Annotated in this window: 54 protein-coding genes, 3 tRNA genes and 1 pseudogene (2 of these 58 only partly in view); 26 read left to right on the forward strand and 32 right to left on the reverse strand. The window is 67.6% G+C overall.

What is annotated here, in order from left to right; genetic code table 11:
- The 8 genes from rng to AC1Q6V_RS04235 form a co-directional block, all read right to left on the reverse strand.
- Positions 1-819 carry the 5' portion of a ribonuclease G gene (gene rng, locus AC1Q6V_RS04200; protein ID WP_010812912.1) on the reverse strand. The gene continues 648 nt to the left of window position 1, outside the view, so only the first 819 of its 1,467 coding nucleotides appear in the window; the start codon lies at positions 817-819; the stop codon falls past the left edge of the window.
- An 86-nt stretch (positions 820-905) separates the two neighbouring features.
- Positions 906-1,520, reverse strand: a complete 615-nt coding sequence (locus AC1Q6V_RS04205) for a Maf family protein (RefSeq protein ID WP_010812911.1) — start codon at positions 1,518-1,520, stop codon at positions 906-908.
- Positions 1,521-1,553: 33 nt separating this feature from the next.
- On the reverse strand, positions 1,554-2,033 hold the full coding sequence (gene rlmH / locus AC1Q6V_RS04210) for a 23S rRNA (pseudouridine(1915)-N(3))-methyltransferase RlmH (RefSeq protein ID WP_011614787.1): 480 nt from the start codon (positions 2,031-2,033) through the stop codon (positions 1,554-1,556).
- Positions 2,034-2,086: 53 nt separating this feature from the next.
- On the reverse strand, positions 2,087-2,824 hold the full coding sequence (gene rsfS, locus AC1Q6V_RS04215; RefSeq protein ID WP_010812909.1) for a ribosome silencing factor: 738 nt from the start codon (positions 2,822-2,824) through the stop codon (positions 2,087-2,089).
- A 61-nt stretch (positions 2,825-2,885) separates the two neighbouring features.
- A complete protein-coding gene (locus AC1Q6V_RS04220; protein WP_010812908.1) occupies positions 2,886-3,620 on the reverse strand; it encodes a nicotinate-nucleotide adenylyltransferase in 735 nt (244 codons plus the stop codon).
- A 10-nt stretch (positions 3,621-3,630) separates the two neighbouring features.
- A complete protein-coding gene (gene hemF, locus AC1Q6V_RS04225; protein ID WP_011614789.1) occupies positions 3,631-4,542 on the reverse strand; it encodes an oxygen-dependent coproporphyrinogen oxidase in 912 nt (303 codons plus the stop codon).
- Positions 4,543-4,721: 179 nt separating this feature from the next.
- On the reverse strand, positions 4,722-5,990 hold the full coding sequence (gene purD / locus AC1Q6V_RS04230) for a phosphoribosylamine--glycine ligase (RefSeq protein ID WP_010812906.1): 1,269 nt from the start codon (positions 5,988-5,990) through the stop codon (positions 4,722-4,724).
- Positions 5,991-6,074: 84 nt separating this feature from the next.
- On the reverse strand, positions 6,075-6,800 hold the full coding sequence (locus AC1Q6V_RS04235; protein ID WP_010812905.1) for a YebC/PmpR family DNA-binding transcriptional regulator: 726 nt from the start codon (positions 6,798-6,800) through the stop codon (positions 6,075-6,077).
- Between the two features lie 219 nt (positions 6,801-7,019).
- Between AC1Q6V_RS04235 and AC1Q6V_RS04240 the strand changes: the two genes are divergently transcribed.
- Positions 7,020-8,546, forward strand: a complete 1,527-nt coding sequence (locus AC1Q6V_RS04240) for a helicase HerA-like C-terminal domain-containing protein (protein WP_010812904.1) — start codon at positions 7,020-7,022, stop codon at positions 8,544-8,546.
- 52 nt (positions 8,547-8,598) lie between these two features.
- On the opposite strand, the gene AC1Q6V_RS04245 is transcribed toward AC1Q6V_RS04240, so the two are convergent.
- From AC1Q6V_RS04245 to AC1Q6V_RS04270, 6 genes are all read right to left on the reverse strand, one after another.
- Positions 8,599-8,763, reverse strand: a complete 165-nt coding sequence (locus tag AC1Q6V_RS04245) for a DUF3149 domain-containing protein (RefSeq protein WP_010812903.1) — start codon at positions 8,761-8,763, stop codon at positions 8,599-8,601.
- 127 nt (positions 8,764-8,890) lie between these two features.
- On the reverse strand, positions 8,891-9,541 hold the full coding sequence (gene upp / locus AC1Q6V_RS04250; protein WP_010812902.1) for a uracil phosphoribosyltransferase: 651 nt from the start codon (positions 9,539-9,541) through the stop codon (positions 8,891-8,893).
- Between the two features lie 202 nt (positions 9,542-9,743).
- The gene (locus AC1Q6V_RS04255; RefSeq protein WP_011614790.1) at positions 9,744-11,144 is read right to left on the reverse strand and encodes an MFS transporter; all 1,401 of its coding nucleotides are present in this window, start codon (positions 11,142-11,144) and stop codon (positions 9,744-9,746) included.
- Positions 11,145-11,767: 623 nt separating this feature from the next.
- Positions 11,768-14,641, reverse strand: a complete 2,874-nt coding sequence (locus AC1Q6V_RS04260; RefSeq protein ID WP_454750233.1) for a c-type cytochrome — start codon at positions 14,639-14,641, stop codon at positions 11,768-11,770.
- Between the two features lie 50 nt (positions 14,642-14,691).
- The gene (locus AC1Q6V_RS04265; RefSeq protein ID WP_010812899.1) at positions 14,692-15,189 is read right to left on the reverse strand and encodes a (2Fe-2S)-binding protein; all 498 of its coding nucleotides are present in this window, start codon (positions 15,187-15,189) and stop codon (positions 14,692-14,694) included.
- Between the two features lie 87 nt (positions 15,190-15,276).
- Positions 15,277-16,437 (reverse strand): FAD-dependent monooxygenase, encoded by a 1,161-nt coding sequence (locus AC1Q6V_RS04270; protein ID WP_010812898.1) that lies wholly within the window; start codon positions 16,435-16,437, stop codon positions 15,277-15,279.
- 349 nt (positions 16,438-16,786) lie between these two features.
- On the opposite strand from AC1Q6V_RS04270, the gene AC1Q6V_RS04275 reads away from it, so the two are divergent.
- From AC1Q6V_RS04275 to AC1Q6V_RS04290, 4 genes are read left to right on the forward strand one after another with little or no spacing between them, the layout of a single operon-like run.
- Positions 16,787-17,539: a maleate cis-trans isomerase family protein gene (locus AC1Q6V_RS04275; protein WP_454750230.1), complete on the forward strand. Its 753-nt coding sequence runs from the start codon at positions 16,787-16,789 to the stop codon at positions 17,537-17,539.
- Between the two features lie 11 nt (positions 17,540-17,550).
- Positions 17,551-18,381 carry an alpha/beta fold hydrolase gene (locus tag AC1Q6V_RS04280; protein ID WP_454750231.1) on the forward strand — a complete coding sequence of 277 codons (831 nt, stop codon included), beginning with the start codon at positions 17,551-17,553 and terminating at the stop codon, positions 18,379-18,381.
- A gap of 13 nt (positions 18,382-18,394) precedes the next feature.
- On the forward strand, positions 18,395-19,474 hold the full coding sequence (locus tag AC1Q6V_RS04285; protein WP_058696964.1) for a 2,5-dihydroxypyridine 5,6-dioxygenase NicX family protein: 1,080 nt from the start codon (positions 18,395-18,397) through the stop codon (positions 19,472-19,474).
- Complete coding sequence (locus AC1Q6V_RS04290; protein ID WP_010812894.1) at positions 19,467-20,102, forward strand: N-carbamoylsarcosine amidohydrolase; 636 nt, start codon at positions 19,467-19,469, stop codon at positions 20,100-20,102. Before AC1Q6V_RS04285 ends, AC1Q6V_RS04290 begins: the two co-directional genes overlap by 8 nt.
- Positions 20,103-20,129: 27 nt before the next feature.
- On the opposite strand, the gene AC1Q6V_RS04295 is transcribed toward AC1Q6V_RS04290, so the two are convergent.
- The gene (locus AC1Q6V_RS04295; RefSeq protein WP_011614796.1) at positions 20,130-20,885 is read right to left on the reverse strand and encodes a TetR/AcrR family transcriptional regulator; all 756 of its coding nucleotides are present in this window, start codon (positions 20,883-20,885) and stop codon (positions 20,130-20,132) included.
- 83 nt (positions 20,886-20,968) lie between these two features.
- Between AC1Q6V_RS04295 and AC1Q6V_RS04300 the strand changes: the two genes are divergently transcribed.
- Positions 20,969-23,248, forward strand: coding sequence for a xanthine dehydrogenase family protein molybdopterin-binding subunit (locus AC1Q6V_RS04300; RefSeq protein ID WP_454750377.1), 2,280 nt, complete (start codon positions 20,969-20,971; stop codon positions 23,246-23,248).
- A gap of 60 nt (positions 23,249-23,308) precedes the next feature.
- On the opposite strand, the gene AC1Q6V_RS04305 is transcribed toward AC1Q6V_RS04300, so the two are convergent.
- Entirely contained in the window at positions 23,309-23,785 is a 477-nt protein-coding gene (locus tag AC1Q6V_RS04305; RefSeq protein ID WP_011614798.1) for a MarR family winged helix-turn-helix transcriptional regulator, read from the reverse strand.
- Between the two features lie 217 nt (positions 23,786-24,002).
- Between AC1Q6V_RS04305 and AC1Q6V_RS04310 the strand changes: the two genes are divergently transcribed.
- Genes AC1Q6V_RS04310 through AC1Q6V_RS04325 form a run of 4 tightly spaced genes read left to right on the forward strand, consistent with a single transcriptional unit; the run spans position 24,003 to position 27,210 of the window.
- A complete protein-coding gene (locus AC1Q6V_RS04310; RefSeq protein ID WP_454750380.1) occupies positions 24,003-24,890 on the forward strand; it encodes a DMT family transporter in 888 nt (295 codons plus the stop codon).
- Between the two features lie 56 nt (positions 24,891-24,946).
- Positions 24,947-25,735, forward strand: coding sequence for an SDR family oxidoreductase (locus tag AC1Q6V_RS04315; protein ID WP_010809246.1), 789 nt, complete (start codon positions 24,947-24,949; stop codon positions 25,733-25,735).
- 54 nt (positions 25,736-25,789) lie between these two features.
- Positions 25,790-26,191 (forward strand): methylglyoxal synthase, encoded by a 402-nt coding sequence (locus AC1Q6V_RS04320; protein WP_174549480.1) that lies wholly within the window; start codon positions 25,790-25,792, stop codon positions 26,189-26,191.
- Between the two features lie 41 nt (positions 26,192-26,232).
- Positions 26,233-27,210: a quinone oxidoreductase family protein gene (locus tag AC1Q6V_RS04325; RefSeq protein ID WP_058696962.1), complete on the forward strand. Its 978-nt coding sequence runs from the start codon at positions 26,233-26,235 to the stop codon at positions 27,208-27,210.
- A 75-nt stretch (positions 27,211-27,285) separates the two neighbouring features.
- On the opposite strand, the gene AC1Q6V_RS04330 is transcribed toward AC1Q6V_RS04325, so the two are convergent.
- The 6 genes from AC1Q6V_RS04330 to AC1Q6V_RS04355 all read right to left on the reverse strand — a co-directional run bounded on the left by AC1Q6V_RS04330 (position 27,286) and on the right by AC1Q6V_RS04355 (position 33,851).
- Positions 27,286-27,579 (reverse strand): YkvA family protein, encoded by a 294-nt coding sequence (locus AC1Q6V_RS04330; RefSeq protein ID WP_011614800.1) that lies wholly within the window; start codon positions 27,577-27,579, stop codon positions 27,286-27,288.
- A 214-nt stretch (positions 27,580-27,793) separates the two neighbouring features.
- Positions 27,794-28,939 carry a BMP family ABC transporter substrate-binding protein gene (locus AC1Q6V_RS04335; RefSeq protein WP_010809242.1) on the reverse strand — a complete coding sequence of 382 codons (1,146 nt, stop codon included), beginning with the start codon at positions 28,937-28,939 and terminating at the stop codon, positions 27,794-27,796.
- 59 nt (positions 28,940-28,998) lie between these two features.
- A complete protein-coding gene (locus tag AC1Q6V_RS04340) occupies positions 28,999-29,919 on the reverse strand; it encodes an ABC transporter permease (RefSeq protein WP_010809241.1) in 921 nt (306 codons plus the stop codon).
- An 18-nt stretch (positions 29,920-29,937) separates the two neighbouring features.
- Positions 29,938-31,047: an ABC transporter permease gene (locus AC1Q6V_RS04345; protein ID WP_010809240.1), complete on the reverse strand. Its 1,110-nt coding sequence runs from the start codon at positions 31,045-31,047 to the stop codon at positions 29,938-29,940.
- Positions 31,040-32,602: an ABC transporter ATP-binding protein gene (locus tag AC1Q6V_RS04350; RefSeq protein WP_010809239.1), complete on the reverse strand. Its 1,563-nt coding sequence runs from the start codon at positions 32,600-32,602 to the stop codon at positions 31,040-31,042. Before AC1Q6V_RS04350 ends, AC1Q6V_RS04345 begins: the two co-directional genes overlap by 8 nt.
- A 316-nt stretch (positions 32,603-32,918) precedes the next feature.
- Positions 32,919-33,851: a pirin family protein gene (locus tag AC1Q6V_RS04355; protein WP_010809238.1), complete on the reverse strand. Its 933-nt coding sequence runs from the start codon at positions 33,849-33,851 to the stop codon at positions 32,919-32,921.
- 689 nt (positions 33,852-34,540) lie between these two features.
- On the opposite strand from AC1Q6V_RS04355, the gene AC1Q6V_RS04360 reads away from it, so the two are divergent.
- The 5 genes from AC1Q6V_RS04360 to AC1Q6V_RS04380 are packed head-to-tail and all read left to right on the forward strand — an operon-like array spanning position 34,541 to position 38,455.
- Entirely contained in the window at positions 34,541-35,257 is a 717-nt protein-coding gene (locus AC1Q6V_RS04360; RefSeq protein ID WP_439671435.1) for an ABC transporter permease, read from the forward strand.
- Between the two features lie 26 nt (positions 35,258-35,283).
- The gene (locus tag AC1Q6V_RS04365) at positions 35,284-36,216 is read left to right on the forward strand and encodes a glycine betaine ABC transporter substrate-binding protein (RefSeq protein ID WP_231881390.1); all 933 of its coding nucleotides are present in this window, start codon (positions 35,284-35,286) and stop codon (positions 36,214-36,216) included.
- Between the two features lie 10 nt (positions 36,217-36,226).
- Positions 36,227-36,877, forward strand: coding sequence for an ABC transporter permease (locus AC1Q6V_RS04370; RefSeq protein ID WP_010809235.1), 651 nt, complete (start codon positions 36,227-36,229; stop codon positions 36,875-36,877).
- Positions 36,874-38,043, forward strand: a complete 1,170-nt coding sequence (locus tag AC1Q6V_RS04375; RefSeq protein ID WP_010809234.1) for an osmoprotectant ABC transporter ATP-binding protein OsmV — start codon at positions 36,874-36,876, stop codon at positions 38,041-38,043. Before AC1Q6V_RS04370 ends, AC1Q6V_RS04375 begins: the two co-directional genes overlap by 4 nt.
- A 40-nt stretch (positions 38,044-38,083) precedes the next feature.
- Complete coding sequence (locus AC1Q6V_RS04380; RefSeq protein WP_010809233.1) at positions 38,084-38,455, forward strand: hypothetical protein; 372 nt, start codon at positions 38,084-38,086, stop codon at positions 38,453-38,455.
- 47 nt (positions 38,456-38,502) lie between these two features.
- Here the strand turns inward: AC1Q6V_RS04380 and AC1Q6V_RS04385 are convergent.
- Positions 38,503-38,592 (reverse strand) — tRNA-Ser (locus AC1Q6V_RS04385).
- 287 nt (positions 38,593-38,879) lie between these two features.
- Here AC1Q6V_RS04385 and AC1Q6V_RS04390 point away from each other — a divergent pair.
- Positions 38,880-39,377: an outer membrane lipoprotein gene (locus tag AC1Q6V_RS04390; RefSeq protein WP_010809232.1), complete on the forward strand. Its 498-nt coding sequence runs from the start codon at positions 38,880-38,882 to the stop codon at positions 39,375-39,377.
- A gap of 79 nt (positions 39,378-39,456) precedes the next feature.
- On the opposite strand, the gene hemW is transcribed toward AC1Q6V_RS04390, so the two are convergent.
- The 5 genes from hemW to AC1Q6V_RS04415 all read right to left on the reverse strand — a co-directional run bounded on the left by hemW (position 39,457) and on the right by AC1Q6V_RS04415 (position 44,138).
- A complete protein-coding gene (gene hemW / locus AC1Q6V_RS04395) occupies positions 39,457-40,689 on the reverse strand; it encodes a radical SAM family heme chaperone HemW (protein ID WP_062804639.1) in 1,233 nt (410 codons plus the stop codon).
- On the reverse strand, positions 40,686-41,303 hold the full coding sequence (rdgB, locus tag AC1Q6V_RS04400) for an RdgB/HAM1 family non-canonical purine NTP pyrophosphatase (protein ID WP_010809230.1): 618 nt from the start codon (positions 41,301-41,303) through the stop codon (positions 40,686-40,688). The genes hemW and rdgB overlap by 4 nt, the downstream gene beginning before the upstream one ends.
- Positions 41,304-41,318: 15 nt before the next feature.
- On the reverse strand, positions 41,319-42,038 hold the full coding sequence (gene rph, locus AC1Q6V_RS04405) for a ribonuclease PH (protein WP_010809229.1): 720 nt from the start codon (positions 42,036-42,038) through the stop codon (positions 41,319-41,321).
- An 82-nt stretch (positions 42,039-42,120) separates the two neighbouring features.
- Positions 42,121-43,035 (reverse strand): PP2C family protein-serine/threonine phosphatase, encoded by a 915-nt coding sequence (locus AC1Q6V_RS04410; RefSeq protein ID WP_010809228.1) that lies wholly within the window; start codon positions 43,033-43,035, stop codon positions 42,121-42,123.
- A 56-nt stretch (positions 43,036-43,091) separates the two neighbouring features.
- Positions 43,092-44,138, reverse strand: coding sequence for a serine/threonine protein kinase (locus AC1Q6V_RS04415; RefSeq protein ID WP_011614808.1), 1,047 nt, complete (start codon positions 44,136-44,138; stop codon positions 43,092-43,094).
- 188 nt (positions 44,139-44,326) lie between these two features.
- Between AC1Q6V_RS04415 and AC1Q6V_RS04420 the strand changes: the two genes are divergently transcribed.
- The 4 genes from AC1Q6V_RS04420 to AC1Q6V_RS04435 all read left to right on the forward strand — a co-directional run bounded on the left by AC1Q6V_RS04420 (position 44,327) and on the right by AC1Q6V_RS04435 (position 48,873).
- Complete coding sequence (locus tag AC1Q6V_RS04420) at positions 44,327-45,262, forward strand: YicC/YloC family endoribonuclease (RefSeq protein WP_010809226.1); 936 nt, start codon at positions 44,327-44,329, stop codon at positions 45,260-45,262.
- A 31-nt stretch (positions 45,263-45,293) separates the two neighbouring features.
- On the forward strand, positions 45,294-45,956 hold the full coding sequence (gene gmk / locus AC1Q6V_RS04425) for a guanylate kinase (RefSeq protein ID WP_010809225.1): 663 nt from the start codon (positions 45,294-45,296) through the stop codon (positions 45,954-45,956).
- Between the two features lie 105 nt (positions 45,957-46,061).
- On the forward strand, positions 46,062-46,265 hold the full coding sequence (gene rpoZ / locus AC1Q6V_RS04430) for a DNA-directed RNA polymerase subunit omega (protein WP_006578656.1): 204 nt from the start codon (positions 46,062-46,064) through the stop codon (positions 46,263-46,265).
- A 196-nt stretch (positions 46,266-46,461) separates the two neighbouring features.
- Positions 46,462-48,873 (forward strand): RelA/SpoT family protein, encoded by a 2,412-nt coding sequence (locus tag AC1Q6V_RS04435; RefSeq protein WP_037024397.1) that lies wholly within the window; start codon positions 46,462-46,464, stop codon positions 48,871-48,873.
- Positions 48,874-48,984: 111 nt separating this feature from the next.
- Here the strand turns inward: AC1Q6V_RS04435 and greB are convergent, their stop codons facing one another.
- The gene (gene greB, locus AC1Q6V_RS04440; protein WP_058696956.1) at positions 48,985-49,548 is read right to left on the reverse strand and encodes a transcription elongation factor GreB; all 564 of its coding nucleotides are present in this window, start codon (positions 49,546-49,548) and stop codon (positions 48,985-48,987) included.
- A 156-nt stretch (positions 49,549-49,704) separates the two neighbouring features.
- Between greB and AC1Q6V_RS04445 the strand changes: the two genes are divergently transcribed.
- The 4 genes from AC1Q6V_RS04445 (at position 49,705) to AC1Q6V_RS04460 (ending at position 50,820) form a co-directional block, all read left to right on the forward strand.
- A tRNA-Arg gene (locus AC1Q6V_RS04445) sits at positions 49,705-49,781 on the forward strand.
- A 213-nt stretch (positions 49,782-49,994) separates the two neighbouring features.
- Positions 49,995-50,255 carry a hypothetical protein gene (locus AC1Q6V_RS04450; protein ID WP_010809222.1) on the forward strand — a complete coding sequence of 87 codons (261 nt, stop codon included), beginning with the start codon at positions 49,995-49,997 and terminating at the stop codon, positions 50,253-50,255.
- Between the two features lie 74 nt (positions 50,256-50,329).
- Positions 50,330-50,653 (forward strand): hypothetical protein, encoded by a 324-nt coding sequence (locus AC1Q6V_RS04455; protein WP_231881391.1) that lies wholly within the window; start codon positions 50,330-50,332, stop codon positions 50,651-50,653.
- A gap of 91 nt (positions 50,654-50,744) precedes the next feature.
- Positions 50,745-50,820 (forward strand) — tRNA-Met (locus AC1Q6V_RS04460).
- A gap of 144 nt (positions 50,821-50,964) precedes the next feature.
- Here AC1Q6V_RS04460 and AC1Q6V_RS04465 read toward each other — a convergent pair.
- Positions 50,965-51,246 carry a hypothetical protein gene (locus AC1Q6V_RS04465; RefSeq protein ID WP_035819589.1) on the reverse strand — a complete coding sequence of 94 codons (282 nt, stop codon included), beginning with the start codon at positions 51,244-51,246 and terminating at the stop codon, positions 50,965-50,967.
- Positions 51,247-51,394: 148 nt separating this feature from the next.
- Between AC1Q6V_RS04465 and AC1Q6V_RS04470 the strand changes: the two are divergent.
- A pseudogene (locus AC1Q6V_RS04470) lies at positions 51,395-52,077 on the forward strand (Fe2+-dependent dioxygenase).
- Between the two features lie 57 nt (positions 52,078-52,134).
- Here AC1Q6V_RS04470 and AC1Q6V_RS04475 read toward each other — a convergent pair.
- Both AC1Q6V_RS04475 and pdxR read right to left on the reverse strand, forming a co-directional pair.
- Complete coding sequence (locus tag AC1Q6V_RS04475) at positions 52,135-52,443, reverse strand: hypothetical protein (protein ID WP_010809219.1); 309 nt, start codon at positions 52,441-52,443, stop codon at positions 52,135-52,137.
- Positions 52,444-52,601: 158 nt separating this feature from the next.
- Complete coding sequence (gene pdxR / locus AC1Q6V_RS04480) at positions 52,602-54,050, reverse strand: MocR-like pyridoxine biosynthesis transcription factor PdxR (RefSeq protein ID WP_058696954.1); 1,449 nt, start codon at positions 54,048-54,050, stop codon at positions 52,602-52,604.
- A 142-nt stretch (positions 54,051-54,192) separates the two neighbouring features.
- Between pdxR and AC1Q6V_RS04485 the strand changes: the two genes are divergently transcribed.
- On the forward strand, positions 54,193-54,361 hold the 5' portion of the coding sequence (locus tag AC1Q6V_RS04485) for a carboxymuconolactone decarboxylase family protein (protein ID WP_010809217.1). The gene runs 275 nt beyond the window's last position; 169 of the gene's 444 nt are visible here — the first part of the coding sequence; its start codon is at positions 54,193-54,195; the stop codon falls past the right edge of the window.

Here is a 54,361-nt window from a genome sequence, read left to right on the forward strand (position 1 = left end):
GGCGTCGATATTGAACAGGTCGAAGATCGGGCGCTCGCCGGTGTAGTGCGACAGCCGCGGCAGCACCGCCGGGGTGTATTCCTTGGCGAACTCCAGCAGCATCTGGTAGTTCTCGCGCGAGTCGATCTGGATCACGCCGGTGGCGTCGTTGATAAAGTCGCGCAGCACGCGCTGGGCCAGGTTCAGGTCCTGGTAAAGCAGGTTGGGTGCGGGCAGGGTAGTGGCGTTCTGGCGGATCGCGCCCCAGATCTTGCGCAGGTAGGCGATATCGTTGCCGAGTTCTTCGTCGGTCGCTTCCTCGGCAATGGTGCGCACGATAAATCCGCCGCGCTCGTCGTCGGGCACCAGGCCCTGCACGCGGCTGCGCAGCGCCTCGCGGTCCACTTCGCCCTCGATGCGCTGCGAGATGCCGATATGCGGGTCCTGCGGCAGGTACACCAGGGTGCGCCCGGCGATGCTCACCTGGGTGGACAGGCGCGCCCCCTTGGTGCCGATCGGGTCCTTGATCACCTGCACCATGAGTGCCTGGCCTTCGAACAGGGTCTTCTCGATGGCCAGCTGCGGGGTGGAATTGTTGCGGTCGGCATCACGCGGATGCCAGATGTCGGCCACGTGCAGGAAGGCGGCGCGCTCCAGGCCGATATCGATAAAGGCCGATTGCATGCCGGGCAGCACGCGCACCACCTTGCCCAGGTAGATATTGCCGACCAGCCCGCGCGTGAGCGTGCGTTCGACATGCAATTCCTGCACCGCGGCCTGCTGCACGATGGCGACGCGGGTCTCTTGGGGCGTGATGTTGACGAGGATGTCTTCAGTCATAGCGGGTGAAACGCGTCGCCGGTGGCCCGGCTGTATAGGGTGGCCCGGCGCTGGGCCGGGTCTTGTCTGGGCACGGAGGGCGCTGCTCAGAACTGCAGGCGGGCCTGGCGAAGTAACGCCGCCGTCTCAAACAAGGGCAAGCCCATGATACCTGAATAGCTGCCACTGATCCGCTCGACGAACTCGGCCGCCCGGCCCTGGATGCCGTAGGCACCGGCCTTGCCGAGCGGCTCGCCGCTGGCGACGTAGCGTTCGATCTCGGCGGGCTGCATCGGGCGGAAGGTGACTTCTGAGATCGACAGCGCATGCCGCATGCCCGTGGTCGACACGATCGTCACAGCGGTCAGGACGCGGTGGGTGCTGCCCGAGAGCGCGCCCAGCATGGCCGCGGCATCGGCGCCGTCGGCGGGTTTGCCCAGGATGCGGCCGCCCAGGCAGACCGTGGTGTCGGAGGTCAGCACCGGCGCATCGGGCAGCGCGCGGCGTTCGCGACGGCGCAGCGCAGCTTCGGCCTTCAGCGCGCAGACGCGCTGGACGTAGTCGTCGGGGGTCTCGCCGGGCTGGACGGCCTCGAGCGCTTCGGCATCCTCGTCGTCATCGGCCAGCAGCAGTTCGTAGCGCACGCCGAGCTGGGTCAGCAGCTCGCGGCGGCGCGGGCTCTGCGAGGCGAGGTAAAGATAGTCGTGCAGGGTGTCGGGCATCGCGGCGGAGGGGCCTTCCGGCGACAGCCGGGATCAGGCCCGATGATAGGGGTGGTTCTGTGTGACGGACCAGGCGCGGTACAGCTGCTCGGCCAGCAGCACGCGCACCATGCCGTGCGGCAGGGTCAGGCTGGACAGCCGGATCAGGGTGCTGGCGCGGGCTTTCAGGGCGGGGTCGAGCCCGTCGGCGCCGCCGATCAGGAAGGCCACGTCGCCGCCCTCGCGCTGCCAGTCGGTCAGCTGCGCGGCCAGTTGCACGGTGGTGAAGTCGCGTCCGCGCTCATCCAGCGCGACGATGCGGCATTGCTTCGACAGCGAGCCCAGCACCGCCTCGATGCGCGCGGCTTCGCGCTGCATCACGGTGGCGGCGTTGTTGCTGGACGAGCGGGTTTCGGGCTTGACCTCGCGCAGTTCGATGCGCAGCTCGGGCGGCATGCGCTTGGCGTACTCGCTGAAGCCGGTTTCGATCCAGCCGGGCATCTTGTGGCCGACGGCCACGATCACCAGTTGCATGGGGCAGGGGATGGGTCATGCTGCGCGGCCACCGGGCGGCCGCGCGCCGGGACTCAGGCCGAGCGGGTGGTGCGCTTGCGCGCGGCCGGCTTGGCTGCTGCGCTCTTGCTGGCAGCGGTCTTGCTCGGGGCCTTCTTGGCCGCGGTCTTGGTTGCAGTCTTGCGCGCGGTGGTGCCGGCAGCGGTCTTGCGCGGCGCCGCGGCGCGGGTGCCGGCGGTCTTGGTCGCTGCTGTCTTGGTGGCGGTCTTGCGGGCCGGCTTGCGGATGGTGGCGATGGCGTCCGCGTCGGTGTCCTCATGGCCCATCGGCGGCGACGGCTCCTTCATGCCTTCGGGCAGGCGGGCCAGCGCGGGGCGCAGGTTGCTGGCGCGGCGCACGGTGCGCACCGGGGCCTCGTCCTCGTCCTCGTCCATCGGCTCGCTGGCCTTGGCCAGGCCGCGGCCGCCGGCGGCCAGCTTCATGCGCACCGGCTTGTCGCCCCAGATCTCTTCCAGGTTGTAGTACAGGCGCAACTGCGGCTGCAGGATGTGGACCACGGCGTCGCCGCAGTCGACCAGCACCCATTCGCCGGTTTCCAGGCCCTCGACCGCCACGATATGGCCGCCGGCTCCCTTCACCGTATCCCGCACCGACGCTGCCAGCGCCTTGGTCTGGCGGTTGGATGTCCCGCTGGCAATCACCACCCGGTCGAACAGTTCAGTCAGGTGGCTGGTGTCGTACACCTTGATGTCCTGCGCTTTGACATCCTCGAGGCCGTCGACGATGGCGCGTTGCAGTTTACGAATATCCATGGTGTCTTCTTGTTCAGCTGAGATCGGTTGGGGGTGGGCGCCGGGACTGGTGCAACCCCGGTCATGCCCTGGCCGGGGCGTCGCGGTACAGCCCGTGGTTGGCAATGTAGTGTGCCACGCCGGGCGGCAGTTGGTCATCTGCCGGCTGGCCGGCTGCCAGCCGCTGGCGCAGGTGGGTGGAAGACAGGTCGACGGCGAGCGTCTGGTCGATCCACATCCGGCCGGAGGGCGTGCATTGTATCAGGTGCGTGTCAGCCTGGCGTTCGGCCAGTGCCGCCAGCACCGGACCCTCCAGTGCCGCCAGCTCAAAGCGCGGCCGCGTGGCGGTGCACAGGTGCACGTGTTCGAACAGTGCCTGCCAGCCGTGCCAGGTGTGCAGGCGCAGCAGCTGGTCGGCGCCCATCAGCCAGCACAGCGAGGCTTCGGGGCCGTATTCGGCGCGCAGCTGGCGTACCGTGTCGATGGTGTAGCTGGGGCCGGCGCGGTCCACTTCCATGCGGCTCACGCGGACTCTGGCGCCGCTGTCGCCAAGCGCCGCGGCGGCCAGTTCGGTCATGGCCAGGCGGTCGGCGGCAGGGGTCACGTCGTCGCCTTTTTGCCACGACTGGCCGGTGGGTATCCACACCAGCTCATCCAGCCCAAGGTGTTCGATGCACAGCCGCGCCAGTGCCAGGTGGCCGACGTGGGGAGGATCAAATGTGCCGCCCAGGATACCCAGGCGATAGGGGCGGGCGGACGGTTGCGGCGGTTCTCCCGCGTCGGCGGCGGGCTTGCGGTGTTGCGCTGGATTGGCCATAGGTCAGGCGTCAGGCCCAGTCGCGCGCTGGCAGGAAATCGGTGTACAGCGCCGCTTCGGGGCTGTCCGGTTCCGGTTGCCAGTCATAGCGCCAGGTCACCAGCGGCGGCATCGACATCAGGATGGATTCGGCGCGTCCGCCCGACTGCAGGCCGAACAGCGTGCCGCGGTCGAACACGAGGTTGAATTCGACGTAGCGCCCGCGCCGGTAGGCCTGGAAGCCGCGCTCGCGCTCGCCGTAGGGCGTGTCCTTGCGCGCCTGCAGGATCGGCAGGTAGGCGTCCAGGAAGGCGTCGCCGACCGACTGCATCATGGCGAAGCTGCGCTCGAAGCCCAGCGCGGAGAAGTCATCGAAGAAGATCCCGCCCACGCCGCGCGCCTCGTTGCGGTGGCGCAGGAAGAAATACTCGTCGCACCACTGCTTGAAGCGCGGGTACAGGTCGTCGCCGTAGGGCGCCAGCGCCTGCTGGCAGGTGCGGTGGAAGTGCGCGCAGTCGCCGGCGTCGCCGTAGTAGGGCGTCAGGTCCATGCCGCCGCCGAACCACCATACCGGCTCGGCCCCCGGCTTGAGCGCCAGGAAGCAGCGCACGTTCATATGGACCGTGGGCACATAGGGATTGCGCGGGTGGAACACCAGCGACACGCCCATGGCCTCGAAGCTGCGCCCGGCCAGCTCCGGCCGGTTGGCGGTGGCCGACGGCGGCAGGGTGTCGCCGCTCACGTGCGAGAAGCCCACGCCGGCGCGCTCCATCACCGCGCCGCCTTCCAGGATGCGGGTGCGGCCGCTGCCGCGCAGGCGTTCGGTGGGCGGTTTCTCCCAGGCGTCGGTCAGGAACGGCTGGCCGTCGATGGCACCGATGGCATCGGTGATGCGGTCTTGCAGACCGAGCAGATAGGCACGGACTGCCTGGGAATCGATCATGGTTGGCGGAAAGCGGATGGACCGGGCTGAGGGCAGCCCGGCAGCCTTGGCGGCTGCCGGGCGCGTCACAGCGTTGTCACGATTGTACCGGCTGAGGCGGCCGGCGGGTCGCGCAGGTCCAAAGCTGGCCGGCAAGGCGGATCAGCCATGCCGGCCGGAACGGCGTTTGCCGGGAAGGATCAGCGCTTGATGGCGCGGTAGCCGATGTCGGTCCGGTACTGCATGCCGTCGAAGCGGATCTGCTCGACCGCGGCATAGGCGGCGCGCTGCGCTGCCTTGACGGTGTCGGCCAGGCCCACCACGCACAGCACGCGCCCGCCCGAGGTCAGCAGGGTGCCGTCCTTGAGGGTGGTGCCGGCGTGGAAGGTCACGCTGTCGTCGGTCTCGGCCGGGATGCCGGTGATGGCATCGCCCTTGCGCGGGCTGTCGGGATAGCCGTAGGCCGCCATCACCACGCCCAGCGCGGTGCGGCGGTCCCAGTCCAGCTCGATGCTGTCGAGCTTGCCGTTGACGGCGTGCTCCATCACATCGACCAGGTCGGTCTTCAGGCGCGCCAGGATCGGCTGGGTTTCGGGGTCGCCCATGCGGCAGTTGAATTCCAGCGTCTTCAGGTTGCCGTCCTTGTCGATCATCAGGCCGGCGTACAGGAAGCCCGTGTACGGGATGCCGTCCTTTTCCATGCCGCGCACGGTCGGCAGGATGATCTCGCGCAGCGCGCGCGCATGCAGCGCGGGCGTGACCACCGGGGCGGGGGAATACGCGCCCATGCCGCCGGTGTTGGGGCCGGCGTCGGCATCCAGCAGGCGCTTGTGGTCCTGGCTGGTGGCCAGCGCCAGCACGTTCTTGCCGTCGACCAGCACGATAAAGCTGGCTTCCTCGCCGTCCAGGAACTCTTCGATCACCACGCGCGCGCCGGCGTCGCCGAGCTTGTTGTCGGCCAGCATCATGTCGACCGCGGTGTGCGCTTCTTCCAGCGACATCGCCACCACCACGCCCTTGCCCGCGGCCAGGCCGTCGGCCTTGATCACGATCGGAGCGCCCTGGGCGTCGATGTAGGCGTGCGCCTGGGTGGCGTCGGAGAAGGTCTGGTAAGCGGCGGTCGGGATGCCGTGGCGCTCCATGAACGCCTTGGCGAAGTCCTTGGACGATTCCAGCTGCGCGGCAGCCTGGGTCGGCCCGAAGATGCGCAGGCCCTTGGCGCGGAAGATATCGACAATGCCGGCGGCCAGCGGGGCCTCGGGGCCAACCACGGTGAAGGCCACGCCCTCGCGCTCGGCAAAGGCGGCGATGACCTCGGGGTCGGTCAGCGGAACATTCTGCAGGCGCTTGTCGAGCGCGGTCCCGCCGTTGCCCGGCGCCACGTACACCACCTGCACCTTGGGGGACTGGGCCAATTTCCAGGCCAGCGCGTGTTCACGTCCACCCGAGCCGACAACCAATACTTTCATGATCACTGCCAGAAAAGAAACACATACTAAAAGGCGGCGGCCTGGGCTGTGTCCGGGGCGCCGCCGATGGGGGCTTGTTGCAGCTTAGTCTTCGATCACCGCGTTGGTGAAGACTTCCTGCACGTCGTCCAGGTTTTCCAGGGCGTCGAGCAGTTTCTGCATCTTGGCCGCGTCGTCGCCGGCAAAGCTGACTTCGTTCTGCGGCTTCATCACCACGTCGGCCACCTCCGCCTTGAAGCCGGCGGCTTCCAGTGCGGCCTTGACCGCCGAGAAATCGTTGGGCGGGCAGGTGACTTCGATCGAACCGTCGTCGTTGGTGACGACGTCGTCGGCGCCGGCTTCGAGCGCGGCTTCCATCAGCTTGTCTTCCGGCGTGCCGGGGGCATACAGGAACTGGCCGCAGTGGGTGAACATGAACGCCACCGAACCTTCGGTGCCCATGTTGCCGCCGTGCTTGGAGAACGCATGGCGCACTTCGGCCACGGTGCGGGTGCGGTTGTCGGTCAGGCAGTCGACGATGATGGCCGCGCCGGCCAGGCCGTAGCCTTCGTAGCGGATTTCTTCGTAGTTGGCGCCTTCCATGCCGCCCACGCCGCGCTGGATCGCGCGCTGGATGTTGTCCTTGGGCATGTTCGCGTCCATGGCCTTGTCGATCGACAGGCGCAGGCGCGGGTTGGAGTCGACATCGCCGCCGCCGAGCTTGGCGGCAACGGTGATTTCCTTGATCAGGCGGGTCCAGATCTTGCCGCGCTTGGCGTCAGCGGCGGCCTTCTTGTGTTTGATATTGGCCCATTTCGAGTGACCGGCCATGATTCTCTCCGAAGCGGAATGCGGTGATCTGCGGTGATGTTGTGCGGGGTTGCCATGCGCGCCGTGGCCGGGGTGGCAAAGCCCTCGGACAGCGCGCGCCAGGTGACGGATATGCCTGGCGGCTGGCTATAATCAGCCCAGGATTTTATCACGCGGGCCTGCCCGCGCCGCTGCCGTGGCGAGTCCCGCGGTGCCAGACCTCAAAACCCCAGGAACATCATGGCCGACCCCATCCTCATCGCCAAGAACGCCGAACATGAACTGGTGCTGCTGCCGCAGATGGGCAACCGGCACGGGCTGATCACCGGCGCCACCGGCACCGGCAAGACCGTCACGCTGCAGACCCTGGCGCAGGGCTTCTCGCGACTGGGCGTGCCGGTCTTCATGGCGGACGTCAAAGGTGACTTGACCGGCATTTCGCAGGCTGGCCAGCCGTCCGACAAGCTCAAGCAGCGCCTGGCCGACCTGAACCTGCCGGAGCCGGCATGGGGCGCGTGCCCGACCACGCTGTGGGACGTGTTCGGCGAGAAGGGCCACCCGGTGCGCGCCACGGTCTCGCACATGGGCCCGCTGCTGCTGTCGCGCATGCTGGAGTTGAACGACACCCAGCAGGGGGTGCTGAACCTGGTGTTCCGCATTGCCGACGCCAATGGCCTGCTGCTGCTCGATGCCAAGGACCTGCGCGCCATGCTGCAGTACGTCGGCGACAACGCCGGCCAGTTCACCACCGAGTACGGCAATATCTCGGCCGCCTCGATCGGCGCCATCCAGCGCGGGCTGATCGCGCTGGAATCGCAGGGTGGGGATGTCTTCTTCGGTGAGCCGATGCTGAACCTGGAAGACTTCATCCAGACCGAGAAGGGCCAGGGCGTGGTCAATATCCTGGCCGCCGACAAGCTGATGAACGCGCCGCGGCTGTACGCGACCTTCTTGCTGTGGATGCTGTCCGAGCTGTTCGAGAAGCTGCCCGAGGCCGGCGACCTGGACAAGCCCAAGCTGGTGTTCTTCTTCGACGAGGCCCACCTGCTGTTCAACGATGCGCCCAAGGCGCTGCTCGACAAGATCGAGCAGGTGGTGCGGCTGGTGCGTTCCAAGGGCGTGGGCGTGTACTTCGTCACGCAGAACCCGATCGACATCCCCGACACCGTGCTGGGCCAACTGGGCAACCGCGTGCAGCATGCGCTGCGCGCCTTTACCCCGCGCGACCAGAAGGCGGTCAAGGTGGCGGCCACCACCATGCGCGCCAACCCCAAGCTGGACCTGGAAACCGCGATCGGCGAACTGGGCGTGGGCGAGGCCCTGGTGTCGTTCCTGGATGCCAAGGGCACGCCCTGCGTGACCGAGCGCGCCTGGGTGCTGGCACCGGGCAGCCGCATCGGCCCGGCGACGGAGGAAGAGCGCAAGCAGCTGATCGCCGGTTCGCTGGTGGCGGGCACCTACGAGAAGACCGTGGACCGCGAATCCGCCTATGAAAAGCTGCGCGGCAGCGTGGCGACGGTCGGCAATGGCAACGGCAAGGGCGCCGGAGGCGCGCCGGCGGGGCAGCCAGCGGGCGAGCAGGACAGCGGCTGGCTCGGCACGGCCGGCGACATCTTCGGCACGCTGACCAAGGGCACCGGCAAGACCGGCCGCGGCGATTCGATCCTGGAGTCGATGGCCAAGTCGGCCGCGCGCACGGTGGGCTCGCAGGTCGGGCGCGAGCTGATCCGCGGCGTGCTGGGGAGCCTGCTGGGTAAGAAGAAGTAAAGACCCGGACTGACGCAATGACGGAAAGGGCCGCACGATGCGGCCCTTTCCCTTAGCGACGCTGCGCTTGTTGCTGCGCCTTGGCCGCTGCCGCATCCTCGCGCATCTTGCGCGCGAACATCCGCGCAAAGAACCACCCCATGCCGATGATGAAGACGATCACGCCCAGGCTCATCAGGCCGGTGCTGGTACTGAACAGGATCTTGAAGGCTTCCATGCTTGGCTCCCTTTGCTTTGGCGATGGCCGCCGGCGAGGTCTCGCCGGCGCCTGCCGCCAGTGTAGGGAGCCCTGTGGCGCGGACTATTGAGGCCGGTCAAGCGCAAGCCAGCCCGCCGCGCGCCACTCAGTTCTTGGTGCCGAACAGGCGGTCGCCCGCATCGCCCAGGCCCGGCACGATGTAGGCGTGCTCGTCGAGATGGCTGTCGAGCGAGGCCACGAACAGCTGCACGTTCGGATGCGCCTTCTGGAACACTTCCACGCCCTCGGGCGCCGCCACCAGCGCAACGAAGGTGATGGCCTCGTCCTTCACGCCGCGCCGCTTGAGCACATCCACGGCATGCGCAGCCGAATAGCCCGTGGCGACCATCGGGTCGCACAGGATGAAGCTGCGGTCCTCCACGTCGGGCAGCCGCACCAGGTATTCCACCGGGCGGTGCTGCTCGTCGCGGTACACGCCGATATGGCCGATGCGCGCCGACGGGATCAGCTCGACCAGGCCGTCGCTCATGCCCACGCCCGCGCGCAGCACTGGCACGATGGTCAGCTTCTTGCCGGCGATCACCGGCGCGTCCAGCTCCACCAGCGGCGTCTCGATGCGGCGCGTGGTCAGCGGCAGGTTGCGGGTGATCTCATAGCCCATCAGCAGCGTGATCTCGCGCAGCAGTTCGCGGAAGGTGCGCGTCGACGTTTCCTTGTCGCGCATGTGCGAGAGCTTGTGCTGGATCAGCGGGTGGTCGAGGATGAACAGGTTGGGAAAGCGCGGGTCTTGTTTCATGGCTGGCGGCGAGGGCTCGGCGGGATAGGGGCAAGCAGGTGAAGCGGGCGGCGAGATCGGGTCGACCAGCGCGCCGCGCCGTTGCAGCCGGATTGTAATGGAAGCGGGCCGCCCTGCCCGTGGCTTCGCTTCCGGGACCCGCCCACGCCAGCGCCGCCGGCGGGCTCCCTGAACCGCCGGGAGCGTCCGGCGGCGCCTTGCGCTAGTCAAGCGCGCGGTTCTTCGACTCGATATCCACCATGTAGATGGCGATCGCCGCCACGGCAAGAAATGACGAAAGCAGCGCCAGGGCGAGGGTGAACTGGCTGGCCATGATCGGTGCAATGATGGACGGCGCGAACAGGCCGCCAAAGCGCGCCATCGCACCCGCAGTGCCCATCCCGCTGGCGCGCAGGTCGGTCGGGTACACCTCGGGCGTGAAGGCGTAGAGGGCGCCCCAGGTACCGAGCAGCGAGAAGCTCATCAGCAGGGTCGAGCCGACGATAAGCGCGGTGGACGTACCCAGGCTGTAGAGCATGCAGCCTGCCGCGCTGAGCAGCAGGAAGCCGATCAGGGTCGGCTTGCGGCCCCAGCGCTCGACGCCGTGCGCGGCCAGCGCGAACCCGGGGAGCTGCACCAGCGCGAGCACGATCAGGAAGACCTGGCCGCGCATGAAGCCAAAGCCCTGGCCCGCCAGCTTGACCGGCAGATAGACGAAGACGCCGTAGTAGGCGATCGAGATAAGCGCCCAGGCGGCAAGCAGGCAGATGGTGCGGCGCCGGCAGCCGCGCGCGAACAGCGCAAAGACCGACTTGCGCTCCATAGGCTGCGGCTCCAGGTTGCCGATTTCAACGGACACGCGATTGGCGGTGGCGACACGCTGCAGCACCGCGCGCGCCTCGGCCGAGCGACCCGATTTATTCAGGTAGAGCGGAGACTCGGGAACAAAGAAGCGGAACACCACGCCGACCAGGGCCGGGATGCCCGTGACGAGGAAGATCAGCCGCCAGGCATCATTGCCTCGCGACACGGCGATCAGCGCAAGAATGGCGAGCAGGATCGTGCCGACGGCCCAGAACGACTCCAGCAGGACCAGCCAGCGACCGCGCCGGTCCGAGGGCAGGAACTCGGCCATCATGGTGTAGTCGACGGGCAGCGTGCCGCCGACGCCGATGCCGGTCAGGAAGCGCAGCAACAGCAGCCACTGGAAGTCCGGTGCGAAAGCGGAAGCGACACCGCAGATGGCGTCGATGACCACCGCCATCATCAGCACGGGCCGGCGGCCGATCCTGTCAGCCAGCCGGCCGAACACGAAAGCGCCGATCAGCATGCCGACAAAGAACATCGTCCCGGTCTGCAGCGCGGTCGGTACGGGAATGCCAAAGGTCGCCGCAATCGACGGCGCGGTGAAGCCGATCGACAGCACCTGCATCGCGTCAGCCAGCCAGACCAGGCCGAAGATGACGAAGAGCCGATACTGGAACCGGCCGACGCCGGCCGCGCGGATGCCTTGCTCGATCGTGATGGTTTGAGGCGACGCTCCCCGCGCGCTGGGCTGTGGGGACGCGCCTAGCGTGACTTCCGGGATGGTCGTTGTTGCCATGGATGAAATTGATGACGACATGTTGTCTACCTGTCTTTATAGGCTGGTTCTTGAACTCGGACGCACACGTATCGAAGCAGGGCCAGACGGTACTGACTAATGCGTGATGATCACACCGGGCAATCGCACCGAATTGCAACGAAACGTGGTGAGTACTCCAATTGGCGAGGCTAGAACTGACCCGGTAGCACGCTCGCAACACCTGCTTGGTTCTGATACGACATAGTCACTCCTTGTTGTCTACCCTTGGTTGGTCCAGGCCCGGCCTCCCGGTCGGCGCTGCGGGGGACTATGCAAGCCCCGGGCCAGCGCTTCCGGTGATGTAAAGGGCCAATCTTTTAGTTTTGTTGTCTCGTCTGCCGCTTGCGGCGCGCCGTCCTTGTGCGGGGCGGCACCGCTGCGAGCCACGCGGCACTCATGTAGTGCGCACTACATGACCGTTCAGCGTAAGCTACATGAAACTGGCGGGCAAGGCCGAATTGCGTTTTCCCTCCTCGGGGTTTTCCCGCGCGTGGCGCGCATGGCGCCGGCGCGGGAATGCACGTTCCCTGCCCGGTGGCGAAGCGCCTTGCCAGGCACGGCGTAGGTGCGGTCAGCGTGGATGCGGTAGGCGCGGCGAGCCGGCCCCGCCGGGTCTGCTAGTCCTAGTGGGCAGGCATCGCGCGCAGGCGCGCGACGGTGTTCTCCAGGTCCTGCCATGCGGGTTTGTCGGGCGCAAAGCGCGCGCGCAGGTACTGCGTCAGTTGCGCGATCTGCTGGTCGTCGAGCGTGTCGGCATAGGCCGGCATCGCCCCCAGTTCGCTGTTGGGCGGTGCCGGCATGCCTTGCAGCAGCACCTGGATCACGTTGTCCGGCAGCTTGCTGTGCAGGTTCGTATTGAGCGCCAGCGAAGGCTTGACGCCGAACTGGGCGATGCCCTGGTCCGACTGGTGGCAGACCGCGCATGCGCTCTGGTACAGGCGTTCGCCGGGACCGCCCAGGGTGCGCGCGGCCTGCGCGCTGCGCTGCTCGAGCTGCGCTGCCTGTGCGGCCAGTACGGCAGGCGAGGGCGCTGGCGTGCCGAACGAGGCCACGTAGTGCGCAATCGCGCGCACGTCGGACTCAGGCAGTTGCGCCAGTTCCTCGACCACCGGTGCCATCGGTCCGGCCGCGGCGCCATGGTGCGGCGCATAGCCGCCGCGCAGGTAGGTGAACAGCGCAGCTTCGGTCCAGGGCAGCGGTGCTTGCGACAGCGCGGTCAGCGGCGGCGCTTCCCAGCCTTCGGCGCTGCCGCCGGTCAGGTACTGGCGGCCGCCCTTTTCGCCGCCGAGCGCGTTGCGCGGCGAATGGCAGGCGCTGCAGTGGCCCAGCCCTTCGGCCAGGTACGCGCCGCGATTCCATTGCGCGGAGCGCGACGGGTCCGGTGTAAAGCGCTCGTTGCGATGGAACAGCAGGTTCCAGCCGGCCAGCAGCGGGCGCAGGTTGAAGGGGAACGACAGCTGCGTCTGCGGGACTTCGGCTTTCACCGGCTCTGCCGACATCAGGTACCCATACAGCGCCTGCATGTCGCCGTCGCTGATCTTCGCGAATGCGGTGTACGGGAACGCGGGATACAGGCGGCGCCCGTCGCGGTGGATGCCCTCGCGCATGGCGCGCTCGAACGCGGCGAAGGACCAGTTGCCGATGCCGGTCTGCACATCCGGGGTGATGTTGGTGCTGTAGACCGTGCCGAAGGGCGTCTCCAGCGGCAGGCCGCCGGCGTTCTTCGCGCCGCCCGGCGCGGTATGGCAAACCGCACAGTCTCCCGCGGCGGCCACCAGCCGGCCGCGTTCGAGCGTGGCGGCGGAGTAGAAGCCGGCCTCGGGCGGCGCCACCGGTGCGATCGGCGCGCGCCAGGGCATCAGCGTGGCGCACACGCCGGCAGCGGCTGCGGCGGCTGCGGCGATCCAGCCGCGCTTGCTGCGCTGGTTGCCGGGCCTGGCCTCGGCCAGCGCCAGCCGGATGCGGTCGGCGCTGAAGGGCGGCGCGCGCAGGCGCACGCCGGTGGCATCGTAGATGGCATTGGCCACGGCCGCGGCGGCGGGCATGGTGCCGGTCGGGCTGGCAGCCAGCGCGTCATGCGGGGCGAGCGTGCCGGCCAGGCGGACTTCCGGCAGGGCGCTGCCCGGCACGGCCGGCAGCGCCTGGCTGGCAGATGGCGCCTCGGCCGGCCAGGTGTCGAAGGCGGGCGTGGCCGACGTCAGCTGCAGGGCAGCATCGGCCACGGCCAGCTCCAGCGAGAGCGCGGACGGCGCGGCTTGCGCGCGCGGCAGCGATTCACTGTCATGCCCCACCGTCACGCGCGTGACCGCCAGCTCGCCGGTGGTGCCGTCGACCTCGACCTCGGCCACCCATGCCGACCAGGTCTGCCCGGCTTCGTGATCGATGGTGTGGGCATAGGCAAAGCCGCGGCCGCGCTGTACGTTGCCTGCCGCTGTGTTGGCGCGGGGCGCGGCCGGCGTCCAGGCGGCGCGCTCGGCCACTTGCCGTACCAGTGCCGTGCCGCGCGCATCGTCGAGATGCGCCAGCCGCAGTGCGACCGGATCGGTGCCGGAGGCGGCGGCAAGCTCGTCGAGATGGGATTCCCGGGCGAACACCTGGGCCCGGGCGGCCGCCAGTGGCGCGGCATCGAACGCCGCGGCGTTGCCTGTCGCAACCAGGTCGACATGCGGGATGCGATAGGGCGGCATGGTGGTGTCGCCTGCATGGTCGGCATCGATGCCGTCCGCCACGGGCGATGCCGTATGCGTCAGCCACAGCGCCAGCGGTACGGCCGGGGCGGCGGTGCCAGCCAGTGTTGCGGCGTAGGCTTCGATGGCAGTGCCGGCCAGCGCGGTGTCGACGCGCACATCGAGCGCGGCATCGGCAAGGCCTACATCGGCGGCACACAGCCGACGCATCACGGGCAGTCCGGCGGCGTGGGCCAGCAGCGCCGCGTCGGCGGCGGCGTGCGGCGCGAGCAGCGCCGGGTCCGCGCGGTCATCGGGCGATTGCCAGCAGGCCAGCACCACCTGTTGCGGCGCGATGCCCAGCAGCGCGGCAAGCTCGGCGCGCAGCGCGCCAGGGCGCGTGCTCGGCAGCCACACGGTCAGCTTGCCGTCGCGCCAGTCGGCGACGGCTGTGCAATACGCCTCGCCGCGGGTGCCGGCCAGCGGCCACTGGTAGTGCTGCGTGTGGCGCGCGTCGGCGCCGGCCAGCACCGCATCGGCATTGCCGCGCCGGGCCAGCGCGTGGCGCGTTACCGGTGCGTCGTCGGCGCGGGGCGGGGCGGACCATCGTGCCTGCAGCGCCTGGATTGCGTTGGCGGCCTGTGCGCCGGAAGCCGCCGCCACGCCGGCAAAGTTGTTGCGGATGACGACCGCGCGCACGCCCGGCAGCGCCAGCGCGGCCTCGTGCTGCGCGCCCAGCAGGCGTGCCGCCAGCGGCTTGCCGTCGATCCAGCGCAGGCCAGGCGGTGTCAGCACCCGGGCAACCAGGCAGTCGGCGGCGGGCGGCGGCATGCTGCCCGCGACCGCGGTCGCAGGGGTGGCCTGGGGCACGAGTCCTTCGTTCACGATGCCGACCCCCCGGCCGTCTGCCGTTGCAGCATCGCGGCACGTTGCACCGCGCGCACGATTTCCACATGGGTGCCGCAGCGGCACAGGTTGAAGCGCAGCGCCTCGCGGATCTGGGCCTCATCGGGATCGGGATTCTGCGCGAGCAGCGCCTTGGCGGTCATGATCATGCCATTCAGGCAATAGCCGCATTGCGCGGCCTGCTCGTCGATAAACGCTTGCTGCACCGGGTCGGGCTGCGCATCGGTGCCCAGTCCTTCCAGCGTGGTGACGGCGTGCCCGACCACGGCCCTGACCGGCAGCACGCAGGCGCGCGCCGGCATGCCGTCCACCAGCACCGTGCAGGCGCCGCACTGGCCCAGGCCGCAGCCGTACTTGGGCCCGTTGCAGCACAGGTCGTTGCGCAGGATGTAGAGCAGCGGCGTGTCAGGGGCCACGCTCAGCGTGTGCTCGGCGTGATTGACTTGCAGCGTCAGGGGGCGGGGCGTGTTCATCGGGGGGCTGGGGGCGGTTTGAACATCACGCATCGCTGCGCCGCGCCCCTTCGATGAGGGGCTGCGGCGGATAGGGTTGGTCAGGCGTCAGGCCGCTGCGGACAGCGTCCCGGTCCCGGCCGACACCAGCGGCACGTTGAAGACATCGTAGCCGAAACACCAGTCGGGGTTCTCGTTGCTGCGCAGCCAGGTGTTGTTGTGCGAGACCAGCTGGACCTTGCTCGCGCGCTCGTTGCGGTTCGCTTCATACAGCGCGAATGCCGAGGCGAAGTCGTCCACGCCGGTCTCGGTGAAGCAGCGCGTGAGCATCGCGGCATCCTCGATCGCCATCGCGGCGCCTTGTGCCATGTGCGGTTTCATCGGGTGGCAGGCATCGCCGAGCAGCACCAGGCGGCCCCGGCTCCACAACGGCAGCGGGTCGCGCTCCAGCAGCGGCCACTTGGTCACTTCGACGGTGCCTTCGATCAGCGACTGCACACCCTCGTGCCAGCCGTCGAATGCGGCGCGCATTTCCTCGATGCTGCTCGGGACCCAGCTCTTGCTCATGTCCCAGTCGGGCTCGGGCACGCCGGTGACGTAGTAGATCTCGTCGAGCTTGCTGGTATCGAAGTAGACCATCATGTGGCGGTCGTCGGTCCACCACTTGGTGCAGCGCTCATGCGTGAAGCCCTTGACGCGCGAGATCGGGAACACCGCGCGGTGCGCCACGTAGCCGGTGTACTTGGGCGGCTCGGCGCCCAGCAGCGTCTCGCGGATGCGCGAGTTGACGCCGTCCGCGCCGATCACGATGTCGGCCTCTTCGACCGTGCCGTCGGTGAAGCGCAATTGCACCACGTCGCCCTGGTCGGTGACGCTTTCCAGCTTCTTGTTGAAGAACAGCGTGTCGGGAGCCACGGCGTCGGTCAGCAACTTGTGGAAGTCGCCGCGGTGCACAGTCAGGTAGCTGGCGCCGTAGTGGCGCTCCGCGTAGTCGCCCAGCGGGATCTGCGCGATCACCTCGCCGCTCAGGCCGTCGCGGCTGTACCAGTAGTCGGGGTGGCAGCCCATGTCGTTGAGCGCGTTCTCGATGCCGATGCGCCGCATGATCTTCATCACGTTGGGCCCCACATGGATGCCCGCGCCCAGGCGTGAGAACGCCGGTGCCTGTTCATACAGCCTGACTTGGAAGCCGGCTCGCTGCAGCAGGGCGGCCGCGGCCGTCCCTCCGAGTCCGGCGCCGACAACTGCGATTCGCGGTTTGCCTTGCACGTTCTTTCTCCTGGCAATGACACAAGGTCGATGGGGGCTGGGGCGGCCACTCGGCCGACCGTTGAAAACGAGTGTACACACTCAAAATATCAAAGTAAAAGAAGAAATTGATGAACCTATGGAAAACCCTTACTGAAAACGTGAAGACGCCGCACATCGTGCTGTATCGGTGAATTTACGCGCAAAAACAGGGATTGATTAGTTAAGTATGCACTGAACGAGTGAATTCGTGGCGGCGCAGATTCTGTTTGCCTAGATAAAGTGTGTACACTACAATAAATCGCAGCATGCAGAGCCCGCCAGGGCGAGGCAGGCAGGGTAGACAGACAAACAGATGACGGAGTCGACAGTGCAGAAAGTTTTCCGAATCGGCCAGATCGTGCCGAGCTCCAACACCACCATGGAAACCGAGATCCCGGCGATGCTGGCCGCGCGCCAGCTGGTGCGCCCGGAACGCTTCACCTTCCACTCAAGCCGGATGCGGATGAAGAAGGTGGTCAAGGAAGAGCTGGCGGCCATGGACGCCGAATCCGACCGCTGCGCGGTGGAACTGAGCGACGCCCGCGTCGACGTGCTCGGCTACGCCTGCCTGGTGGCCATCATGGCCATGGGCCACGGCTACCACCGCGTGTCCGAGCAGCGCCTGCAGGCGCATACCGCCGAGAACGGCGGCGACGCGCCGGTGATCACCAGCGCCGGCGCGCTGGTGGATGCGCTCAAGGTGATGGGCGCGAAGCGCATCGCCGTGGTGGCACCCTATATGAAGCCGCTGACCGAGCTGGTGGTCGACTACATCCGCAATGAAGGCTATGAGGTGGTCGACTACCGCGCGCTGGAAATCCCCGACAACCTTGAGGTGGGCCGCCATGACCCGGCGCGGCTGCCGAAGATCGTCGCGCAGATGAATACGGCCGACGCCGATGTCATCGTGCTGTCGGCGTGCGTGCAGATGCCGTCGCTGCCGGCCGTGGCCAAGGTCGAGGCAATGACCGGCAAGCCGGTTGTTACCGCCGCCGTCGCCACCACCTATGCGCTGCTGAAGCGGCTCGGGCTGGAGCCGGTGGTGCCGGGCGCCGGCGCGCTGCTGTCGGGCGCGTACTGAAGGGGGCGGCCATGGCAGACAGCACCTTTCTCTACGGCGCCAACGTGAACGCCAACGGCATCCGCCAGCACTACCTGCGCTATGGTGGGCAGGGCGGCGCGCGCGCGCAGCGCGATGCCGTCATCATCGTGCCGGGCATCACCAGCCCGGCAGTGACCTGGGGCTTTGTCGGCGAGCAGTTCGGGCGGCAGTTCGATACCTATGTGCTCGACGTGCGCGGCCGCGGCCTGTCGCAGGCCGGCGCTGAGCTGGACTACAGCCTCGATGCGCAGGCTGCCGATGTGATCGCGTTTGCCAAAGCGCTTGGCTTGCAGCGCTACGCCATCGTCGGCCATTCGATGGGCGCGCGCATCGGCATCCGCGCCGCGCGCAGCAAGCCGGCAGGCCTGACGCGCCTGGTGCTGGTCGATCCGCCGGTGTCGGGCCCGGGCCGCCGCCCGTATCCGTCGCAACTGCCGTGGTACATCGATTCGATCCGGCTGGCGCAGCAGGGCATCGACGTGGAAGGCATGCGCCGCTTCTGCCCGACCTGGACCGAGGACCAGCTGCGCCTGCGCGCGCAATGGCTGCATACCTGCGACGAGCGCGCGATCCTGGCCAGCTTCAATGGCTTCCATGAGGACGATATCCACGCCAACCTGCCGCACGTCGCCGTGCCGGCTCTGCTGATGACCGCCGGCCGCGGCGACGTGATCCGCGAGGAAGACGTGCAGGAGATGCGCAAGCTGCTGCCCGCGCTGCTGCTTGCGCATGTCGCCAACGCCGGCCACATGATCCCGTGGGACGACGAGGCCGGCTTCTACCGCGCCTTCGGCGACTTCCTGGGTGCGGTGCTGAACTGATCAAGGAGCGAACATGCCCGTAAGCGATTACGACCTGACCGCGGCGTGGAAGCAGGTGCTGACGCTGTCGAAGCTTGAGCCGGGACAGACCGTCACCGTGCTGACCGGCGCCGCCACGCATCCGCAGACGCTGCGCACCGCGATGGTGGCGGCGGCATCGATGGGCGCCATCGTCAACCGGCTCGACCTGCCGCCTGTCAACGGCGAAAAGGCGCTCAGCCGCGACGCGCTGGCCTACCTCGGTACCACGCCGCTCACCGGCAATCCCGCCGCCATCGCTGCGCTCAAGGCGAGCGACCTGGTGCTGGACCTGATGACGCTGCTGTTCTCGCCCGAGCAGCACGAGATCCTGGCGCAAGGCACCAGGATCCTGCTGGCGGTGGAACCGCCCGAAGTGCTGGCACGGCTGGTGCCGACCGAGGCCGACCGTGCCCGCGTCAAGGCCGCGACCGCGCGGCTGGGCAAGGCGCGCGAGATGCATATCGTGTCCGACGCCGGCATGGACCTGCGCTGCCGCCTGGGCGAATTCCCGGCGATCAGCGAGTACGGCTTTGTCGACGAGCCCGGCCGCTGGGACCACTGGCCGAGCGGCTTCGTGCTGACCTGGCCGGACGAGGGCGGCACCAACGGCACCATCGTGCTGGACCGTGGCGACATCCTGCTGCCGATGAAGTCTTACATCCAGGCGCCGATCCGCATCACGGTCGAAGCCGGCTATGTGCGCCGCATCGAGGGAGGCGTGGACGCCGAACTGCTGGCCGATTACATGGCCTCGTTCAACGACCCCGAGGCCTATGCCATGTCGCATATCGGCTGGGGCCTGCAGCCGCGCGCCAGCTGGTCGGCGCTGGCGATGTACGACCGCGAGGCCACCATCGGCATGGATGCGCGTGCCTACGAGGGCAACTTCCTGTGCTCGTTCGGTCCCAACAACGAAGCCGGCGGCAGCCGCACCACGGCCTGCCATATCGATATCCCGGTGCGCCACTGCACCGTCAGCCTGGACGGCGAGCCCGTGGTGGTGCGCGGCAAGGTGATGGACGGCCACCACGCGCCGGCCGCTTCTCTCTACAAGGACGCGCGCCATGGATGACGCCGTGCAGACTTACCAGCGTCAGGGCTTCGGCGCGTCGATTCCACTGAAGGCCCCATACGGCCTGCTGATCATCGACTTCGTCAACGGCTTCGCCGACCCGGCGGTGTTTGGCGGCGGCAACATCCCCGAGGCGATCCGCAATACCCAGCCGCTGCTGCGCACCGCGCGCGAGCAGGGCTGGCCGGTGGCGCACAGCCGCATCGTGTTCGCCGACGACGACAGCGACCACAACATCTTCACGCTGAAGGTGCCGGGCATGCTGACGCTGAAGGAGGATGGCCACAACAGCAAGATCGTGCCGGAGCTGGCGCCGGCGCCGGGCGAACTGGTGGTGCGCAAGACGGTGCCGTCGGCGTTCTTCGGCACCTCGCTGGCGGCCTGGCTGACGCAGCGTGGCGTGCAGACGCTGCTGGTGGCGGGTTGCGTCACCAGCGGCTGCGTGCGCGCCAGCGTGGTTGACGCGATGTCGCTGGGCTTCCGCCCGCTGGTGGTGTCGGATTGCGTGGGCGACCGCGCGCTGGGTCCGCATGACGCCAACCTGTTCGACATGGCGCAGAAATACGCCACCGTGCTGACGCGCGACGAGGCACTGGCGCAGGTTGCCGGCGTGCGCGCCGCCGCCTGAGGCGTGGCGACGCGGCCGGGCCTGGCGTCAGCCTGCCGCCGCGCGCCGGCCGCGGGCCGGCTTGCGCGGCGCGGCCGGCGGCGCCACATCCGCATCCGGCACCGCGCCGGGCACGGCCACGGCGCGCAGCACCGTCTGCTGGATCACATCGCGCCAGTGCGCCAGCGCGGGCGGGCTCATCATGGGTTCGCCCAGGAAGGCGCTGAGCGTATGATGGTTGGAGTTGTAGAAGTAGCCAAGCGAAGCGATCACCATATAGACATCGCGCGCGCCCGCGTCGGGCCGGAACAGCCCCGCGGCTTTGCCGCGCGCGAGGATGCCGTCGAGCACCGACAGCGCGTAGCTGGAGATCTCGCGCAGCCGCACCGACTTCTTCGCGTGCTTGCCCTGGCTCATGTTCTCGCTGGTCAGGATGGCGACGAACTCCGGATGGTCGAGGTAGTACTGCCAGACGAAGTCGATCAGCTGCGACAGCGCGCGCACGGGGTCGGCGGCGTCGAGCTCATGTTCCAGCTGCTGCTCGGCTTCATTGAGCTGCAGGTAGATGGTCTCCAGTACTTCGACAAACAGCTTTTCCTTGCTGCCGAAGTAGTAATAGATCATCCGGTCGTAGGTCTTGGCCAGCGACGAGATGCGTTCGATGCGGCCCCCGTCGTAGCCGCGCTGGGCGAAGACCTTGATCGCAGCCTTCAGGATGCGGTCGCGGCTGTCCTGCGCTTGTCTGGCCCGCGTGCCGGCTGGCGCCCGCTTTGCGGTTGGCTTGGGCGCGGTCGTGATCGTCATGGTCGATGCTTGGGCTATTCCACTGTTGGCTTGCAGTATAACGGGCGCCCCGGGGCGCAGCCGGTGAAGGAGATGGCAGAACGATGACGGCAACCAACCTGCAACCCTCGGCACAGGCCGACGCCGAAACGCCGCGCACGCTGCGGCTGGCGCTGCTGCAGGCCACCGGCGTGCTGCTGGTGACGCGCGCCCCGCAGGCGGCGCCGCGGCCCGCGCCGGGCCAGCCCGGCGCGGCTTCGGACTACGTGCCGGCGCTGCCGGACATCTTCATTGCCGTGCGCGACAGCGGCGAGGTGCTGGCCTTCAATGGCCACGTCGACCTCGGCACCGGCATCCGCACGGCCCTGGCGCAGATCGTGGCGGAAGAACTCGACGTGCCGCTCGAACGCGTACGCATGGTGCTTGGCCATACCGAAGCCACCCCCAACCAGGGTCCCACTATCGCCAGCGCATCGATCCAGATTTCGGCGCTGCCGTTGCGCCGCGCCGCGGCACAGGCGCGTGCGTGGCTGCGGGCGCGTGCCGCGCAGCGGCTCGGCGTGGAGGCCGGCGGTCTGGAGGCAGAGGACGGCGTGTTCCGCGATCCCGGCACGCAGGCCAGCATCGGCTATGGCGCGCTGCTTGCCGGCGAGCACCTGGAACTGCCGCTGGCCGAAGACATACCGACCAAGCCGGTCGAGTCCTACCGCATCGTCGGCCGCGCCGCGGGCCGCGTCGATATTCCCGGCAAGGTGCGCGGCGCGCTGACCTTTGTCCACGACGTGCGCGTGCCCGGCATGCTGCATGGCCGCGTGGTGCGGCCGCCGTATGCCGGGCGCGACAGCGGCGACTTTGTCGGCAACAGCCTGCTGGAAGTCGACCGCGACTCCGTGCGCGACGTGCCCGGCCTGGTCGATGTGGTGGTGCAGGGCGATTTTGTCGGCGTGGTGGCCGAGCGCGAGGAATACGCGGTCCAGGCCGCGCGCCGGCTGCGCGTGCGCTGGAAGCCGGTGCCGCCGCTGCCCGCGCTGGACGATCCGGAGCCCGCGCTGCGCGCCAATCCGGCCACGCGGCGCGAGTTGCTGTCCGACGGGGAGCCGCCGGCAAGCGGCGCCGGCACGGTCTTGCAGCGGCGCTTTGTCTGGCCGTACCAGATGCATGGCTCGATCGGCCCGTCATGCGCCGTGGCCGACTGGCATGACGATGGCCTGACGGTGTGGTCCGGCACGCAGAACCCGCATGTGCTGCGCATCGACCTGGCGAGGCTGTGCGGGCTCGGCGAAGACCGCATCGAGGTCGTGCGCATGGAGGCCGCCGGCTGCTACGGGCGCAACTGCGCCGACGATGTCTGCGCCGACGCGGCACTGCTGTCGCGCGCGGTCGGGCAGCCCGTGCGCGTGCAGCTATCGCGCGAACAGGAACACCTGTGGGAGCCCAAGGGCGCGGCCCAGCTGATGGACGTCAGCGCCACGCTGGGGCCGGACGGCGCGCTGCTTGGCTATGACTTCACCAGCCGCTATCCGTCCAACGATGCGCCCACGCTGGCGCTGGTGCTGACCGGTGCCGTGCCCAACGCGCCGCGCACGCTGGAGATGGGCGATCGCACCGCCGTGCCGCCATACGCGTATGGCGCGCGCCGCATAGGTTGCGACGACACCCCCGCGATCGTGCGCGCGTCCTGGCTGCGTGGCGTGTCGGCGCTGCCCAATGCGTTTGCGCATGAGTGCGTGATCGATGAGCTGGCGGCAGAGGCGGGTGCCGATCCCGTGGATTTCCGGTTGCGGCACCTGCCGGATGTACGTGCCGCGGCCTTGCTGCGTGCCGTGGCTGAAGCGGCTGGCTGGCAGCGGGGGGTGGCCGGATCGCGGGGCATCGCGGATGCCGAAGGCCGGCTGCGCGGCCGGGGCGTGGCCTATGCCCGCTATATCCACAGCCGTTTCCCGGGCTTCGGCGCAGCCTGGTCGGCCTGGGTGGTGGACCTGGCGGTGGATGCCGGCAGCGGCCGCATCACCATTGAGAAGGTGGTGGTCGGGCAGGATACCGGCATGATGGTCAATCCCGACGGCGTGCGCCACCAGATCCACGGCAACGTGGTGCAGACCCTCAGCCGGGTGCTGAAGGAGCAGGTGCGCTTCGATGCGGATGGGGTCGCCAGCCGCGAATGGGGCAGCTATCCGCTGCTGACCTTCCCGGAAATCCCGCCGATTGAAGTGGTGCTGATGCCGCGCCAGTCGGAGCCGCCGCTGGGCGCGGGCGAATCGGCCTCGCTGCCGGGCGCGCCGGCGCTTGCCAACGCCTTGTTCGATGCGCTGGGGGTGCGGCTGCGCCGGCCGCCGTTCGTGCCCGAGACGGTGCTGGCGGCGCTGGCGGCGATGAATAGCTGACAGTTTTCTCCCCTCTCCCGCAAGCGGGAGAGGGGAGAAAACCCTCGGCGTCCGTGGACCCTAGACGCCGTTCCCCTCGTCGATCTCACTCATCTTGCGCAGCAGGTAAGTCACCGCCACACGCTCGGCCGGATTCAGGCTGCCGAAGGTCTGCTCCGAGATTTCCTTCGCAAACGGCACGGTCTCATCGATCAGTGCCAGCCCGTCGGGCGTGACCGTCACCACCACCTTGCGCCGGTCATTGGGATCGTGCGACACCGCAATCAGCTCACGCGACTTCAGCCGGTCGATGATGCCCCGCACGGTGGCCTGGTCGATGGCGGTGGCGCGCACCACCTCGTTCATCGAACACGGCTGGCGGTCCCTGACCGCGCACAGCACCACGAACTGCGCCGCGGTCAGCTGCGAATCCGGGATGGTCTGCTGGAAGATCGCCACATGGCGCTGGTAGGCGCGCCGCAGCAGGTGGCCCACCTGCTCGGTGAAGTCGTAGTCTGCGGCGGTCTTGCCGGAAGGCGGGTCGGAGGGCTGGGGCACGAACCTGGTGCAGTGGGTAAGGTGACCCAGAGTATACCGAGGAAGGGGGCAGGAAAGGTGGCCGGGAAGGTGGCCGGAGCCGCCGAGGTGATGCCCGATGCCATTGCGTCTTTTCGAATACAATCGTCGGGTCGTTTCGCGGGGCCGACGTGCCCGCCCGCTTTCCCCTGTATTCCCCGTGCCCGCCTCCCAGAAGTCTCTCGCCGCACCTGCCGCGCTGCCGTCGCCGCAGCGCTCGGGCCTTGTCATCGCCGCCGTCGGCGCGGTGCTGTTCTCCGCCAAGGCGATCGTCGCCAAGCTGATGTACCGCTACAACGTCGATGCGGTGATGGTGATCACGCTGCGCATGCTGTTCGCGGTGCCGCTGTTCATGGCGATCGGCTGGTGGCAGTCGCGCCGGCTGGCGCCGCTGTCGTGGGCGGATCGCGGCCGCGTGGTGTTTCTCGGCTTTATCGGCTACTACCTGTCGAGCTTCCTCGATTTCATCGGCCTGCAATACATCACCGCCGGGCTGGAGCGGCTGATCCTGTTCCTGACGCCGTCGTTCGTGCTGCTGGCCACCGCGCTGGTGTTCCGCCGGCCGATCGCCATGCGCCAGTGGCTGTCGCTGCTGCTCGCCTACGCCGGCATCGTGCTGGTATTCGCGCATGACCTGGACGTCAGCGGCAGCCAGGTGTGGCTGGGCGGCGCGCTGGTGCTGGGCAGCGCCATGACCTATGGTATCTACCTGATCCTGAGCGGCGAACTGGTGCGGCGTATCGGCTCGCTGCGGCTGGTGGCGTATGCGATGTGCGTCTCGACCGCCTGCTGCGTGATCCAGTACCTGGTACTGGGCCGGCCGGTGGCGGAACTGGCGCAGCCGGCTCCGGTGATGTGGCTGTCACTCGTCAATGCGGTGTTCTGCACCGTGCTGCCGGTGTCGCTGACCATGGTGGCGGTGTCGCGCATCGGCGCGCCGATGGCGTCGCAGGCGGGCATGATCGGCCCGGTGTCGACGCTGTTCCTGGCCTTCTGGCTGCTGGGCGAGCCCGTCAGCGGCGTGCAACTGGCCGGCAGCGCGCTGGTGATGGGCGGCATGTATTTGCTGTCGGCAAGAATGACGTGATTCCGGGCCGGCCCCGGAGCTGGCCCCCCAAAGACAACAGACAAAAGGAGAAAGACATGGATCTGGGACTGCGCGGCAAGCATGCGCTGGTATGCGGCGCCAGCAAGGGCCTGGGCTTTGCCTGCGCCGACGCGCTGGCGGCCGAGGGTGTTGACGTGGTGATCGTGGCGCGCGGCGCCGAGGCGCTGGAGAAGGCCGCGGCCGGCCTGCGCGCGCGCCATGGCCGCCGCGTGATCGCGGTGGCGACCGACATCACCACGCCCGAAGGCCGCAAGGCGGCGCTGGACGCCGTGGCCAAGCTGGGCGACCTCGACATCCTGGTCAACAACGCCGGCGGCCCGCCGCCGGGCAACTTCCGCGACTGGGAGCGCAGCGACTGGCTGGCCGCGCTGGACGCCAACATGCTGACCCCGATCGAGCTGATCAAGGCCACTGTCGACGGCATGATCGCGCGCAAGTGGGGCCGCATCATCAATATCACCAGCGGCGCGGTCAAGGCGCCGATCGATGTGCTGGGCCTGTCCAATGGCGCGCGCTCGGGCCTGACCGGCTTTGTCGCGGGCGTGGCGCGCGAAGTGGCGCAGCACGGCGTGACCATCAACAACCTGCTGCCGGGCCCGTTCAACACCGACCGCCTGCTCAAGACCATGGAAGGCGGCGCCAAGAAGGCTGGCCTGAGCGTCGATGAGGTGGCGCAGCGCCGCGCCGCGGCGAACCCGTCGCGCCGCTTCGGCGAGCCGGCCGAGTTCGGCGCCACCTGCGCGTTCCTGTGCAGCCGCCATGCCGGCTACATCACCGGGCAGAACATCCTGCTCGATGGCGGCGCCTACCCGGGCACCTTCTGATCCCGCTGCTTTCTCCTGTTTCCTGACGTTCACCGACCCCGCAACAAGGAACCCCTGATGACTCGCCCCCGCATCGCGCTGATCGCCCACGACCACAAGAAGGACGACATCGTTGCCTTCGCCACGCGCCACCGCGCCTTCCTTTCGCAGTGCGAGCTGCTGGCCACCGGCACCACCGGCGGGCGCCTGATCGACGAGGTCGGGCTGGAGGTGACGCGCATGCTGTCGGGGCCGTGGGGCGGCGACCTGCAGATCGGCGCGCAACTGGCCGTAGGCCTGGTGCGCGCCGTGGTGTTCCTGCGCGACCCGATGACGCCGCAGCCGCATGAACCCGATATCAACGCGCTGGTGCGCGCCTGCGACGTGCACAACGTGCCCTGCGCCACCAACGTGGCCACTGCCGAGCTGTTGATCGCCGGGCTTGCCCGCGAGGTCGACGAAGCGGCGGCCAGCTGAATTCCCGATCGATGCAACACCATAGCGAAGGAGCGACACAGATGAGCAAAGCCATCCGGATCGAGCAGACCGGCGGTCCCGAAGTCATGCAGTGGGTCGATGTCGAGGTGGGCGAGCCCGGTCCCGGCCAGCTGCGCGTGCGCCATGAGGCGGTGGGCCTGAACTACATCGATGTCTATTTCCGCACCGGGCTGTACAAGCAGCCGCTGCCGGGCGGGCTGGGCATGGAAGGCGCCGGCGTGGTCGAAGCGGTGGGCGAGGGCGTGCGCCACGTCGCCGTGGGCGACCGCGTGGCCTACGCTGGCCGACCCACCGGCGCCTACGCGCAGGTGCGGGTGATGCCGGCCGATATCGTGGTGCGGCTGCCCGATGCGATCCCGTTCGACACCGCCGCGGCGATGATGCTGCAGGGCCTGACGGCGCAGTACCTGATCCGCGACAGCTACAAGGTGCAGCCGGGCGACACGGTGCTGCTGCATGCCGCCGCCGGCGGCGTCGGCCTGATTGCGAGTCAGTGGCTCAAGGCGCTCGGCGTGACCGTGATCGGCACCGTCGGCAGCGACGCGAAGGCCGAACTGGCGCGCGCCAACGGCTGCGCCCACACCATCGTCTACACGCGTGAGTCGTTCGTGGAGCGGGTCAGGGAGATCACCAACGGCAAGGGGGTGCCGGCGGTCTATGACTCGATCGGCAAGGACACCTTCCAGGGCTCGCTCGACTGCCTGGCGCCGCGCGGCACCATGGTCAGCTTCGGCAACGCCTCGGGCCCGGTGCCGCCGTTCGACCTGTCGGTGCTGGGCAACAAGGGCTCGCTGCGGCTGACGCGGCCGACGCTGATGACCTACGTGGTGCACCGCGAACTGCTGGAGCCGATGGTGGCCGACCTGTTCGACGCCGTGGCCACCGGCAAGGTGAAGATCGACGTCCGCCAGCGCTACGCGCTGTCTGAGGTGGCGCAAGCGCATCGCGACCTGGAAGCGCGCAAGACCACGGGCTCGACCATCCTGCTGCCGAACTGAGCAACAGCCAGGCAGGCAAGCAAAAGCCCCGGGGCGGCAGTCGCTGCCCCGGGGCTTTGGCTTTGAGCGATGCCGTCAGTGCGGCCGGACCGTGGTGGCGGTGGCGCGCGTCTGCGCCTGGCGCAGGATATGCGGCGGCAGGCGCTTCAGGATCAGGTGCACCGCCAGCGGAATCAGCACCACGTCATCGACAATGCCCAGGCCCGCGACCACGTCGGGGATCAGGTCGATCGGCGAGATTGCGTAGAGCAGCAGCCCGATGGCGGCGGGCTTGAGCCAGGGCGGCGCGTCCGGATGGCGCAGCGCGTACCAGAACAGGCGGCCGTCGCGGCGAACCAGCGTCCACAGGGCCGAAAATCGCTTCCACATGAGAGGCCTCCTTCACATTGCGGGCGCCGGTTACTGGCGCATGCACAGATAGCTTGGGCCGTTATCGGCGGCTTCAAGTTCCGCAAGGTATGGGCGGTGCGGGGAGGGTGCCCGGAACGGGCGGCAGGGCGGGGAATTGTGGCGATTCCGCCCCCGCGCGGCGGAGGCGGGCGCCGCGCACCGTCACCGGCGCGCGGCTGGGCTGCGTGGCGAATCAGCCCGGGATCTTGCCTTCCACGCCTTCGACGTAGAACTTCACGCCATGCAGGAAGCCGTCGTCAGCCACCTGGTCCTTGGCCAGCTGTTCCTTGCCGGTGTTGTCCTTGATCGGACCCTTCCAGATCGGCGCGCTGCCGTCGGCGATGCCCTTCTTGCGCTCTTCGACCAGCGCCTTGACGTCAGCCGGCACATCGGCGTTGAAGCTCTTCAGGTCGATCATGCCTTCCTTCAGGCCCCACCACGTGGTGCTGTTCTTCCACTGCTTGTTCAGCACGTCTTCCACCACCTTGTTGTAGTAGACGCCCCACGAGATCACCGACGCGGCCAGGTGGGCCTTGTCGCCGAACTTGCTCATGTCGCTGTCCCAGCCGAAGGCGTGCACGCCCTTTTCCTGCGCGGTCTGCACCACGGCGGCGGAGTCGGTGTTCTGCATCAGCATGTCGACGCCCTGGCCGATCAGCGTGGTGGCGGCTTCGCGCTCCTTGCCCGGATCGAACCACTTGTTGACCCACACCACCTTGACCGTGGCCTTGGGGTTGACGCTGCGCGCGCCCAGCGTGAACGAGTCGATATTGCGGATCACCTCGGGGATGGGCACCGATGCCACCACGCCCATCTTGCCGGTCTTGCTCATCTTGCCCGCGACCACGCCCGCCAGGTAGGCGCCTTCATAAGTGCGCACGTCGTACTGGGCCAGGTTCTCGGCGGTCTTGAAGCCGGTGGCGTGCTCGAACTTTACGTCCGGGAATTCCTTGGCGACCTTGAGCATCGACTCCATGTAGCCGAAGGTGGTGCCGAAGATCAGCTTGTTGCCCTGGCTGGCCAGGTCGCGGAACACGCGCTCGGCGTCGGCCGCGGATTCGGGCACGTTCTCGACGAAGGAGGTCTTGACCTTGTCGCCGAACTTCTCTTCCACGGCCTTGCGGCCGTTGTCATGCGCGAAGGTCCAGCCGGCATCGCCGACCGGCCCGATATAGACGAAGGCGACCTTGAGCGGCTCGGCCTTCTGCTCGGCCGCGGGCGCGGAGGCCGCGCCCGCCGTCTCGGCAGGCTTGTCGGCCTCTTTCTTGCCGCAGCCCGCGAGGGTCAGCAAGGCGGTGGCGGCCAGGGCCGCCAGGGTCTTCCTGCGCGTGACGATCATGATTTCTCCTTGTGATGAATTGTTGGTAGCTCAGGGATTTCCGTCAAAAAACTCGAGGCTCAGGCATTGCCGGGCCGGAAGGGCTTGCCCAGCGAGGCCGGCATGTTCAGCCGGATCCAGGCCGGGTTGCGCGAGATCAGCGCCAGCACCACGATGGTGGCCGCGTACGGCAGCATCGACAGGAACTGCGACGGCACCGACACGCCGATCCCTTGCAGGTAGAACTGCAGGATGGTCACGCCGCCGAACAGCCACGCGCCCACCAGCACGCGGCCCGGGCGCCAGGTGGCGAAGGTGGTCAGCGCCAGCGCGATCCAGCCGCGACCGGCGACCAGGTTCTCGACCCACATCGGCGTGTACACCAGCGACAGGTAGGCGCCGGCAAGCCCGCAGCAGGCGCCGCCGAACAGCAGCGCGCCAAAGCGGATGGTGCGCACCGGGTAGCCCAGCGCGTGCGCCGATTCCGGCGCTTCGCCGATCGCGCGCAAGGTTAGCCCCGCGCGCGTGCGGAACAGGAACCACATGATGGCAAAGCACAGCAGCAGGCTGAAATACACCATCCAGTGATGCTGGAAGAAGGCCGGCCCGAAGAAGGGCAGGTCGGCCAGGCCGGGCACGGCCTTGGCCTGCGCCGGCATGGCGAAGCCGACAAAGCGCTGGCCCATGAAGGCCGACAGGCCGGTGCCGAAGATCGACAGCGCCAGGCCGGTGGCGACCTGGTTGGTGGCCAGCACCAGCGCCAGCCACGAGAACAGCGTGGCCATCAGCATGCCGGCGAGCGCGCCGGCGGCAAAGCCGAGCAGCGGCGACTGGGTCTGGTAGCCGACCATGAAGCCGGCCACCGCGGCGACCAGCATCATGCCTTCGGCGCCGAGGTTGAGCACGCCCGAGCGCTCGTTGATCAGCAGGCCCAGCGCGGCCAGCAGCAGCGGCGTGCCGGCGTTGATGGCGGTGGCGATAAGGGGAGCGAGTTGTTCCATATTGTTCTGTAGCTCCGCTCAGGCCGTGGTGGCGCGCCAGCGCAGGCGGTTTTCGATCAGCGTGTCGCAGGCCAGCAGGAAGAACAGCAGCATGCCCTGGAACACCCAGCCAATGGCCGACGGCAGGCCCAGGCGCGATTGCGCCATCTCGCCGCCGATATAGAACAGCGACATCATGATGCCGCCGAAGACCGTGCCGACCGGATGCAGCCGGCCGATAAAGGCGACGATGATGGCGGTGAAGCCGTAGCCCGGCGAGATCGACGGCAGCAGCTGGCCGATCGGGCCGGTCACTTCGAACGCGCCCGCCAGGCCCGCGGTGGCGCCCGAGATCAGCAGTGCGCTCCACAGCGCGCTGCGCGCCGAGAAACCCGCGTAGCGCGCCGCCGCCGGCGCGGTGCCGCCCACCTGCAGGCGGTAGCCGGCAAAGCTGCGGAACACGAACACGGTCATCACCGCCACCAGCACCAGCATCACGGCAAAGCCGGCATGCAGGCGCGAGCCCGACATCAGGTTGGGCAGCAGGTACTCGGACGAGAACACCTTCGACTGCGGGAAGTTCATGCCGTTGGGATCCTTCAGCGGCCCGTTGACCACCCACAGCAGCAGCTGCTGCGCGATATAGGTGAGCATCAGCGAGACCAGGATCTCGTTGGCGTTGAACCTGTCCTTGAGCACCGCCGTGAGCGAGGCCCACAGCATGCCGCCGACCATGCCGGCGAGTGAGGCCAGCACCAGCACCACGGTGCCGTTCATGGCCTGGCCCGGCACATCGAAGTAAAGCACGGTGGCGCCGGCGCAGATGCCGCCGGCAATCAGCTGCCCGTCGGCGCCGATATTCCACACGTTGGCGCGGTAGCACACCGACAGGCCGAGTGCGCACAGCACCAGCGGCACGGTCTTGAGCAGCACCTCGCCGATGGCGCGCTGGTCGCGCAGCGGATCGGCCAGGAAGACCTTGAGCGCGGCCACGGGGTCCTTGCCGAGCACCAGGAACAGCAGCGCGCCGAACAGGAGCGTCAGCGCCAGTGCGACCACCGGCGAGGCATAGGCCATGGTGCGCGAGGGCAGGCCACGCGGCGCCAGCGAGAGGGGGGAGCGGGGCAGCAGTTGTCGCACATCAGCCATGGCTTGCCACCTCCGCGCCGGATTGCGCCTGGGCGGGCCCGCCTTGCCACAGTCCGCTCATCCACAGGCCGATCTGCTCGCGCGTCGCGGTCTCGGCCGGCACCGAAGGCGACAAGCGGCCCTTGGCGATCACGTGCAGCCGGTCGCAGATCGCGAACAGCTCGTCGAGCTCTTCCGACACCACCAGGATGGCGCAGCCGGTGGCCTTCAGCGCCAGGATCTCGTTGTGGATCTGCGCCGCGGCGCCAACGTCCACGCCCCAGGTCGGTTGCGCCACGATCAGTACCTTAGGGCCGCTTTCGATCTCGCGGCCGACAATGAATTTCTGCAGGTTGCCGCCCGACAGGCTGCGCGCCAGCGCGTGCGGCCCGCTGGCCTTGACGCGGAAGCGGCTGATCACGGCCGAAGCCAGCCCGGTGGCCGCGCCGGGCGAAATCATGCCTTGCCTCACATAGGGTGGCGTCTGGTGCGACAGCAGGATATTGGTCGCCAGGCTCATGCCCGGCACCGCGCCGCGGCCCAGGCGCTCTTCCGGCACGAAGGCCAGGCCCGCGCGCCGGCGCTGGCGCGCATCGAGCCGGCCGACTGGCTTGCCGCCGAGCTGCACCGACATGTTGTCTGCGCGTGTGTCTTCACCGGACAGCGCGGCCAGCAGCTCCTGCTGCCCGTTGCCGGACACGCCGGCAATGCCGACGATCTCGCCGGCGTGGACATCCAGCGAGATCCTGCTCAGCTCGGTCGCGAAGGCATGCGCGCGCGGCAGCGACAGGCCCTGCACGCTGAGCCGCACCGGGCCGCGCTCGGCAGCCACGCGCGTCTCGCGCGGGGGCTCGCCGCCGATCATCAGCCGCGACAGCGAGGCCGCGGTTTCCTGGCGCGGATCGCACACGCCGGTGACCTTGCCCATGCGCATCACGGTGGCCTGATGGCACAGTGCGCGGATCTCGTCGAGCTTGTGGCTGATGTAGAGGATGCTGGTGCCTTCGGCGGCCAGCTGGCGCAGCGTGACGAAGAGCGTTTCCACTGCCTGCGGGGTCAGCACCGAGGTGGGCTCGTCCAGGATCAGCAACTGCGGATTGGCCAGCAGCGCGCGCACGATCTCCACGCGCTGGCGCTCGCCGACCGACAGCGTATGCACATGGCGGTTCGGCTCCAGCGGCAGCCCGTAGCGCTCGGCGGTGGCGCGGATGCGCTCGGCCAGCTGCTTCATGTTGCCTTGCTGTCCGGCGGGCAGGCCGAGTGCGATGTTCTCGGTCACGGTCAGCGTGTCGAACAGCGAGAAATGCTGGAACACCATGGCGATGCCCAGGTTGCGGGCGTCGTGCGGACTGTTGATGGTGACCGGCGCCCCGTTGAAGTGCATCTCGCCGGCATCCGGACGGACCGCGCCAAAGATAATCTTCATCAGGGTGGATTTGCCTGCGCCGTTTTCACCCAGCACGGCATGGATCTCGCCGGGGGCGACGCTGAGGCTGACGTCGTCATTGGCGACGACGCCCGGGTAGCGCTTGCTGATATGGGCCAGCGCCAGCCTGGGAGGGAGTTGTGATGTCACTGAGGCGGCTCGGGTTGTTGTGATGGCAGCAACGTGGGATGAGTCAACAGCGCGGCAGTGCGTGGCGCAGCATCGCCGCGACGCATTGCAGCATTCATCATGGTTTGGTGATGCCCGATATTGGTGATGGATTATATAAGTGACAGGACACCGGGCGGGCCGATTCCGGCGTCATTCCAGTCCCTGCAACGGTTTGGGGGTGGTTGCAAGTCGCGTGCCGGCCACAGCACGAAAAAAAAGCCGCCGGCTCCTTGCGGAGCCAGCGGCTGGACTGGAGCAGCGGCGGGCGGCCAGGGCGGCCGCTCGCCGGCAGGGCTCAGGCGCCGGTGGTGGCGGCGCTGGTGGCGAAGCGCCCGTCGCGGAAATCCGCCAGGGTCTGGTAGATCTGCTCCTGCGTGTTCATCACGAACGGCCCGTACTGCGCGATCGGCTCGTTCAGCGGCTGGCCCGCGATCAGCAGGAAGCGCGCGTCGGCCTCGGCCCTGACGATGACGCCGTCAGACTGGCCGGCGTTGTCCAGCACGCCCATGCGCTGGGCCTCGATCACGGCGCGGTCGTCGCCGCTGCCGATCGAAACCTCGCCCCGGTACACGTAGACGAACGCGTTGTGCCCGGCCGGCAGCGCCTGCGCAAAGGTCTGGCCGGCCGGCAGGTGCACGTCCAGGTAGACCGGCTCGGTCACCGGGCGCGTGATCGCGCCGGCCACGCCGTGCGTGGCGCCCGCCAGCACGCGCACCGTGGCGCCGTTGTCCAGCGCCACCGTCGGGATCTCGGCGGCGGGCAGGTCGCGGTACCACGGCGCGGTCATCTTGTCCGCGGCCGGCAGGTTCAGCCATAGCTGGAAGCCTTCCATGCGGCCGTCTTCCTGCTCGGGCATTTCCGAGTGGACCACGCCTGCGCCTGCCACCATCCACTGCGCGCCGCCGTTCTGCAGCAGCCCCTCGTTGCCGGCGCTGTCGCGATGGCGCATGCGCCCGGCCAACATGTAGGTGATGGTCTCGAAGCCGCGGTGCGGGTGATCGGGGAAGCCGCCGATGTAGTCGTCCTTGCTGTCGGTGCCGAAGGCATCGAGCATCAGGAACGGGTCCAGCCGGCGCTGCAGGTTCTGCGTCAGCACGCGGGTCAGCTTGACGCCGGCGCCGTCCGAGGTGGCGATGCCCCGCACCACGCGGTCCACGGCGCGCGAGCGTTGCACGGTTTCGGCGGCGGCGGCGGGAACGGTGGCGAAGGTGGTGGCAAGGGTGTCCATGTCTTTCTCCTGTGGGCGGGTTCCGCGCGGCAATGGCCGGGCCGGTTTCCCGTCGTTTCAGCTACCTCGTCAATTTAGTGTTTTGGCGCGGAAAGAGTAGAGGGTCGCCGGGCAACAGATTGTTCTGCTGGCGTACCGACTGGTGGTCCAGGTTCTTTCGAATTCAGAACGATCCGGGAGGTCGCCGTGTGCCGGCTAATGCACGGCCGAACATGCCGTCCCACTGCCGCCAATTCGCGCAAGATCGGCGCAGGAAGGCCGGAAAAATGCGGGAAGATGACAGGATCGATGAAGATCGCTATAATAGCGCTCTCTTTGTCATCCGTTGAGGTGAGATGCGGGGTGTCAAAACCTCGTCAGCCCTTGCCAGTCAACGGCCGATGGACCGGCGGCGCGTCGGAAAACTTCAATATTTGCGCTGCCACTGGCCAACCGATCGCAACAACTTTGCGTCGCCGGTTGCGCCGCTTCAGGGACTGCCAATCCAACCCGGCATCCCGTCAATCGGACTTCCCGCCCACGGCGGAGGAATCCACAGACCGTCCGCCGGCAATCGTGCCGGTCATGGCGGCAATGCAATCTGAACCGGGACTGGTGGCGCCCTATCTCCGCACGCACCAGCCCATATTGTTTTCCATCGCCGGGAAGTGGCGTGCTGCGCGCTTTTCGGTTTCGGAAAAGGGGAGAGTATGTCAAAGCAATCGGCACGGGCCTTCGCCTGGGCAGGACTGACGCTGGCCGCGCTGGCTGCACTGGTGGCATGGATCGGCGTCGATGTGATTCGCCAGTACCAGGAGCGCCTGCTCTACGACGTGGCCGACCACCTGCGCCTGGTGGTGCTGTCCATGACGCTGGCGCTGGCCACCGGCATCCCGGCCGGCATCGCGCTGAGCCGCCCGTGCATGCGCCGCTGGGCCGACCGCCTGATGCAGGTTTTCAACGTGGGCAATACCGTGCCGTCGCTGGCGGTGCTGGCGCTGGCCCTGGCCGTGCTCGGCATCGGCGAGCGGCCCGCCATCCTGGCGCTGTGGCTGGCCTCGCTGCTGCCGATCGTGCGCAACACCTACGAAGGCCTGCGCAATGTCTCGCCCACGCTGCTGGAAGCGGCGCGTGGCATCGGCATGACGCCGGTGCAGCGCCTGGTGCGCGTGGAACTGCCCAACGCGCTGCCGGTGATGCTGGCCGGCATCCGCATCGCCCTGGTCATCAACGTGGGCACGGTGCCGCTGTCCTTCCTGATCGGTGCCAACAGCCTGGGCGAGCTGATCTTCCCGGGCATCTACCTGAACAACCAGCCGCTGCTGCTGCTGGGCGCGGCCGCCACGGCGCTGCTGGCGCTGGCCCTGGACGCGCTCTTTGCCGCCGCCGGCCAGCTGTACCTGCGCCGGCGCGGGCTGGCGCACTGAACATGGGGACCGAAATGGAAAACCAGATGCAATTCATCCGCCGCCGTGCCCGGCGCGTCGCCCTGGTGGTGGCTGCAGTCACCGCTTTTGCGGCGGGGCTGGCGCTGGCCACTGCGCCTGAAGCGCGTGCAGAGGCCACGCCGATCCGCGTGGGCGGCAAGAACTTCACCGAGCAGCTGCTGCTGTCGTCGATGACATCGAAATACCTGCGCGCCAAGGGCCTCACCACCGAACTGACCGCCGGCCTGGGCAGCACGCTGATGCGCCAGGCGATGGAGAGCAACCAGCTCGACGTGGTGTGGGACTACACCGGCACCGCGCTGATCGTGTTCAACAAGGTCCAGGAAAAACTCGGCGCCAGGGAAAGCTACGAGCGCGTCAAGCAGATGGACGGCGCGCGCGGGCTGGTGTGGCTCGATGCCTCGAACATCAACAACACCTATGCGCTGGCGATGCCAAAGGAACGCGCGGCCAGCGGCGTGACCACGCTGTCGGGCTTTGCCGAGCAGATGCGCCGCGCCGGCTCCGACGCCAGCCACCCGTTCGCGGTCGACATGGAATTCGCTGCGCGCCCGGACGGCCTGGAGCCGCTCAAGGCGCTGTACAAGCTGCCGTTCTCGCGCCGCGACGTGATCCAGCTCGACCCGGGCCTGGTCTACACCGCACTGAAGAACAACCAGGTGGAGCTGGGCCTGGTCTATGCGACCGACGGCCGCGTCAAGGGCTTCGACCTGGTGCTGCTGGAAGACGACCTGCACTTCTTCCCGCCGTACAACGCGGTGCCGGTGGTGCGCAAGCCGGTGCTCGACAAGCATCCGGAACTGGCCGGCCTGCTCAATGCACTCGCTGCCAAGCTCGACAACGAGAGCATGACCGACATGAACTACAAGGTGGACATCGGCCAGCAGCCGGTGGACAAGGTCGCGGAGGACTTCCTGCGCAGCCACGGACTGATCTGAGGGAGGCCGCATGGACTTGTTCTCTTACCTGCAGCACAGCTGGCCCACGCTGCTGAAAATGACCGGCGAGCACCTGGCGCTGGTGGGCTCGGCAGTGGGGCTGGCGATCCTGATCGGGGTGCCAATGGGCATCGTGATCACGCGCTTCCGCGCGCTGGCCACGCCGCTGCTGGCGCTGGCGACGATCGTGCTGACGCTGCCGTCGATCGCGCTGTTCGGGCTGATGATCCCGATCTTCGCGCGCTTCGGCCATGCGCTCGGCTACGTGCCCGCGGTGACGGCGGTGTTCCTGTACTCGCTGCTGCCGATCATGCGCAACACCTACACCGCGCTGGCCAATGTCGACCCCGGCATCCAGGAAGCGGGGCGCGGCATCGGCATGACCGCCTGGCAACGCATGCGGCTGGTGGACCTGCCGCTGGCGGTGCCGGTGATCCTCGGCGGCGTGCGTACCGCCGTGGTGATGAATATCGGGGTTGCCACCATTGCCGCCATCATCGGCGCGGGTGGCCTTGGGGTGCTGATCCTGCAGGCGATCAGCCAGAGCAACATGAGCAAGCTGGCCGTGGGCGCGGTCCTGGTCAGCCTGCTCGCCATCGTGGCGGACGCCTTCCTGCAGTGGTTGCAGCGGGCACTGACGCCAAAGGGAATCCGCATATGATCGAACTCGACCAACTCACCAAGTCCTTCCCGCAGAAAGACGGCACCGAAACGCGCGCCGTCGACACCGTGTCGCTGACGGTGCCGCGCGGCGAGATCTGCGTCTTCCTCGGCCCCTCGGGCTGCGGCAAGACCACCACGCTGAAGATGATCAACCGGCTGATCGAGCCGACCTCGGGCACGGTGCGCATCGAGGGCGAGGATACGCGCGGCCTTGACGGCGTGACCCTGCGCCGCAAGATCGGCTACGTAATTCAGCAGATCGGCCTGTTCCCCAACATGACCATCGAAGAGAACATCATGGTGGTGCCGCGCCTGCTCGGCTGGGACAAGAAGCAATGCCGCGAGCGCGCGCGCGAGCTGATGGCGATGGTGCAGCTCGATCCCAACCGGCTGCTGACGCGCTATCCGCGCGAGCTCTCCGGCGGGCAGCAGCAGCGCATCGGCGTGATCCGCGCGCTGGCGGCCGACGCGCCGCTGCTGCTGATGGACGAGCCCTTCGGCGCGGTCGACCCGATCAACCGCGAGAGCATCCAGAACGAATTCCTGCAGATGCAGCGCCAGCTCGGCAAGACCGTGATCATGGTCTCGCACGATATCGACGAAGCGATCAAGCTGGCCGACAAGGTGGCGGTGTTCCGCCGCGGCAAGCTGGTGCAGTTCGACCATCCCGACGCGCTGCTGGCGCATCCGGCCGATGAGTTCGTGCAGGCCTTCGTCGGCCATGACAACACCCTCAAGCGACTGCTGCTGGTGCGCGCCGGCGACGCCGCCACCATGCCGCCGAGCTGCCGCCCCGACATGCCGCTGGCCGAAGCGCTGGGCGTGATGGACGATGCCGACGTGCGCCACCTGCCGGTGGTGGACGACGCCCAGGTCGCGCTGGGCTACGTCACGCGCCGCGATGCGCGATCCGGCAAGGGGCAGTGCAGCGACGTGATGCGCCCGTTCGCCGTCACCGCGGCCTTCGACGAGCACCTGCGCATCGTGCTGTCGCGCATGTACCAGCACAACACCAGCTGGCTGCCGGTGATGGGCGCGGACGGCGCCTACCTGGGCGAGGTCACGCAGGAATCGATCGCAGGGTACCTGAGCTCGGGACGTTCGCGCGGGCAGGCCGGGGTGCTGGCCGCCTCCGCTTCCGCGCCGCTGCGGGCGGCGGCCTGAGCCAGCGGCAGGGCGGCGGCATCCGCGCTATGCTAGGTGCATGCTCCGCTATTGCCGCTCGCCCTTGTGCCTGGTCGTCGAAACCCGCTGGCTGATACCGCGCGGGTTTGACGGCTTCACGCCCGGTCCGCTGATCCTGCTGCGCCCCGGCGCCAGCCAGGCGCTGATCGAGCATGAGAAGGTGCATGTGCGCCAGTTCTGGCGCAGCTGGGGCCTGATGGGCGTGCTCTACCTGGCCAGCCGGCGCTGGCGCCTGCGCTATGAAGTGGAGGCCTACCGCGAACAACTGCGGCACAGCCCGCCGGGCGCGGCGCATGGCCTGGCGCGCGTGCTGGCGTGCAAGTACCGGCTCAGGATTTCAGAAGCCGAGGCGTACCGTCTGCTGACGCAAGACCTGCACGGCGATCTCTAATGAAAAACGGCCCGCACCAGTTACTGGTGCGGGCCGTTTCTCTTGTCTGGCGGAAGCGGTGAGATTCGAACTCACGGATGGGTCACCCCATCGGCAGTTTTCAAGACTGCTGCCTTAAACCACTCGGCCACGCTTCCTGGAAGTGCGGGCATTGTAGCGCGAAAGGGCATGGGCCCGGCGCGCTGCCGCCTGCAGACCTGACGGTCAGGCCGCGCATTATACAAGGCTCGCGTGGATCGATGGTGGTCTTGTGTTGCGGCACGCAAGCGCGCGTAAACTTCCTGCCACATCCGCTGCCGCGGATGTCGGCGTCTGTCTGACATTACGGAACCTTCACACGCCGGCATCGCTCATATTGTCGTGCCGGATGGCGCGGTGTGTGCCGCATCCCCGGCTTTCGCCTGGCAACAGAGGAGAACTCAAAATGCGAATCCATAGCAAGAAATGGCTGATCGTTCCGGTGGCTGCAGCGGCCGTGCTGGCCGGTTGTGCCGCTCCGTATGACAGCGGCTACAACACCGGCTACAACGCCCCGCCTCCGGGGTACCAGACTCCCAACACCTCGCAGGCCCCGGCTGGCGCGGTGTACTACGGCCGCGTGGAATCGATTGAACCGATCACCAGTACGCAAGGCAGCTCGGGCCTGCTCGGCACCGTGATCGGCGGTGCGGCCGGCGGCCTGCTGGGCCACCAGATCGGCGGCGGACGCGGGCAGACCGCGGCGACCATCGGCGGTGCCGTGGTCGGCGCCGTGGCCGGCAACCAGATCGAGAAGCGCGCGGGCAGCAACACCCAGACCGCGTACCGCGTCAACGTGCGCCTGGATGATGGCCGCATCGCCACGGTGACCCAGTCGAGCCTGGGCAACCTGCAGGTGGGCATGCGCGCACGCGTGGCCAATGACATGGCAACGCCGTACTGACATGCCAGCCTGACGTTTGCCAGCATGTAAAAGGCCACGCATCGCGTGGCCTTTTTTTGCTACCGGCGTGCGCTCGCGCTCAGTCCTTCAGGAACATCTCCTGCAGGTCGTTGAGGAAGCGCCGGCCCAGCTCGGTGGCGCGGATGGTGGTCAGGTCCGCTTCCAGCAGCCCCTTCTTTTCCGCCTCGGCCAGCTGCTTGCTGATGGTATGCAGCGGCAGCCCGGTGTAGTCGTGGAAGCTCGATGCCGGCACGCCGTCGGTCAGGCGCAGCGCGTTGAGCATGAACTCGAACGGCAGCTCGTCGGCGCCGACATCGCGCGCTTCCTGCACGGCATTGCCGGCCAGCGCCCGCTCCATGTAGGTGGCCGGATGCTTGTGCCGCATCTGGCGCAGTATCCGATGCGGGAACGACAGCTTGCCGTGCGCGCCGGCGCCGATGCCGAGGTAGTCGCCGAAGCGCCAGTAGTTCAGGTTGTGGCGCGCCTCGCGATGCGGCTTTGCGTACGCAGAGGTTTCGTAGTGCCGGTAGCCGGCCTGAGCGGTGCGCGCTTCGATCCAGTCCTGCATCTCGTACGCGCTGTCGTCGTCCGGCAGCGCCGGCGGGAATTTGGCGAAGAGGGTGTTGGGCTCCAGCGTCAGGTGGTACAGCGACAGGTGCGTGGTGCCGTACGACAGCGCGGCTTCCACATCCTGCCGGCATTCATCCAGCGTCTGGCCGGGCAGGGCGTACATCAGGTCCAGGTTGATGTTGTCGAAGCTGGCCTGGGCGATGTCGATCGCCTTGCGCGCTTCGGCACCGCCGTGGATGCGCCCGAGCGCCTGGAGGTGCCGGTCGTTGAAGCTCTGGATGCCGATCGACAGCCGGTTGATGCCGCTGGCGCGGTAGCTGGCGAACTTGTCGGCCTCGAAGGTGCCGGGGTTGGCCTCCATCGTGATCTCGGCGTCGGCATCCAGCGGCAGCAGCGCGCGGATATCCGACAGCAGCCGGTCCATGCCTGCCGCCGACAGCAGGCTGGGCGTGCCGCCGCCGATAAAGACCGTATGCACCGGCCGGCCCCACACCAGCGGCAGCGACTGCTCCAGGTCCGCGCGCAGCGCGTCCAGGTAGATGTCTTCCGGGATCTCGTGGTTGTCGGCGCCGGGTGCGGCGTGCGAGTTGAAATCGCAATACGGGCACTTGCGCACGCACCACGGGATATGCACGTACAGCGACAGCGGCGGCGAGCCGGGCAGGCTGATCTGCCCGGGCTTGAGCCAGAGCTGCTTGCTGTCCACGGGCACGGACGCGGAGACCGGTACGATCGGGATCATCGGGTGGCGCTTTGCGCGGCATCGGCCTGCAGCCGTGCCACCAGCGCGCGCAGCGCCTGGGCCCGGTGGCTGACCGTGTTCTTCTCTTCGGGCGATAGCTCGGCGGCGGTCTTGCCCAGGTGCGGCAGCAGGAAGTGCGGGTCGTAGCCAAAGCCGCCCGCGCCGCGCGGCGCGTCGACGACCTCGCCGTGCCAGAGGCCTTCGGCAATGATCGGGCAGGGGTCTTCGGCATGGCGCACGAACACCAGCACGCAGTAGTAGTGCGCGTGGCGGTTCAGCTTGCCGGCCAGTTGCGAGACCAGGTGCGCATTGTTGGCGGCATCCGACCTGGCCTGCCCGGCCATCTGCGCATAGCGCGCGGAATAGACGCCGGGCGCGCCGTCCAGCGCCTGCACGCAGATGCCGGAATCGTCGGCCAGCGCGGGCAGCCCGGCCAGCCGGCTGGCATGGCGGGCCTTGGCCAGCGCGTTCTCGACGAAGGTGGCAAAGGGCTCTTCGGCCTCGGGAATGCCCAGTTCGCCCTGGGGCACCACGTCAAAGCCGAGCGGGGCCAGCAGCGCGCCGAATTCGCGCAGCTTGCCGGCGTTGTTGGAAGCCAGTACCAGGCGTTGCATCGCGGGTCCCGCTGCTCAGGCCAGGCCGAGCGCTTCGCGCTGGTGCTGCACCAGGCGGGCGATGCCGGCTTCGGCCAGGCGCGTCATGGCGTCCAGGTCGGCGCGGCTGAACGGTGCGCCTTCGGCAGTGCCCTGCACCTCGACAAAGCCGCCGCTGCCGGTCATGACCACGTTCATGTCGGTGTCGCAGCTGCTGTCCTCGGCGTAGTCCAGGTCCAGCACCGGCACGCCGTCGACCATGCCGACCGAGACCGCGGCAACATGGTCGCGGATCGGGCTGGCGGCGATCAGGCCGTCGCGCAGCATGGTCGAAACCGCGTCATGGGCGGCGACAAAGGCGCCCGTAATGGCCGCGGTGCGGGTGCCGCCGTCGGCCTGCAGCACGTCGCAGTCCAGGTGGACGGTGTATTCGCCCAGCGCCGCCAGGTCGAACACCGAGCGCATGGCGCGGCCGATCAGGCGCTGGATTTCCTGGGTGCGGCCGGTCTGCTTGCCGCGCGCGGCCTCGCGGTCAGAGCGGGTATGCGTGGCGCGCGGCAGCATGCCGTATTCGGCCGTGACCCAGCCTTCGCCGCTGCCCTTCTTGTGCGGCGGCACCTTGGCCAGCACGCTGGCGGTGCAAAGCACCTTGGTGTCGCCAAAGGCACACAGGACAGAGCCTTCGGCGTGGCGGGTGTAGTGGCGGGTAAGGCTGATGGAACGCAGCGCATCGGCTGCGCGGCCGCTGGGTCGCATGGGATGGTTTGTCCGAATCGGGGAGAGACCGCGATTCTAACGCCGCCAGCCCTTGAGCGCCGCATCGCACGCGGGGAGGGCATTACCGCATCAGGTTGCTGGTCTTGTCGATGGCGGCGCGGATCTCTGCGATCGAGCGCTCGATCTCCTCTTCGGACAGCAGGTCGCTTTCCGAGCCGGTGCGCTCCAGGATCGAGGTGGTGAAGGCGTTCAGCGGCAGGGTGTCGGTCATGACCGAATCCTGCCCCGCCGCATTGCTGTCCAGTTCCCACATCATGGCGATGCCGGTGGTGTTGTCGGCACCTTCGCCGGCGTTCTGCAGCGCCTGCTCGATCAGCGCCGGCACCGCCTGCACCACCGACAGGCGCGACAGCTTGTCCACCAGCGCGGGCTCTTCGAGCGCGCCCCACAGGCCGTCGGAGCAGAGCAGGGCCACGTCGCCCGGCTCCAGCCGCACCGGGCCGCCCAGGTCGATCAGCGGCAGGTTGGGCGAGCCCAGGCAGTTGTAGAGCTTGTTGCGCTCCGGGTGGTTGGCCACATGCATCGGCAGCACGCGTTCCTGCTGCAGCAGGTTCTCGATCTTGGAGTGGTCGCGCGTGCGCGTCAGCAGCCGGCCCTTGCGCAGCAGGTAATAGCGCGAGTCGCCGGCATGGGCCCAGTAGATCTGGCCCTGCTGCACAAGGCAGCAGACCACCGTGGTGCGCGGCACGTCCGCCATCTGGTTGGCCTCGGCATAGCGGTGGATCTCGCGGTGGGCCAGCATGATGGTGTCCTGCAGGAACTCGGCCGGGTTGCGCACCGTGGGCCGCGCCTGCACCTGGAACTGGCGCGCCAGCGTCTGCAGCGCCTGCTGCGCGGCGACCTCGCCGTGCGCATGGCCGCCCAGGCCGTCGGCCAGCACCATCAGCAGCGCGTCGCGCGTGAAGCAATAGCCCATGCGGTCCTGGTTGACGCGGCGGCCGCCTTTCCTGCTTTCCTGGTAGACAGAGAATCGCATGTTGGCTTTCAGGGAATTCAGTGGACTGGCCGCAAGCGGGGCGCCAGATTTGTGATTCAGTCGACGCTCGCGCCGGGGACGGGTTCGTCACGCCGGCGCAGCAGGGTCAGGAAGCGCGAGGTCGCCGCGGGCCGCTCCGCCGGCGCCAGGGCCGGGGCTTGCGTCTGCGGCGCCAGCGCCTGTTCGCCGAGGGCGTTGGTCTGCTCGCGCAACTCCTTCTGCAGCCGGAACACGCTCTGCGGGCGCTCGGCCGGCGTCAGCCGCAGGCACCATTCGACCAGGTCCACCAGCCCGTTGGTGTAGCTGCTGCGCAGCCGCGCCAGGGCATCGCCCATGCGGTCTTCCTTTTCACGCTGGTTGGCTTCCTGCGGCGGCATGCCGGCCATGCAGGCATAGAGCGTGGCGCCCAGGCTGTAGACATCGGTCCACGGGCCCAGGTCGGAATGCTTGCCATAGAGCTCGGGCGCGGCAAAGCCGGGGGTGTACATCGGCTGGAAGCGGGCCGCTTCCATCGTCAGGGTCTGCCGCGCGGCGCCAAAATCCAGCAGGATCGGGGATTCGTCCTCGCGCAGGTAGATGTTGCCGGGCTTGATGTCCAGGTGCAGCAGCTTGTGGATATGGACCTCGCGCAGGCCGCTCATCAGGTCGTGGAAGACCTTGCGCATGAAATGCTCGCGCAGCACCTTGGGGCCGCCTTGCTGCCGGGCGGCCAGCACGTGCTCCTGCAGCGTCTTGCCGAGCTCGTAGTTCATCACCATGTAGACGGTGGAGTTCTCGCGGAAGAAATTCACCACGCGCACCACGCTGGGATGGGAGATGCGGGCCAGCGAGCGGCCCTCTTCAAAGAAGTACTTCAGGCCCAGCCGGAACGCGGCGGCGTTTTCCTCGGGCACCACGGGGATCAGTTCGCCCGGGTTGCGCCGCGCCAGCGACGCCGGCAGGTATTCCTTGATGGCAACCGGTGCGCCGGTATCGTCGGTGGCCAGGTAGACGAAACTGAACCCCCCGCTGGCCAACTTCTTTACAATACGATAGTTGGACAACAGCGTGCCGACGGGCAGCGGTGCACTCTTCGGTTGTGTCGTGCCCTTTGGCTCTGTCATGGGAATAGGGACCTGATTTGCCTCCGGATTGTCCGGGCTAATCGGTCACTTGTAAAGAACACAAATAAGGGCATTGTTGCCCTCCTTTCAACGTATTGAGAGCTCCCCGGAATCCCGTACGGGGCGCTCGAGGCGGGACCCGCCGGTCGCCAGCAGCCCGGGGCCGCCGCCATTCACGAGAACATCCAATGATCCACAGCATGACAGGCTATGGCCTGGCGACGCGCCAGGCGCCATTGACCAACGCGCAAGGCGAGCCCAGCGGGCGCTCCGCGTCCGTTTCGGTGGAATTCCGCACTGTCAATTCGCGTTTCCTCGACCTGTTGTTCCGGGCCCCGGAAGAGTGCCGCGCGTTCGAGCCGGCCCTGCGTGAGATGCTGATGGCAGAGCTGTCGCGCGGCAAGCTGGAGTGCCGCATCAACCTGCAGCGCACCGACACCGGCGGCGCCACCCTGGCCCTCAATGAGGGGCTGCTGGCGCAGATCCGCGCGCTGGAAACCACCGTCGCCGCCACCTTCGCCAGCGCCGGCACCCTGCGCATGGGCGAGATCCTGCGCTGGCCGGGCGTGCTGGTCGAGCCGGAACTGTCGCAGGAGGCACTGCGCGAGGCGGTGCTGGGCGCCGCGCGCGAGGCGCTGGACCAGCTGCTGGAAGCCCGCCGCCGCGAAGGCGACGCGCTCAAGGCGACGCTGATGGAGCGCATCGACGCCATGCTGGCGATCGTCGAGCGCCTGACGCCGACCATCCCGCAGCTGATCGCGCACCACCAGGAAAAGCTGACCGAGCGCCTGCAGGAAGCCTTCAACCTGGCCGCGCCCACCGGCATGCCGTCGATGAGCCGCGACGAGATCGCCGAGCGCATCCGCCAGGAAGCCACCGTCTACGGCATCCGCATCGACATCGCCGAAGAGCTGTCGCGGCTGCAGGCGCACCTGAACGAGACCCGGCATATCCTGAAGAAGGGCGGCCAGGCCGGCAAGCGCCTGGACTTCATGATGCAGGAGCTCAACCGCGAGGCCAACACGCTTGGCTCCAAGGCCGCCGCCAAGGAACTGGCCGATGCCTCGATGGAGCTCAAGCTGCTGATCGAGCAGATGCGCGAACAGGTCCAGAATCTCGAATAAAGACAGCCCCAGGAATCACCAAAGAATCATCATGAGCCCAACGCCTCAATCCGCGCCACACACTGCCATCGATACCGTCTACCCCGGCAACCTCTTCATGGTGGTGGCGCCGTCAGGAGCCGGCAAGTCGACGCTGGTCAACAAGTTGCTGTCGCAGGACCCGGCCATCCGCCTGTCGATCTCGCACACCACACGCGCCCCGCGCCCGGGCGAGCAGGACGGGCGCGAGTACCACTTCGTCACGGTCGACGCGTTCCGCGCCGCGCGCGACCGCGGCGACTTCCTGGAATGGGCCGAGGTCCACGGCAACTACTACGCGACCTCGCGCGTGTGGATCGAGCAGCAGATGGCGCAGGGCAACGACGTGCTGCTGGAAATCGACTGGCAGGGCGCGCAGCAGGTGCACCAGCGCTTTTCCAACGCGGTCGAGATCTTCATCCTGCCGCCGTCGCTGACGGCTCTGGAAGAGCGCCTGAAAAAACGCGGCCAGGACGAGCCCAATGTGATCGTGCGCCGGCTGCTGGCGGCGGGCAGTGAAATGGCCCACGCCTCGGAGTCGGACTACGTCATCATCAATGAGGTCTTCGACGATGCTCTGGAGCAGTTGCGCAACGTGATCAGCGCCACGCGGCTGCGGTTTTCCTCGCAGAAAGCACGGCATACGGAGCTGTTTATCGAGCTGGGCATCCACTGAGCCGATGCCTGCCGATGACAGCCGCGCGGGGCGCCGCCGGCGTTTTCCGCCGCGTGCTGTAAAATAGCAACCCAACGTAAGGTTTTGTCCCAAGGTGGATTTGATATGGCGCGTATTACCGTCGAAGATTGTCTGAAACACATTCCGAATCGCTTCGAGCTCGCGCTGGCGGCCACGTATCGTGCCCGTCAGCTGGTGCAGGGCCACACGCCCAAAGTCGAAGCAAAGGACAAGCCGACCGTGGTGGCACTGCGCGAGATCGCGTCGGGCCAGGTCGGCATCGAGATGCTGAAGAAGGTCCCGACCTGATTGGTCAGGCGGCCCATGGCTTATCCTCGCATCGTGCCAGCACGTATCCAGCCGGATTCCAGGGGCCGCCGCCATGCCTTCGCCGCATTCGCCCTCCAAGCCTCCCTCCCAGCCGTCGCCGACTGCCGTGGCGCCGGCGCTTGGCGATGCGGCCCCGCCTACGGCGCCTAAGCGCACCATTCCGGGCCAGCCCTCCGTGAACGCGCGCACCGGCGCTCCCAATCTTCCCGATCCGCTCGGCGACGATGTCGTCGGCGAGCGTGCCGTCGCGCCCGCGCTGGCGCCGGGCAAGTCCAGGGGCGCGGCGCTGCAGGACGAGCTGGCCGCGATGCAGGATGTGGCGCCGGCGGCTGACAGCCTGTTTATCGACGCAGTGCTGGCGCAGTCATACCGGCACTTCTTCGGCCCGACCTCGCAGCCGGCGGTGCCGCCGCGCCAGCAGGTCATCTCCATCACCCGGCTGATGGAGAAACTCGCGTACCTGAAGGCGCCCGACCTGGCGCGCGTGCGCGAGGCCTTCCAGTTTTCCGACGAAGCCCACCTGGGCCAGTACCGCCAGAGCGGTGAGCCCTACATCACCCATCCGGTGGCGGTGGCCGAGCTGTGCGCGGACTGGAAGCTGGATGTGCAGTCCATCATGGCGGCGCTGCTGCACGACGTGATGGAAGACCAGGGCATCACCAAGAGCGAGCTGGTCGAGAAATTCGGCCCCAAGGTCGCCGAACTGGTCGACGGCCTGACCAAATTGGACAAGCTCGAATTCCAGAGCCGCGAGCAGGCGCAGGCGGAGAGCTTCCGCAAGATGCTGCTGGCGATGGCGCGCGACGTGCGCGTGATCCTGGTGAAGCTGGCCGACCGTACGCACAACATGCGCACGCTCGACTTCGTCCCGCCGGAGAAGCGCCGCCGCATCGCGCTGGAGACCATGGAGATCTATGCGCCGATCGCGCACCGTCTCGGTCTCAACACGATCTACCGCGAGCTGCAGGAGCTGTCCTTCAAGGTCGGCTCGCCGTTCCGCTACGCCACGCTGGAAAAAGCCGTCAAGGCCGCGCGCGGCAACCGCCGCGAGGTGGTCAAGCGTATCCTGGAAGCCGCGCAGAAGGGGCTGGCCGACGCCGGCATCGTGGCCGAACTGTCCGGGCGCGAGAAAACGCTCTACAGCATCTACCGCAAGATGCACGACAAGCAGCTGTCGTTCTCGCAGGTGCTGGACGTATATGGTTTCCGCGTGGTGGTGGAAACGCAGATGCACTGCTACATGGCGATGGGCGCGCTGCACGGGCTGTACAAGCCCATGCCCGGCAAGTTCAAGGACTACATCGCCATCCCCAAGATCAACGGCTACCAGTCGCTGCACACCACGCTGGTGGGTCCGTTCGGCACGCCGGTGGAGTTCCAGATCCGCACGCGCGACATGCACCAGATCGCCGAGGCCGGCGTGGCCGCGCACTGGATGTACAAGCATCAGGCCGATCACGCCAACGATATCCAGCAGCAGGCGCACCAGTGGCTGCAGTCGCTGCTCGATATCCAGAGCCAGACCGGCGATTCGCAGGAATTCCTCGAGCACGTCAAGATCGACCTGTTCCCGGATGCGGTCTACGTGTTCACGCCCAAGGGCCATATCCGCGCGCTGCCGCGCGGCGCCACCGCGCTGGACTTTGCCTACGCGGTGCACAGCGACCTGGGCAACCAGTGCGTCGCGGTCAAGATCAACAACGAGATGTTGCCGCTGCGCACCGAGCTCAAGAGCGGCGATATCGTCGAGGTGGTGACGGCGCCGTACTCCAAGCCCAATCCGGCGTGGCTGTCGTTCGTGCGCACCGGCAAGGCGCGCGCGGCGATCCGCCACTACCTGAAGACCACCAAGCTCGACGAAGCCATCCAGCTTGGCGAGCGCCTGCTGGAACAGTCGGCGCGCCAGCTCGGCTTCGAGCTCAAGGCGGTGCCGCAGTCGGTGTGGGACCGCATGGTGCAGTGGACCGGCAACAAGCAGCGCGAAGACATCTTTGCCGACCTGGCACTGGGCCGGCGCGTGCCGGCGGTGGTGGCCAAGCGCATGGAGATCCTGCTCCAGGAGCTGTCCGGCGATGTCGACAGCGCGCTGCTGGCGGCGGTGCAGACCTTCGCCGGCGAAGAAGCGCCCGCGGTGCCGATCACCGGCGACGAAGGCATGTCGATGATCTTCTCGGCGTGCTGCCGCCCGATCCCGGGCGACTCCATCGTTGGCTACCTGGGCAAGGGCGAAGGGCTGCAGATCCACGTGCAGGACTGCAAGATCGCCAAGCGCCTGCACAGCAAGGATCCGGAGCACTGGATCGACGTGATGTGGGCCAAGAAGACCACGCGCGCCTTCGACGTGTCGATCAAGGTGATGGTGCGCAACGTCAAGGGCATCGTTGCGCGCGTGGCTGCCGACCTGACCGCCGCCGACGCCAACGTCGCGCACGTGGCCATGGAGCAGCAGGACGCCGGCCACCAGGAAGCCACCTATATGCAGTTCATCATCCAGGTGCAGAACCGCCTGCACCTGGCCAACGTGATGCGCGGGCTGCGCCGCAACCCGGACGTCATCCGGATATTCCGCGACCGCAACGACGGCTAGGAGGCCGTTTTAGGACGGCCCTGGCGTCGTTGTGCGGCCTTGCCGTGCTACTTGTACTGGCTGCGGCCGCACGCCTAGCCAGGGCCGTCCTAAAACGGCCTCCACTCCAGGCTATTGTTTCCGCGACGGGTAGCGGACTTCCAGGATATCGATCTGCTCGACCCCGGCCGGCGTGCGCAGCGCCACGGTGTCGCCCTCGCGCGCCCTGATCAGCGCCTTGGCGATCGGCGAGATCCAGCTCACGTGGTTGCTGTCCAGGTCGACTTCATCCATGCCGACGATGGTGATGGTGGTTTCTTCGCCGGCACGATTGGCGTAGGTGACGGTGGCGCCGAAGAAGATCTGGTCGTTGTCGCCCTGCAGCGACGGGTCGACCACTTCCGCCTTGTCGAGGCGGCGCGTCAGGAAGCGGATGCGGCGGTCGATCTCGCGCAGGCGCTTCTTGCCGTAGAGATAGTCGCCATTCTCCGAGCGGTCGCCATTGGAGGCCGCCCACGACACGATCTGCACTACATCGGGCCGGTCGACGTCGATCAGCTGCATCAGCTCATTGCGCAGGCGGTTGTAGCCTTCGGCGGTGATGTAGTTCTTGGTGCCGGGAGGTAGCGGCGTTGCGCCTTCGGGGAGGTCGTCGTCCTCGTCGCCGGACGACTCTTTGACAAATGCCTTGTTCATGTTCCGGATCACTTCTTGGGTCTGTCATTATAGGAAAACGCCACAGGCGAACCTCGCCGGCGGGCATCTGCTGCACCCCTTCCAAAGAAAGATCACAAAAAAGTTGCGAAGGGGCTTCCCAAAAATAAAAACTGGGTTATAATCTTTTTCTCGCGTGCGGCTGTAGCTCAGTTGGATAGAGTACTTGGCTACGAACCAAGGGGTCGTGGGTTCGAATCCTGCCAGCCGCGCCACCTATGCAGAAAGAAGAGGGCTTCCGGAAACGGAAGCCCTTTTTCGTTTCCGTCCTTTCGCCGTCGTGCCGTTCGACTTGCGCGCCGCGGCTACCGTTCCCGCTTTCCGTCTGCACCCACGCAAACCTGCGATTGCTGCGTCACGCCTTGCGGTCGCGCGTGCGGCCTCCTAGGCTCGAATCAGGCACAACCTCGACCCTGGGAGCTGAGCGCATGGAAAACGCAGAGTGGCGCGTTGAAGAGTACCGCGGCATGGATGTCTATGTCCTGGTATCGCCGCACGGGCAGGACAGCATCGGCCGTTGGGGCTATGAAGTCCGCGTGTCGCAGGAAGGCGCCGACCCGGCCGACGCGGGCGATACCGAGTTGCTTGCCAGCGGCCCGCAGCAGTTCGCCACGCGCCATGCGGCGGAGGTGGCTGCCTTCGGCGCGGGCTATGCCCTGGTGGACCGACTGCTCGGGCCCGCCGAATAAGGGTTGCGCGTCATTGTGGTTGGCGCAACGGCTTATATCATGCCGTGATCTATTGCTATTGACGCGGATCATTCTTGATCCTGCGCGGCACTCCTACGCTGGAAATGAAGCGAGCGAAGTCTCGCTCGCCATTGCAGCAGAACGGAGTGCCCCCCGCCATGCCGGAATATGCAGGCTACAAGATCGTCTATGAAGTGATTGCGCTGCCCAGGTCCAAGTGGGCCATCCTGATCGAGATCATGCGCCGCACCGACGGTCAGATTCTCGCGAGGCGGCACAACCCGTTTCCCAACCAGCCGTTCGACACCAAGCTCGAGGCGCTCGAACACGTCAATCGCTATGTCGAAGCCTTGCTTGCAACGCACGAACCGGACGGCAAAGTCAGGCGCATTGCATGATGGCGCGAGGCACGAGCGAACGATTTCATGCGCACGGCAAAATAGCGCTTGCCATGCGCGGATGAATCGCCCATAATCCGTCTCCTTCAGACGCGGGGTGGAGCAGTTGGCAGCTCGTCGGGCTCATAACCCGAAGGTCGCAGGTTCAAGTCCTGCCCCCGCAACCAACGCCTTATATCAGTATCCAGCGGCATTCGCCGCAGTCCTTCAAGGCGTTGTTCTCAAGGCCGTCCGGCCTGACTCACTCACTGCTCCGATGTCATTCCGCGCAACCCAAAGGCATGCCTTGCAGCGTTCGTGCGCTGGCACCACTAGGTGCGCACCAGTTCCGCCGCACGCCTGAAGGTATCGCGCACCAGCGGCTGGTCTTCACGCTCCGCGGCGTCGGCATGCTCACGCAGCCGCGTGGCCAGCACCGTCAGTGTTCCTTGCGCCTGCGGCCCGCCCGCGGCCTGGCACTTGGTTACCGCTTCGCGCATCACCGCATCGAGTTCGCCGCTGACATCGGCACCATCGAAGGCGCTCACCGAGAGAGCCGAGATGCGTTCCAGGTAGAGATTGACCAGCGCTTCATCGTGTAGCGGTTCGGACATGTCGGCTCCTTGTCGGTGACGGGGATACAGAACCCATTGTAGTGAAGCCGCCGCCTGCACAGGATCAAACGATAATGATTCTTGTTCTGGTCCTGCCGCGCTTCCCATACAATGTGCACCTGTCCGATTCATTCCGACATTTGCCATCATGATGCTGCAGATTCCCGACGTACTGTCCAAGGCCCAGGTGGCGCAAGTCCGGCAGGTCATCGACGCGGCGGCGTGGGCCGACGGCAATGAGACCTCGGGCTACCAGTCGGCGCTGGCCAAGCGCAACCTGCAGTTGCCGGAGGGCTCGCCGGCGGCGCGCCAGGTGGGCGACCTGATCCAGGACGCGCTCGGCAACAACGCGCTGTTCTTCTCGGCGGCGCTGCCGCTGAAGGTCTATCCGCCGCTGTTCAACCGCTATGAAGGCGGGCATACCTTTGCCAACCATGTCGACAACGCGATCCGCTACCTGCGCGGCACCAGCTTCCGTATCCGCTGCGACCTGTCGGCGACGCTGTTCCTGACCGAGCCAGACGAATACGACGGCGGCGAACTGGTGATCGAGGACAGCTACGGCCAGCAGCGCGTGAAGCTGCCGGCCGGGCATATGGTGCTGTACCCGGCCACCAGCATCCACCACGTGACGCCGGTCACGCGCGGGGCGCGGGTGTCATCGTTCTTCTGGATCCAGAGCATGGTGCGCGACGATGGCCAGCGCGCGCGCTGTTCGAGCTGGACGCGCGTATCCGCCAGGTGGCGCAGGAACTCGGCCAGGCGCATGAATCGGTGATCGGCCTGACCGGGGTCTATCACAACCTGCTGCGCCGCTGGGCGGACTCCTGAACTCCGGCGGCGCCCTCGCAAGAGCGCTGCATCCCGTCAGCCAGCAGGCAGGCGCGGCTATCCGTCGCGCCGTCGCTGCATCTGCAACAGTTCGATCGGAGAGGGCTGGATGCGCCGCCGCGCCGGGCGCAGCGCGCGGTTGGGCCACAGCACGTAGTTGGTGTGCGGATCCAGCGGCTTGCCGAAGTACGAGACCCAGACCTGTACGCCGTGCTCGGTTTCGGCAACGATGGCCGCGACGGCGCGCGCCGCGGCGGAAGGGGACTTGAGCAGTTCCGCCAGGGCTTCGACGCCCTGCACGACATGGTGCTTCACCCCGGCAAACCATGCGTACTGACGCATGGCGGACAACAAACGCTTGGTCATGAACGCGACTCTGGTTGTGTGGAAAGTGCGAATGAGACCCGCACGCTTCCGGTTTGTTCACGTCGGTTTGCGAAATACCAGCATGACAGCGGCGCCATGTCGCTGTGATGGCATGCGCGTGGCATGCGTCACCTGGTATCGCTCCTGTGCGGCCCGCATCACGTGGCGTGCGCCGGCTCAGGTACCAGTGCAGAGAGTACCATTGCCAGCCGGTCCAGGGCAGGATCGATATCCAGCAGGTCGATGGCGCCGAAGCCCAGCAGCAGCCCCGCGCAGGTAGCAGGGGGCGTGGCATAGCAGGGATCGAGCGTGGCAAGTGCCAGGCCGGCCAGGCGCGCAGTCGAGACCAGTGCCTCGGACGCCACCGGCACGCGCAGCCGCGCCGCCAGGTGGAAGCCCGCCATTGCCGGCAGCGGCTCCAGCCACGGCGACAGGTCGCCGTGCAGCCGCGCCAGCAGGCGGGCGCGGCGCTGGGCGTGGCGCGCGTGCGAACGCCGGATATGGCGCAGCAGGTGACCCTCGGACAGGAAGCGCGCCAGCGCCTGCTGGATCAGCGTCGGCGTGTACCAGTCCATCAGGTGCTTGACCTTGCGCGCGGCCGGCATCAGCCAGGGCGGCACCACCAGGTAGCCGCAGCGCAGGTTGGCCACCAGCGTCTTCGAGAACGTGCCGAGGTAGACCACGCGGCCATGCCGGTCCAGCGTCTGCAGTGCGTCCAGCGCCTGGCCGCCGTAGCGGAATTCGCTGTCGTAGTCGTCTTCCAGGATCACCGCGTGGCGGAGTGCCGCCCAGTCCAGCAGCGCCTGGCGCCGCGCCAGGCTCATCGGCACGCCCAGCGGCGACTGGTGCGATGGCGTGACATAGACCAGCGTGGCATCGTTCGGCAGCGCCTCCACTACCAGCCCTTCACCATCGACCGGCACTGGCACCACCCGTGCGCCCAGCCCCTGGAACAACGAACGCGCCATCGGATAGCCGGGATCCTCCATCGCCACCACGGCGCCGGGCCCGAGCAGCAGCCGGGCCAGCAGGTCGATGCCCTGTTGCGCGCCGCCCGTGACCAGGATGTCGGTCGGCATGCTCTGCACGCCACGCGTGAAGGCGATATGGCGGGCAATGGCCTGGCGCAGCACCATCTCACCGGCCGGATCGGCGACGCCGGGCGGGCGCTGGCGCTCGGCGGCCAGCGCCGCGCGCACGCAGCGCGACCAGGCTTCATGCGGAAAGCGCGTGGTATCGGCCTGCCCCGGCTGGAACCCATAGCGCGCGCCGCCGCCGGAGTCCAGGAACGGCGTCGGCACCGCCATCCAGCGCTGCACGGCAGGCGGCAGCACCGGCGCCGCCGCCATGCGCATGGCCGGGCGGGCCAGCCCCTCGGCCACATAGGTGCCGTCGCCGACGCGCGCGTGCAGCCAGCCTTCGGCCACCAGTCGTTCATACGCCGTGGTCACCGTCTTGCGCGCCACGCCCAGCTGGGTGCCAAGCAGGCGCGTAGGCGGCATGCGTGCGCCGGCCTCGAGCCGGCCGCCCTGGATCGCGTCGCGGATCTGGTGGACGATCTGCGCGGTCAGGTCGCTGGCTTGGTCCAGGGCGAGATGCAGTTCCATAAGGTACGCGTCGGTCAGGATTGGTCTACTGATTCTGCCGGAAATTGGCAGTGTGCGGGGCCAATCGATGGGTCTATCTTTCATCCCAACGGGCGCGACACCAGTGCCCGCCGAATCCAACCTGTCAAAGCGGAGATCGATCATGGAAGAACGGATGAACTGGCAAGACGTGGCCCCTGACGCCTACAAGGCAATGATTGGCCTGGAGGTCTATCTGGCACGCTGCTCGCTGGAGACCACGCTCAAGGAACTGGTGAAGATCCGCGCCTCGCAGATCAACGGTTGCGCGTTCTGCCTGGACATGCACATCA

Source organism: Cupriavidus sp. GW823-FHT07B10 (genome assembly GCF_058794355.1).

What these genes read in the sequence shown, in the direction of transcription:
- AC1Q6V_RS04205 (WP_010812911.1), bottom strand. Translation starts at nt 1,520, where the DNA reads ATGCCCGACACCCTGCACGACTATCTTTACCTCGCCTCGCAGAGCCCG.
- rlmH (WP_011614787.1), bottom strand. Translation starts at nt 2,033, where the DNA reads ATGCAACTGGTGATCGTGGCCGTCGGCCACAAGATGCCCGGCTGGATC.
- rsfS (WP_010812909.1), bottom strand. Translation starts at nt 2,824, where the DNA reads ATGGATATTCGTAAACTGCAACGCGCCATCGTCGACGGCCTCGAGGAT.
- AC1Q6V_RS04220 (WP_010812908.1), bottom strand. Translation starts at nt 3,620, where the DNA reads ATGGCCAATCCAGCGCAACACCGCAAGCCCGCCGCCGACGCGGGAGAA.
- hemF (WP_011614789.1), bottom strand. Translation starts at nt 4,542, where the DNA reads ATGATCGATTCCCAGGCAGTCCGTGCCTATCTGCTCGGTCTGCAAGAC.
- purD (WP_010812906.1), bottom strand. Translation starts at nt 5,990, where the DNA reads ATGAAAGTATTGGTTGTCGGCTCGGGTGGACGTGAACACGCGCTGGCC.
- AC1Q6V_RS04235 (WP_010812905.1), bottom strand. Translation starts at nt 6,800, where the DNA reads ATGGCCGGTCACTCGAAATGGGCCAATATCAAACACAAGAAGGCCGCC.
- AC1Q6V_RS04240 (WP_010812904.1), top strand. Translation starts at nt 7,020, where the DNA reads ATGGCCGACCCCATCCTCATCGCCAAGAACGCCGAACATGAACTGGTG.
- AC1Q6V_RS04245 (WP_010812903.1), bottom strand. Translation starts at nt 8,763, where the DNA reads ATGGAAGCCTTCAAGATCCTGTTCAGTACCAGCACCGGCCTGATGAGC.
- upp (WP_010812902.1), bottom strand. Translation starts at nt 9,541, where the DNA reads ATGAAACAAGACCCGCGCTTTCCCAACCTGTTCATCCTCGACCACCCG.
- AC1Q6V_RS04255 (WP_011614790.1), bottom strand. Translation starts at nt 11,144, where the DNA reads ATGTCGTCATCAATTTCATCCATGGCAACAACGACCATCCCGGAAGTC.
- AC1Q6V_RS04260 (WP_454750233.1), bottom strand. Translation starts at nt 14,641, where the DNA reads ATGCCGCCGCCCGCCGCCGACTGCCTGGTTGCCCGGGTGCTGACACCG.
- AC1Q6V_RS04265 (WP_010812899.1), bottom strand. Translation starts at nt 15,189, where the DNA reads ATGAACACGCCCCGCCCCCTGACGCTGCAAGTCAATCACGCCGAGCAC.
- AC1Q6V_RS04280 (WP_454750231.1), top strand. Translation starts at nt 17,551, where the DNA reads ATGGCAGACAGCACCTTTCTCTACGGCGCCAACGTGAACGCCAACGGC.
- AC1Q6V_RS04285 (WP_058696964.1), top strand. Translation starts at nt 18,395, where the DNA reads ATGCCCGTAAGCGATTACGACCTGACCGCGGCGTGGAAGCAGGTGCTG.
- AC1Q6V_RS04290 (WP_010812894.1), top strand. Translation starts at nt 19,467, where the DNA reads ATGGATGACGCCGTGCAGACTTACCAGCGTCAGGGCTTCGGCGCGTCG.
- AC1Q6V_RS04295 (WP_011614796.1), bottom strand. Translation starts at nt 20,885, where the DNA reads ATGACGATCACGACCGCGCCCAAGCCAACCGCAAAGCGGGCGCCAGCC.
- AC1Q6V_RS04300 (WP_454750377.1), top strand. Translation starts at nt 20,969, where the DNA reads ATGACGGCAACCAACCTGCAACCCTCGGCACAGGCCGACGCCGAAACG.
- AC1Q6V_RS04315 (WP_010809246.1), top strand. Translation starts at nt 24,947, where the DNA reads ATGGATCTGGGACTGCGCGGCAAGCATGCGCTGGTATGCGGCGCCAGC.
- AC1Q6V_RS04325 (WP_058696962.1), top strand. Translation starts at nt 26,233, where the DNA reads ATGAGCAAAGCCATCCGGATCGAGCAGACCGGCGGTCCCGAAGTCATG.
- AC1Q6V_RS04330 (WP_011614800.1), bottom strand. Translation starts at nt 27,579, where the DNA reads ATGTGGAAGCGATTTTCGGCCCTGTGGACGCTGGTTCGCCGCGACGGC.
- AC1Q6V_RS04335 (WP_010809242.1), bottom strand. Translation starts at nt 28,939, where the DNA reads ATGATCGTCACGCGCAGGAAGACCCTGGCGGCCCTGGCCGCCACCGCC.
- AC1Q6V_RS04340 (WP_010809241.1), bottom strand. Translation starts at nt 29,919, where the DNA reads ATGGAACAACTCGCTCCCCTTATCGCCACCGCCATCAACGCCGGCACG.
- AC1Q6V_RS04345 (WP_010809240.1), bottom strand. Translation starts at nt 31,047, where the DNA reads ATGGCTGATGTGCGACAACTGCTGCCCCGCTCCCCCCTCTCGCTGGCG.
- AC1Q6V_RS04355 (WP_010809238.1), bottom strand. Translation starts at nt 33,851, where the DNA reads ATGGACACCCTTGCCACCACCTTCGCCACCGTTCCCGCCGCCGCCGCC.
- AC1Q6V_RS04360 (WP_439671435.1), top strand. Translation starts at nt 34,541, where the DNA reads ATGTCAAAGCAATCGGCACGGGCCTTCGCCTGGGCAGGACTGACGCTG.
- AC1Q6V_RS04365 (WP_231881390.1), top strand. Translation starts at nt 35,284, where the DNA reads ATGCAATTCATCCGCCGCCGTGCCCGGCGCGTCGCCCTGGTGGTGGCT.
- AC1Q6V_RS04370 (WP_010809235.1), top strand. Translation starts at nt 36,227, where the DNA reads ATGGACTTGTTCTCTTACCTGCAGCACAGCTGGCCCACGCTGCTGAAA.
- AC1Q6V_RS04375 (WP_010809234.1), top strand. Translation starts at nt 36,874, where the DNA reads ATGATCGAACTCGACCAACTCACCAAGTCCTTCCCGCAGAAAGACGGC.
- AC1Q6V_RS04380 (WP_010809233.1), top strand. Translation starts at nt 38,084, where the DNA reads ATGCTCCGCTATTGCCGCTCGCCCTTGTGCCTGGTCGTCGAAACCCGC.
- AC1Q6V_RS04390 (WP_010809232.1), top strand. Translation starts at nt 38,880, where the DNA reads ATGCGAATCCATAGCAAGAAATGGCTGATCGTTCCGGTGGCTGCAGCG.
- hemW (WP_062804639.1), bottom strand. Translation starts at nt 40,689, where the DNA reads ATGATCCCGATCGTACCGGTCTCCGCGTCCGTGCCCGTGGACAGCAAG.
- rdgB (WP_010809230.1), bottom strand. Translation starts at nt 41,303, where the DNA reads ATGCAACGCCTGGTACTGGCTTCCAACAACGCCGGCAAGCTGCGCGAA.
- rph (WP_010809229.1), bottom strand. Translation starts at nt 42,038, where the DNA reads ATGCGACCCAGCGGCCGCGCAGCCGATGCGCTGCGTTCCATCAGCCTT.
- AC1Q6V_RS04410 (WP_010809228.1), bottom strand. Translation starts at nt 43,035, where the DNA reads ATGCGATTCTCTGTCTACCAGGAAAGCAGGAAAGGCGGCCGCCGCGTC.
- AC1Q6V_RS04415 (WP_011614808.1), bottom strand. Translation starts at nt 44,138, where the DNA reads ATGACAGAGCCAAAGGGCACGACACAACCGAAGAGTGCACCGCTGCCC.
- AC1Q6V_RS04420 (WP_010809226.1), top strand. Translation starts at nt 44,327, where the DNA reads ATGATCCACAGCATGACAGGCTATGGCCTGGCGACGCGCCAGGCGCCA.
- gmk (WP_010809225.1), top strand. Translation starts at nt 45,294, where the DNA reads ATGAGCCCAACGCCTCAATCCGCGCCACACACTGCCATCGATACCGTC.
- rpoZ (WP_006578656.1), top strand. Translation starts at nt 46,062, where the DNA reads ATGGCGCGTATTACCGTCGAAGATTGTCTGAAACACATTCCGAATCGC.
- greB (WP_058696956.1), bottom strand. Translation starts at nt 49,548, where the DNA reads ATGAACAAGGCATTTGTCAAAGAGTCGTCCGGCGACGAGGACGACGAC.
- AC1Q6V_RS04450 (WP_010809222.1), top strand. Translation starts at nt 49,995, where the DNA reads ATGGAAAACGCAGAGTGGCGCGTTGAAGAGTACCGCGGCATGGATGTC.
- AC1Q6V_RS04465 (WP_035819589.1), bottom strand. Translation starts at nt 51,246, where the DNA reads ATGTCCGAACCGCTACACGATGAAGCGCTGGTCAATCTCTACCTGGAA.
- AC1Q6V_RS04475 (WP_010809219.1), bottom strand. Translation starts at nt 52,443, where the DNA reads ATGACCAAGCGTTTGTTGTCCGCCATGCGTCAGTACGCATGGTTTGCC.
- pdxR (WP_058696954.1), bottom strand. Translation starts at nt 54,050, where the DNA reads ATGGAACTGCATCTCGCCCTGGACCAAGCCAGCGACCTGACCGCGCAG.